We start from the raw sequence: 57,131 nt of genomic DNA on the forward strand, positions 1-57,131 counted from the left end.
CTCTCTTTTTGTCTTTTTTTGCTATATGGTTTTACTTACGTCTTCAAGAAAAAAATAGTCTACCAAGAAACTTAAATTGAGCAAGTTAAAACTTAAAAAATGAAACTTTTTCAGCAATCCCTATTTATGAGCGTTCCAATCAACTGGTCACGTTACCTTCTGCTCCGTTGAAACTAGATTTAGCTCGGCTTACGCCATTAGAGCCAGGCGATGTGTTATGAGATGCGGAGCATCATTGTGACAACAAATCTCCAGTTTAGCCAATGGAATCCTTAATGACTGAGCAAATCATTAGCGCTCAGATATTTTTCTCTATTCGCTATCTGTAAATCCTATATCTCCATTAAATGACAGGCTCATTCTACAAGTATCAAGTAAAGTGCTAAAATGTTAACATAAAAATCGAAGGAACAAGTAGGTAACCTATCCGTGTGCATATCCGATCAGCCTTTTTTCATTTCATGGAGCGGGGGAAAAGATTCGACCTTGGCGCTTTACCATGCCTTGCGGAACAGTGGGAAACCCCGCTTTCTTTTCACCATGTTTGAAGAAAACGGTGTCCGTTCTAGGGCCCACGGGCTCCCGAAACCTTTGTTGGAAAACCAGGCTCAAAGCTTGAAGATACCGCTGGTGACTCGATCAGCTTCATGGACCAGTTATGAGAGCGTCTTTGTTGATCAGTTGCGCCGTTTTAAAGAGCAGGGTGTAAAGGTGGGTGTGTGATGAAAATTATAGCTTTGTGGACTGGTCGATCTTCCATGCATGAAGTTTGCGAAATCGCTTTCTGGTTCGCTAGTATGGTTAATGTGGCTAAACGACTGGGGATGAGGGGGAGCATTCTATATGGCCAAAATGAGGAAGTTGACATCACTGAAAAAGGCGATACTTCTTGCATTCAGCATTCTGGTCTTGACGGGCAGTCTTCTCTATTATTCAAAAGCATATTATCCATCCTTGCCCTTTGACTCCGCAACAAAGCGGGACGTACTTCATGTTCTCAAGCTGGCTGAAGGTAAGTTGGCCAAAGTGACAGAAGAGGACGGATATGAGTGGTATGTAGCTAGACAGGGTGAAGCCTATGAACAACTGCAGGATATGATGACCGACAGAGGATGGCAATTGGTGGAGCAAATGGGTTCTGCTTTTCTATTTAAACGGGGAGAAGCCACTTTGATCATTGAAAGTGAGATGTGGACCCGTTATTATGTACTTTTTCAAATTCCCAGCAGTGTGAGATCATCGCAAACTTAGCGGTATGCTTTATCAATGAAGGTTCGTTGTGTGGTCATCATAAAGCCTTCAACTGTAGATGATCCTATATAAAACGCATTAGCTCTATTTAATTTATCCTTTGGAACTAAATAAGGTAAGACTGAATGTTCAGATAATGTTCTATTTATCATATCAACGATCCCTGCTTTTTGCAGGTGACCGCACATCCAATGACCATGGCGGAAAATCTCTATATTCCCTTCTGTCATTTCCTCTAGCAATGATGCTTCCTCATTTTCTTCATCAAAAAATATCCACTCGCCGTTTGCGAATTCAATCGTTCCATGTATATAAGCGCGTTTTTGCTCGTTTATGCATTGAAGCCGTTGTTCGATATTCAATTTACCTTCCCCTCCTTTATTTCCTGTTTTGTCAAATTGTCTTCCATTTATTCGCATTGCTCTTATAATCGGACAATTCATCGAAATGAGAGGTGCTGCATAAAATGGAATCATGCCAATAGGGAGAATGCATAATGTGATGAAAAGAAAGCGAAAGCGGACAGAGCTATCGATGATCCATGTGGATAGCCAGTGAGTGGATAAACAATCCTACAGCATGTTTCAACGGGAGATAGATTGTTTTGGCCAAGAAAAAGAAAAGGAAGGCGTTCGGAGCATGTCATGTTAAAATGAAACAACTTTTTTGTTATTTATAAAGAAAGGATTGGTTCGTATGTGTGGTATCACCGGTTGGGTTGATTTTCAGCGCGATTTGCGAATAGAAAAAGAGATTATCTTTAAAATGACAGAAACATTAGCGAAACGTGGACCTGACGATACGAATGCCTGGTTTAGCGAACATGCCGCGTTTGGACATAAGCGTCTGATCGTGGTCGACCCAGCAGGCGGCAAACAGCCGATGACAAGAATGAAAAATGGGTATCGTTATACCGTTTGTTATAACGGAGAATTATACAATACTGAAGATATTCGTCAAGAACTATTAAAAAGAGGATATACATTCCAAGGGCATTCGGATACGGAAGTACTATTAAACGCTTATATAGAGTGGAGAGAGGGCTGTGTCGACTATTTTAACGGAATTTTTGCCTTTGCGATTTGGGATGAACAGCGCGAAGAGCTATTTTTAGCGCGGGACCGACTTGGCGTGAAGCCGCTTTTTTATCGGCATGTCCATGATAGTCTTTTGTTTGGTTCGGAAATGAAAGCAATTTTGGCACATCCGGAAGTAAAAGCAGAAGTGGACTATGAAGGACTAGCAGAAGTGTTTGGATTAGGTCCGTCACGGACACCAGGGCATGGCGTGTTTCGCGGAATGAAAGAATTGCGCCCAGCGCATGCTCTAACGTTTTCCCGTAAAGGAATAAAAGTATGGCGCTACTGGAATGTTCAAAGCGATGTGCATAGAGATTCGTTCGGTGAAACGGTAGAAAAACTCCGTTTTCTTCTTATCGATGCTGTTACGCGCCAACTTGTTTCTGATGTGCCTGTTTGTACGTTTTTATCAGGCGGGGTTGATTCCAGTTCCATTACTGCCATTGCGGCAATGGCGTTTGAAAAGGAAGGAAAAGGGCGACTTCATACGTATTCGATTGATTATGAAGGGAACGACCAATATTTCAAAGCAAATGATTTTCAGCCAAATGCCGATGCGCCTTGGATTGAACTAATGTCAAAAACATTCCAAACCGTCCATCATCATTGTGTCATTAGTCAGGAAGAGTTGTTTCATCATTTACAAGAAGCGGTGATCGTCCGTGATGTCCCAGGCATGGCGGATGTGGACTCTTCGTTGCTATGGTTTTGCAAAGAAATAAGAAAAGATTTTGTCGTTAGTTTATCCGGGGAATGTGCGGACGAAATTTTTGGCGGCTACCCATGGTTTCACCGTCCTGACGAATTAGCGCGGAACGGATTCCCTTGGATGCGTTCGACAGAGGCACGGATCGATTTGTTAAAAGAAGATTGGAAAAAGAAATTGCAGCTGGATGGTTATGTACAAAAGCGCTTTGGTGAAACGATCGCGGAGGTTCCAAGACTGGAAGGGGAAAGTGCGGAAGATGCGAAGCGGCGCGAATTGTTTTATTTGAACATGATTTGGTTTATGACAACGCTTTTGGATCGAAAAGACCGCATGAGTATGGGAGCGAGTTTAGAAGTTCGCGTGCCGTTTGCCGATCATCGGTTAGTAGAATATGTTTGGAATATACCTTGGGAGATGAAAATGTACGGCAACCGCGAAAAAGGCATTTTGCGCAAGGCATTGGAAGGAATTTTACCAGAGGAAGTAGTATATCGCAAAAAAAGCCCGTATCCGAAAACCCACCATCCGTTTTATACGAAGCTAGTAAAAAATTGGGTAAAAGAATTATTGCACGACCGCTCATCGATTCTTTATGAATTTTTTGATGCGAAAAAATTAGAAGAGTTGGTGGAAACAGAAGGAAAATCATTCCAAGCGCCTTGGTTTGGACAGTTAATGACAGGACCACAACTATTGGCGTATCTTGGCCAAGTGCATGTTTGGTTCCAAAAATACGGCATTACCATAAAAGAATAAGAGCTGCCTTTGTCGCAGCTCTTTTTGTCTATGCAGTTTCTAAATATGAACAGAAATGATCTTTTTTTAAAAAAAGCTAGATTTTACTTTTTAGATTGTGGATCACGAGCATGGCCTCATCATGCAGAACTCTACGGTAGGCAAGCACACCTTCCTGACGGATCGTTGAACGTTCAATCTCCCCAAGCACCAGAATATCGGATGAGCGTCGGACATGAATCAAGGTCTTATAGTGATGAAGAAGCGATTGCGGATCATTCCATTGACTTAGCATCGTACTTATGATAACTGGGAGATGGAGAAATGGGCATCAGCCACACTCCTTCGACCCCCAATTCTTGTAAATAATCCAGTTTTGCTGTCATACCCTGAATGTCGCCAATTCCATCTCCATCTGAATCGTAAAAGGACATGACGAAAATTTCATAAAAAACGCCATGGGGCCAATGGTCAACAAGTTCCGTGGTTTCCGGAAGTTTCTCGGGAGAATAGACAGCAGAGGATGGAGAACAGCCACTGGCCAATATACCTGAAGTAGCCGGCGTGATTAATATGATTCGTGTAACTTTGGCATGTGTTTTAGCAGATTGGCTATTTCGCCAGATTAGATAATCATCCATATCGAGATATTTCCGACCACTTAAGGTGTCTTTTTTTACTGCCTAATCAGCTATTTTAAGGGACCAGTGGGAAGCGACCGCTTCCCCATATTAATTTGCTCAGGAAAAACCGGAACTGGGCGAACAAGTGGAGTTGGCTATAGGCCCTTTTACCGTTGCCTTAAATATGATTTCCTTTTGTTTACTTTCACACTGAGGACAGGTGACTGCTTCTTTCTGTGAATAGGATACCCATTTTTCATATTCATGCCCGCAGTTCAGACAGCGAAAATCATAGCGTGGCATCTTTCATCACCTCCTGGATGCTGCATCTGAACTTGTCAGTATGTCAAGGTTAAAAAGGGACCAGGTTATAATATTACTCTTTTTTTAAAACAGTAAGTTCCGGAGATACAACCCGCCCCTACGTACAGGATAAAAACGCAACGTCTGTATGTCAACCTTCCCAATAACGTCTGTTTCACCCTCGCTGGATAACAGTGAACACTACTTGCAATTTACATAATACGACACCCCTGCCCAATCCTAACTGAGGAATTCAATAAAAGAACGAAAACCCTTGGCACTGCCTGTTGGCTTGCACAAGGGCTTAAGGGTTCAATCACTTACCCGCTCATAGAACCACTGGCCATCTTTCATAAATTTACGCACTTGTTGCTTGTAGACCAGATACTCCAAGTGAGCGATGGTTTCACCGATAGCAAAGCGCAATTCGTGTTCAGTCAGACCCTGACTAAACAGTTGCTCATTGACTTCGTATACTGTGGCCGGCTGACGGGTGGCTGCCAAGGCCAGATCCAGGCGCTTTTGATGGTGGCTGATGATTTCATCAATGCGTTGCTGGACGTTGGTAAACGGGCTGCCGTGGGAAGGCAGCACTAACTGGATCGGATAGGCTTGTATCTTGTTCAGTGATTGCAAATAACGGGCCAGCGGGTTGGGCTCACCCATGAACCAGTAGGAGATATTGGGTGTGATTTTGGGCAACACATGGTCAGCGGCAATCAAAAGCCCATGCTCACGATTGTAAAAATTAAGCATCCCTTCCGCATGGCCAGGTACGGCAATCACTTCATAGCGGTGGCCGCCCAATTCAAGCTCATCGCCGTCTGCTAAAAAGCGTGTCACTTCTGGGTGGGGGAGCACATAGCGGCTAAAGCCGGTGATATTCTCACTCAGCCGGCGGGCCAGCTCCTTGGACAGACCGCAAGCGAGATAGTGTTGTTCAAACAAAGTTAAACGCTTATGGCTCCAGATCTCCCGGGCCATTTCCTGATCCCGTTTGCTCATCCACACTTCTGCACCGGTTAACGCTTGCAGGCGGCCAGCATAGCCATAATGATCCGGATGGTAATGGGTGATAATAATGCTCCGGATGGGATGCTCTGCCAATACTTTTGCCCAGGCTGCTTCCGCATCAGGGTGATTTAATCCCGTATCAATCACCGTGTAGCCGTGCTCCTCTTTTACCAGCCAGGTATTAACATGATTGAGGCGAAAAGGCAAAGGAATACGATGTAAGCGGATATTTAGCTTCTCCATCTTATTTGTGTCCAAAACTCTTCAGCTCCCTCTCCTGCCATTTACCGTCTATGATAGCATAAACAGAAAAGTTCTACTATTGGGTCTACTATTGGAAACCATCCCGGCTGACACCAAAATCAGAGATATTGGTTGAAGAAGTCTAATGCCTCACGAAACACTTTGATTTCATTCTCCTTCTTATTTTTAAAATTAAAATGGGTTATCGAACCAATTCGTGAGTGTATAAACAGCATAGCTTAACGCTGCACAATTAGGGGCTGCCTCTCAGCTGGGCAGCCCCTTCATAATTTTGGCATCTCTTTACATATTGCTAATCTTCAATATTGTCCCCTTGATTCTTTCCTTGTTCATTTCCCGGAAACTTTCATAAAACTTCTCAATTTCTTTCTGTTTCTGGTAAGCTTCGAAATCATGAATGCTGTATTCCCGGGATTGGGGTTCAACCTCAAATGTTTGCGAGATAAAGGTTTGAATCAAGTGGCGAATCACCTCGCTGGGGGTCAGGTGGTATTCTTCGCAAATCAATTGAAACAGTTCGGCATCATCCTCCGGCAAACGGGCACTCACCGTTATCATTGGGCTTTTGACATATCTATGCTTCATACAGTTTCCCCTCCCATATCATTTTTGGCTAACCACGGTGCAGAGAGCCCCACTGGCTGGTCATAGACCTGTGGTTTGTTTTGTATAGGTATATTCGCACCTGTCTTTGTCGTATCCTTCGATGAAAAAACACTTCTTTTGTCAAATCAAGGCTAACTTTGTTTTATACGCATATAATTAGTAACGTCACATGGCAACGCTGATGTTGGCAGGTCATGGTTAAATACTGCTGGAAAAGGAGGAACGGGATTGGCTGGGTGGAAAGAAACCTTTCAAAGCTTTTGGGACAAACGCAATCGTCACTATCTAAACTTGCAAGCAGGGGGGTTCCCAGAGGAAACAGACATTTCTACCGTGCGCGAACTGGCACGTTGGGAACGGGTCAGAGAGGATTTGCGGGACAGAAAAGTGGAACTTAAGCGCTCAACCAGTAAGATCGAGGTATTGAATGTGGCCGAGGAGAATCCTAATGTCAATATATGGTACCGCGTGGGAGTTAGTTGGGACTTGGAGCAAGAGGGATGCCAGTTTCGTCAATCGTGGATGGAGTCTCGTATCTGCGTGTTGAAAAACAAAAACGGTTGGTGGGTCACGGAGGATAAACAGGTGGAAGAAGAAGGACAGGGGGGGATGAATCTGTCTCCTCCACTGGATGAAGAACCGTTGCTGGCCGGAGCACAGTCTGGCAGCATGCATCAAAGAGCTGAGCAAGGTGAAAGATATACAGATGAGATGTATGAGATGTCTAGAGGGTATAACCGCCACCGGGCAGTTGAATATGCTCACCGTTGGTGGAACAGTTACAACCCGCAATTTAAACACTTTGAAGTAGACTGTACCAATTACGTTTCCCAGTGCTTATGGGCCGGTGGTGCACCTTTGGCCTATTCCCGGGATCGGACCAAAGGCTGGTGGTACCGCTTTGAAACACCGCCAAATTGGAGTTTCAGTTGGGCGGTCGCCCATTCCTTGCGCTGGTATTTGGCTGGCAGCACTTCGGGACTCAGAGCCAGGGAAGTTCAATCGGCCCGCGAATTGGAACCCGGTGATGTGATCTGCTATGACTTTGACGGGGATGGGCGCTGGCAGCACACCACCATCGTGGTGGCCAAAGATGCCCACAACGAGCCGCTGGTCAATGCCCACACCACCAACAGCCAAAACCGCTACTGGACTTACAGAGACTCTTCTGCTTGGACCCCCAACATTCAGTACAAATTTTTTCATATCATCGTTTGACGTGATATCCTATTTAAAAAAGGTGAAACACAGGAGCAGGGCACTTGGATTTTTTACAGGACAAGGATGGTGTATAATGGGGGTGACAGGAGAGGTGAACGACTTTGAGTTTTCATATCGTTTTGTACCAGCCAGAGATACCCTACAATACCGGCAATATCGCCCGAACCTGTGCCGCTACCCAAACACCGTTACACATTATCCGCCCCATGGGGTTTTCCACTGATGACCGGATGTTGAAACGGGCCGGTTGTGATTACTGGCATGCCGTGGAAATTCATTATTACGATTCCCTCGAGGAGTTGCTGTCCAAATACAAAGGACACCGCTTCTTTTTTGTGGAAACTAAAGCCCCGCGCCTGTATACGGATGTTAAGTACCGGGATGGTGACTTTTTTGTTTTTGGCAAGGAAACGAGCGGTATACCGCAGGACATACTGGAGCAACACCGGGACACTTGGGTGCGGATTCCGATGAGCACCGAACATGTCCGATCCCTTAATCTGTCCAACACGGCTGCCATTATGGTTTATGAAGCCTTAAGGCAGGTTTCTTTTTTTGAACTGAAATAGACAGGCTTTTCTCGCGTTGACAAAACAACCCGAAGGAGTTCTGTTCATGGCCAAAGTGATACTGTTTGATCTTGACGGAACATTGCTGCCAATGGATACGGAACAGTTTGTGCACAACTATTTACAGGTTTTAGCGAAGAAAGTGTCTTCCTGCATCGACTCCGCCATATTTATTAAAGCGCTGTGGGCGGCAACGGAAGCCATGATCACCAACTTGGATCCCGACAAAACAAACGAACAGGTGTTTACCGAGACATTTTTGCAACTGACCCAGTTAAACAAAGAGGAGATTTGGCCTGTGTTTGACGAATTTTACAGCCAGGTTTTCCCTGCCTTGTCCCATCTGTGCCAGCCTACACCGCTGGCCGCACAAGTGGTGGAGGAAGCCCTTCAGCAGGGGTATCGGGTGGCTGTGGCCACCAATCCCGTTTTTCCCCGCCAAGCCATTCTTCACCGTTTAACCTGGGCTGGTGTGGATCATATTCCGTTTGAGTTGGTGACGGTTTATGAAGAGTGTTGCTTTACCAAGCCCCACCGCCATTATTATGAATGGATCTGTGAAACACTCCAGGTGCAACCGGAGCAATGTATCATGGTCGGCAATGATATGCAGGAAGATATGTCAGCCAGCCAGGCAGGCATGAAAACGTTTTTAGTGGAGGGATATGTGATTGACCGGGGGCAGCCGCAATATCGTGTCGATGACCGGGGCACCTTGGCCGATTTATATGAAAAACTGAAGGAGCGGAAAGGTCTGTTTGCACCCGCCACTTTTGGCAACTAAAAAAGCAGGGGCTTCGGTGGACGAGGTCCCTGCTTTTAGTGATTAGCGGCCCGTATCCGGTTTATCATTGTACCCGCCAGTGAAGATGGCTGCCAGAAATCCAGCTGTAACTAAAAGGATGATAATCAATCCCATGTTATAGGCCCTCCTAGGTTAAATTCTTCCCTTATTATACTTTGTCAGGCCTCCGAATGCAAAACATGAGCGGCTGGTTCAGCTTGTCTTTAAAAAATTTTCACAAATAACGTTCTGTTGCTGTCAGGGCGTGAGGATTGGCAAAATCACTGCAAAAACGGTATGCTAAAGATGAATCTAAGTCAAGGAGGTAAGGAGCTTGGCTAAGTTGTTTGTTGCGCTGGGAGCTGCTATGGCTTGCTTAGGGGTTGCCTTGGGGGCCTTCGGTGCCCATGGACTGAAGGGAAAACTCTCCCCGGAGATGCTGGAGATTTATCAAACGGGTGTGCAATACCATTTGGTTCATGCGCTGGGGCTCATCTTAGTCGGTGTACTGGTTCATGTTATGCCCTCCAACTTGCTCAACTGGGCGGGTTGGATACTCGCTTTGGGGATTCTCCTTTTTTCCGGCAGTTTGTATGTCTTGAGCATGACAGGAATCACTAAGCTGGGTGCGATTACCCCCATCGGTGGTGTGGCCTTTTTAACCGGCTGGATTTTAGTTGTACTTGCTGCATTGAGATAAGATTTGACCTTTGAATGGAGAGGAGAGGTGGGTATGTTGCAGCAACTGTTTGACCGCTTGCGGGAGATCTATCCCCGGCTGGTTGAATTCCGGCGGGATTTGCACATGTATCCGGAAATCTCCTTTGAAGAAGTGGAAACTCCCAAAAAAATCGCCCGCTTTCTAACAGAACTGGGCCTTGAGGTGAGGACGGGCGTAGGCGGGCGCGGAGTTGTAGGTATTTTGCGGGGCGAAAAGCCAGGCAAAACAGTGGCTTTGAGAGCCGACTTTGATGCTTTGCCCATTCAGGATGAAAAAGAGGTGCCCTACCGCTCCAGAATACCGGGGAAAATGCATGCCTGCGGTCATGATCTGCACACCGCAGCCTTGCTGGGTGTGGCTGCTGTGTTGAGTGAAGTGAAAGAACAACTGGCAGGTACCGTGGTGTTTATACACCAATTTGCTGAAGAATTGGCGCCTGGGGGAGCCAAACCCATGATTGAAGACGGTTGCCTTGATGGGGTAGATGTGATTTACGGCGCCCATGTGTGGGCCGGATTGCCTTATGGCACGGTCGGTTTTTGTGAAGGGTATGCCATGGCTGCAGCTGACGCTTTTGAGATAGAAGTGACCGGCAGGGGCGGGCACGGGGCTCAGCCTCATCTTACTGTAGATCCCTTGGTGACCGCCAGCCAGCTGGTGGTCAATTTGCAGAACATTGTCAGCCGCCGGGTTGATCCGCTGAAGTCAGCGGTGGTTACGGTTGGATCTTTCCATTCTGGAGAGGCCTTTAACGTTATCCCTCATTCTGCCCATCTAAAGGGAACCGTGCGCACCTTTGATGAAGACGTGAGAAGTATGGTGGAGGAATGGATTGGCCAGGTGGTTAAAGGCACTTGTGAGCAAATGGGGGCCACAGCCAAATATGAATATCGCCGCGGTTATCCTGCTTTGTACAATCATGTGGAGGAAACCCGGCGGGTCAAACGGTTGGCCGAGCAATTGTTTGGAACTGGTAAAGTGACGAATATGGAGCCGGTCATGGGCGGGGAAGATTTTGCCTACTATCTGCAAAAGGTACCGGGCACCTTCTTCTTTGTCGGAGGGGGAAACCCGGAGCTGGATGCAGTTTATCCTCATCATCATCCCAAGTTTGATGTGGATGAGCGGGCCATGCTGGTCATTGGACAATTGTTTATCTCCGCTGTATTGGATTATTGGGCTGATGGGAAGCTGAAGGTGGAAGAGAGTTTGAACCGCTTCAAAGCTCAGTAACTTCAACAGATTATTAACTTAACAGCAGGTGGCATTTGTCCACCTGCTTAGTTGATGGATTACAACCTTACTCATGGGAAAAACACCCTTGTATGCTGGATTTGCTGGTATTATTACGACCATCATTGCCAGTTGGTTGGCCAAAGGACATGGCATCAATTTTCGTAAAGCCATTGAGGCCTTAATTGAAGGGGCAAAAGGAACACTTCAAGTGGGGGTTGCTTGTGCGGCGATCGGTATTATTATCGGTGTCGTTAGCATGACCGGACTAGGATCGGTTATGGCGTATAACATTATCAATATTTCAGGTGGAATTCTATGGGTTATCCTGCTCTTGGTGATGATAACTTGTATTGTTTTAAGTATGGGTTTGCCCTCCACTGCACTGTACATTGTTGTGGCTGTAACTGCAGCCCCTGCTCTGGTGGAAGCAGGCGTTCACCCAGTTGCCGCTCACTTCTTTGTATTCTGGTTTGGGGTGCTATCCAACATCACTCCTCCTGTTGCTCTGGCTTCCTATACTGCTGCTGGAATAGCCGGGGCGGATGCCATGAGAACAGGATGGACAGCTTTTTCGTTTAGCATTACCCGGATTTATCATCCCCTTCATGATTGCCTATAATCCGGTTATGGTCATGCAAGGTGCCAACGGTGATTCATTGTCAGTGTTCAAAATTATTCTCACTTTGCTGACAGGCATGGTAGGGGTGTTTGGCTTAAGCTTGCCGATGGCTACATCAAGTTACCCAGAACCGTGGGGCACACGGGGATCGCTCGGTCAACTTCCCATCATGAGATGGGATTACCCGAGAAGCCCCCACCTCTAAGCGTTAGCGCAGGTGGTGGGAGTATGTCAGTGGGTCTGGCCATTGTGGAAAACGCTTACGAAGAAACTGCTGATATTGTTGGAGTGGCGAGGGAAGAGTGGCACGACAAAGAAGAGATATTGCTCAAAAAGGCTAAAGCCATGATGCCCAGCTTGCCGGTCGCACAGATTGATATACTCATCGTTGAAGAAATGGGTAAGATTTACAGCGGGACAGGAATGGACCCCAACATTATCGGCCGCTGGAGAATGGATGATATACCCGAACCTGAAGTGCCTGATGTGAAACGCATTGTCGTCCTTGACTTGGCCCATCAATCATTCGGTAATGCTCAAGGGATTGGGTTAGCCGACTTTACGACTCGCAAGTTATTTGACAAGATCGATCTGCATGCCACCTACACAAATGCCTTGACCAGTACCAACTTACGCCGGGCAATGATCCCGTTCATTTACCCGACAGAGAAGGAAGCTATTGAAGCGGCAGTTAAGAGTTTAGGGCCAGATGTGAATCTTGAATCTTTGAAAGTGGTGCAGATCCCCAACACCTTGCATCTTAAACGAGTTTTAGTCTCCAAACCTGTTCTCGAGGAGATGGATAGAGCGGGTAAGGACTATAAGGTGGTTCGGACATGTACCCTTGATTTTGACCAGCGAAAGGAGTTAGTTAACCGACTTTTGGTTCACAACGGGAGGTGCTGAGATGGCTAAACCCAGCAAGAATAAGGGGGAATTTTCATGCGTTTGGCAACCATTACAGTGAAAAAGACTGGTCATACATGTGCTGCTGTTGTCACCAGTAAAGGATTGTATACGGTGGAAAAAGTAAATGAGAAATGGAATAAAAATTGGGCCACCCAGATTTTTGAAATTATTCAAGAACAGCAGCTTGAAGAGATGAATCAATGGTATCGTCAGGATGGAAGAGAGCTGTTAGAAAACGACCGGGAACATCTCCTTTCACTCGATGAAGTGAAATATGAGCCTTTATATCGTCACCCGCGCAAAATTTGGGGGATTGGGCTTAATTATGTGGAGCATGCTGCTGACTTAAGTGAGAAAGCGCCCAATACAGAACCGGCCAGTTTTATGAAGCCTGATACAACAATAATCGGTCCCCATGATACGATCAAAATTCCCCTTCAATCGGAGCGGACAACGGCCGAAGCGGAATTGGGTATTATCATTGGCAAGCCTTGCAAGGATGTCTCGGAGGAGGATGCTCCCCATGTTATAGCTGGTTTTACCAACATCATTGATATGACAGCAGAAGATATTTTGCAGAAAAATCCTAGATATTTGACACGCTCCAAAAGTTTTGATACTTTCTTCAGTTTCGGACCTCATCTGGTTACTCCAGATGAAGTGGAAGATGTACATAAGCTCTCTGTTGCCACTGTCATTAATGGTCAAATTCATCGACAAAATGTGGTGTCCAATATGACCTTTGGTCCGTGGTACCTTGTTTCCTTCCACTCTAAAGTGATGAGTTTGCTTCCGGGAGATATTATCTCTACAGGTACCCCGGGGGCGGTGCCCATTCGTGACGGCGATGTGGTTGAATGCCATATCGATGGTTTTGAAAAATTGGTTAATCCAGTACAAGATTTGAAAAAGAGGTGATGTAACAATGGATTTAGGTTTCAGCCAACACATATGTGACCGGACAAGCATTACTTGTGGATGGAGGGCTTGTTAAAGCGTTGTAAAATACAGGTCACTTAAATTTCGTTACAATTAAAAATATAGCTAAATAGCAACAGGGGACACTTGGGATCAACCATAGGAAATGGACTTTATCCTATCCTTATCAGAGACGGTTGAAAATTTTTTGTGGGGTATCCCCAGATGGTATGCTATAACCTTTTGAATCGTTAAGCACGGCATTGGCCAGTACTGTTGGCACGGGTAATATGGCCGGAGTGGCGACCGCCATTGCCTTAGGCGGTCCGGGTGCTGTGTTCTGGATGTGGGTGGTCGCCTTCTTGGGTATGATGACCAAGATGGCAGAAGTGACATTGGCCGTCCGGTACCGTCAGAAAACGGAGCAGGGTAGCTATTACGGCGGTCCAATGTACTATATTGAACGAGGGCTCGGGACAAGGAAGTGCCCCTATGGCACATGCAGTGGCTCAAACTGATCATCCTGCACGCCAAGGCTTGTGGGCGCATTTGAAACATTCTTTGATACCATTGTGATTTGTTCCATTTTGTTTGGCGAAAAGGGGGTTAAGATCTCCCGCTGGGTATATGTGATTCCCATTATCTTTGCCGTTGGGCCGGAGCTGAACGTGGTTTGGACTTTAGGCTCAATTGCCTTGGCCGTCATGGCGATCCCTAACCTGCTGGCCTTATTCATGCTAAGAAAAGAGTTTTTCCGGCTAGTGAAAGAGTTCTTTGATCCAAAGAATCAGTGAAAGTCTGTAAATAACCTGGTTTGGCATATCTGGATAGTGAGAGACAAGATGGCACGGACCAAAAACCGTGCTGTCTTTTTTTGGACAAAAATAAACTTTATTCAAGTAGCTACATGTCTATGCATTGCATAGATTAATAATAACCTTTCTCTAAAAAATCACGCTATCATTTTTCGCTGATTCCTGAATATAGTGATAATAAACTGATTAGGGGCAGGGACGCTTATCACCACAGGGAGGGGAGGTCCTGTATGGATATTTTAAAACGTATTGCAGCTCAGAAAGAGAAAGAGGAAAAGCTGCGTTGGGAAGGGACATTTGCCGAGTATTTGAAGATTGTCAAGCAGCAGCCCCATGTGGCCTGTACTGCTCATGCGAGAGTATATAACATGATCAAACATGCTGGGCTGGAAGAGAAAGAAGATGGGACCAAGGAGTATTTGTTCTTCAGCCGTGAATTATATGGGCTAGACAAAGCGATCCAACGTCTGGTGGAAGAGTATTTCCACTCAGCAGCCAAACGTTTGGATGTCAGAAAACGTATTTTGCTCTTGATGGGACCGGTCAGCGGGGGAAAATCGACCATTGTCACCCTGTTGAAAAAAGGATTGGAACAGTTTTCACGCACTGATGAAGGCGCCCTATACGGCATCAAGGGCTGCCCTATGCATGAAGAACCCTTGCACCTGATTCCCCATGAGCTAAGGCCTGAATTTGAACAGGATTATGGGGTCAAAATCGAGGGGGAGTTGTGTCCCGTTTGTCAGCTGAGACTGGAAGAAGAGTATAACGGCCGGGTGGAAGATGTCATTGTAGAGCGGGTTTTTCTGTCCGAATCCAAACGGGTGGGAATAGGGACATTCAGCCCATCCGACCCCAAATCCCAAGATATTGCCGATCTGACGGGGAGCATCGATTTCTCCACCATCACTGAATTTGGTTCAGAATCCGATCCCAGAGCCTACCGTTTTGATGGAGAGTTGAATAAGGCCAACCGGGGACTGATGGAGTTTCAGGAGATGTTGAAGTGTGATGAGAAATTTTTGTGGAATCTGCTCTCCTTAACCCAGGAAGGTAACTTCAAGGCGGGCCGCTTTGCCCTGATCAGTGCTGATGAACTGATTGTGGCCCATACCAACGAAGCAGAGTACCGATCCTTTATCAGCAACAAGAAAAACGAAGCGTTACAATCCCGCATGATTGTGATACCCATTCCCTATAACCTGTCAGTTACCCAAGAAGAGCGAATTTACGAAAAATTGATCAAAGAGAGCGATGTCGCCGATAAACATATTGCCCCTCACACCTTACGTGCAGCTGCCATTTTCTCTATTTTGACCCGCCTTAAAGAATCGAAAAAGAGCGGTGTGGATTTGTTGAAAAAATTGAAGCTGTATGACGGAAAAGAGGTTGACGGATTTAAAGAGACAGATTTGGAAGAATTGCGCAATGAGCACCCGGATGAAGGTATGAGCGGCATTGACCCCCGTTATGTGATTAACCGTATCTCCAGCGCCTTGATCAGCACTGACAAAGATTATATCAACGCCCTGGATGTGTTACGCTCCTTAAAAGAAGGATTAGATACCCACCCGTCGATCACGAAGGAACAGCGGGAAAGATTTCTGAACTTCATCTCTGTGGCCCGCAAGGAGTATGATGAACTGGCCAAAAAAGAGGTGCAAAAAGCGTTTGTTTACTCCTATGAAGAATCAGCCAAAACCTTGCTGGAGAATTACCTGGATAATGTAGAGGCTTACTGCAACTGGCAAAAAATCCGCGATCCCATTACCGGCGAAGAACTGGATCCCGATGAAAAGCTGATGCGCTCCATTGAAGAGCAAATCGGCATCTCTGAAAATGCCAAGAAAGCGTTCCGTGAAGAGATTTTGATCCGCATTTCCGCTTATGCCCGAAAAGGGAAAAAATTTGATTACAATTCCCACGAACGCCTACGCGAGGCCATTCAGAAAAAGTTGTTTGCCGATTTGAAGGATGTTGTTAAAATTACCACCTCATCCAAAACCCCCGATGAAAATCAGTTGAAAAAGATCAATGAAGTCATCAATCGCTTGGTGGAAGAACACGGTTATACCCCTGCTTCAGCCAACGATTTGTTGCGCTATGTGGGCAGCTTGCTCAACCGTTAAACTCCTTGCTTTCGGTGTAGTATCAATGTGAAGCGGCACTTTACTCATACTGGAAAGGAGGGATGATGATGAGCCGCTCCCGTCAGTTTATCGTTTCGCAGGATGACTGGTCGTTGCACCGCAAGGGGTATGAAGACCAGCATCGTCACCAGGAGAAAGTGAAGGAAGCGATTAAAAAAAATTTGGCCGATTTGATTACCGAAGAGAGTATCATTATGTCCAACGGCCGGGAAGTGGTCAAAATCCCGATCCGTTCACTGGATGAGTACCGGTTTCGGTATAACCACCATAAGCAAAAACATGTGGGCCAGGGGGATGGGAAAAGCAAGGTTGGCGATGTGATTGCCAAGGACGGAACCTCGGATCAGGCAGGGCAGGGGCAGGGCGGCGGAGCTGGTGATCAGCCCGGTGTTGATTATTATGAAGCTGAAGTTGATGTGGATCAATTGGAGCAAATTCTTTTTGAAGAGATGGAACTTCCTCATCTGAAGCCGAAAGATCCGGATCAAATTACCGTCGAAGATATCCGTTTCAATGATATTCGCAAAAAAGGCCTGATGGGCAACATCGACAAAAAGCGCACCATCTTGGCCGCTATCCGGCGCAACGCTTTGGCAGGAGAGAAAAACCTTTATAAAATTTCTGTTGATGATTTGCGTTTCAAAACATGGGAAGAGATCATCCAACCGCATTCCAATGCGGTGATCATTGCCATGATGGATACGAGCGGATCGATGGGCCTGTTTGAAAAGTTTTGTGCACGCAGCTTCTTTTTCTGGATGGTTCGTTTCTTGCGTTCCAAATATGAAAAAGTGGAGATGGTCTATATCGCCCACCATACCGAGGCCAAAGAGGTGACGGAAGAAGAGTTTTTCACCAAAGGAGAAAGCGGTGGAACCATCTGTTCCTCCGCTTACAGTAAAGCCCTGGACGTGATCGACAAACGCTTTGATCCCCAAAGGTTTAATATTTATCCGATTCACTTTTCAGATGGGGATAATTTAACCTCAGATAATGAGCGCTGCCTGAAACTGATGCACGAACTCATGGAGCGTTCCAATATGTTCGGCTATGGAGAGGTTAACCAGTACCAGAGACGCTCCACACTCATGTCGGTTTATCAGCATATCCGCGATCCGCGCTTTCGCTATTGTTTAATTCGGGATAAAAGCGATGTGTACGGTGCCCTGAAAACCATGTTTGCCAAAAGTGAAGAAGAGGTGGTCTGAATGACCCCGGAAGAAAAGAAAGAGCTGGAAAGAGCCATAGCAGAGATTACCGAGATTGCTGAAGGGTTTGGCTTGGACTTTTACCCTATGCGCTATGAAATCTGTCCTGCTGATATTATCTATACCTTTGGTGCTTATGGCATGCCCACCCGCTACTCTCATTGGAGTTTTGGAAAATCCTTCCATAAAATGAAATTGCAATATGATCTGGGTTTGAGCAAAATTTATGAACTGGTCATCAACTCTAATCCCTGCTACGCCTTTTTGCTAGAAGGCAACAGTCTGATCCAAAATAAATTAATTGTGGCCCATGTGCTGGCGCACTGCGACTTTTTTAAAAACAATATCCGCTTCTCCAATACGTCCCGGGATATGGTGGAAAGCATGGCGGCCAGTGCGGAACGGATCAGAGCCTATGAGATTGAGTATGGCAAATATGAAGTGGAAAAATTTTTGGATGCCGTACTGGCCATTCAGGAGCATATTGACCCGTCGCTTTTGCGTCCGCGTCTGACTTTGGACCAGCACAAGAAAGGAAAGGAAAAACAGCAGCAGTCAAAACCAAAAAAGAAAGGGATTTATGATGATTTGTGGGCGTTGGAAGAACTGAACAAGAAACCGGAATCTAAACCCCGTTTTTCCAGCCGCAAACGCTTTCCGGAGCAACCTGAAAAAGATTTGATGTTATTTCTGGAGGAACACAGCCCTGAGCTGGAGGACTGGCAGCGCGACATCATGACCATGCTCAGGGAGGAAATGCTCTATTTTTGGCCCCAGCTGGAAACCAAAATCATGAACGAAGGCTGGGCTTCCTACTGGCATGTGCGCATCTTGCGGGAACTTGATTTGTCCGAAGAAGAAGCGATCGAATTCGCAAAACTGAATGCAGCCGTGCTGTCCCCTTCCCGCACGAGCATCAATCCCTATTACCTGGGGTATAAAATGTTTGAAGATATTGAAAAACGCTGGGACAATCCGGCCAAGGAAGAGCAGGAGCGTTACGGACGGAAACCGGGACAAGGACGCAACAAAATATTTGAAGTGCGGGAGATGGACTCGGATATCTCCTTTTTGCGCAACTATTTGACCAAAGAACTGGTGGAAGAACTGGACCTGTATGTGTTTCAGAAGAAGGGGAATGAGTACACCATCACAGATAAAGATTGGGAACAGGTGCGGGACCAGCTGGTGAGCATGCGGGTCAACGGGGGCTTTCCCTATATTATGGTGGAAGATGCCGATTACGGACGCAAAGGGGAGTTGATGCTCAAACATTATTATGAAGGCATCGAGCTGGATCTGAAGTATCTGGAAAAAACATTGCCATATGTGTATCAACTGTGGGGCAGGCCGGTCCATTTACAAACCGTGATCGACAACAAACATGCTTTGTTCAGTTATGACGGCGAGCGAACACACCGGCGTTTTCTCTAACAGGGATTTCTTTAACAAGGTGAGGAAAATCCAGAAAAACAAAACCGCTTATTCCTGCATAGGACGCCTGGTTTGAAAAAATTTCCTATGATAGGAAGGACCTCCGCTTCACAATCACGAATACTATCATGAGCATGATGGCAAATATAGACAGCCATCCTCATGATAGTTCTTTTTTTATTCTCTGTGTTACGGGTGCGAAACTTTTTTTGACTTATTACGTCTAATGGGGTACGAGAAAGCGAGGTGCATCGTCATTGAGGGATGAAATGTTGGTCGGACTGGCTTTGCAAGGGGATGATGATGCCTTGCGCCAACTGCATGACCCCTCCATTTCGGTCAAAGCGTCCACGACAACGGCTGGGGCCTGTTCACCTCTTTCCTTCAATACAAGTTAGCAGAACAGGGGAAGAAACTAATCAAAATCGACAAATGGTTCCCCTCATCCAAAACGTGTTCATGTTGTGGTCGAGTGAACGTGTCTCTATCGCTTTCCGAACGTCTATTTCGTTGTGCATGCGGTTTTGTGGCAGACAGAGATATCAACGCCGCCATCAATATCAAAAAGGAAGGTCTGAAAAAGTTAGGGACTGCCTGACTGGATCTCGAACCGTGGGGCACACGGGGATGGCTCGGTCAACTTCCCATCATGAGATGGGATTACCCGAGAAGCCCCCACCTCTAAGCGTTAGCATAGGTGGTGGGAGTATGTCACGGAAAGAAGTTTTCAGTCTGTGTTATAGCCGGCATTGAACAGGCCCGGAAAAAGGCCAGCAGAAAACGTATGGTCCGCAAGATACGTGGCGCCTTTGCTTATGCCGCTGTGACCGCTGCTGTTGTTTTCCTGGTGTTTCAATTCCTTATCCAATCTGATGATCAGGGTCAATTTCTCCATCAAGCTGATCAGGGGTTGGAGCGGACAGAACAACCTGTTCAACATGAGGAAACAGAGGAGCCTGGCGCTATGAATCACCATGATTCTCATAAGGAGGGATAGGTGTGAAGGAAATTTGTTTGGTCAAGGTATTTCACAATGAATCCATCCCTGGAAATCTAACGGGGGTGGTGAATTGTGACTTGCCTCCCAATCCCCGGGATTGTCAGTCAATCGCCAGCCGGTTGGGATTGCCCGACACGTGTTTTGTTTGGAAAGGGTTTTCGGGAAATTTACTACACCGAACATTTTCACCCTATGAGGAGCTCACTTTCTGCACCCAGACACTTCTGGCCAGTGCTGCGGCACTGGAGGTAACAAATGATTCGGATGTTTTTCGTTTTGAGACGGCAGTTGGTTCCGTGACGGTGCTCCGGGATGGAAAATATTACTGGGTCAAATCTGTTGTGGAAAAGGTCCGTCCGTTGGAGGATCTTTCTGTGCTTCCCCTGTTGGGACTGGATGAACAAATGTTGAATGGGGAACTGGGTATCACCGGTGTCGGTAGACAAAGACTTTATATTCCTCTTCGTTCCCAGGAAGTCTTGTACAGTATTACTCTTTCTTCAGGAACAATCATGCATGTGTGCCAAATGTACGGATTGCATGGTATTTGTTTTTTCACCGTGGTTGATTCTGGGCATGTGGCTCTCCGCGTCTTCACTACTTCGTTAAAAGGGGGCGAAGATGCCGCAACTGGAGGAGCAGCCATCGGATTGATCGGTTATAATCGGTTTCAGCATCTTGGCTTGGCGGAAGTGGTTCGAGTGGATCAAGGACATATTGAATCGGAAAAGAGAGGCTGTATGTTTATAAGGCATGATTCCTCAACAAATCAAGTATTGTTGGGTAGTTTCGTCGACGTTTTGTTGCGAGGAAACCTTGTCGGAACGGAGAGGGGGGTGGGTTATGGAAGTTAAAGTCAACCTCGAAGAGATCCGCGATTTTTCTATTCAAATAGGCTCCGATCTTATAGGGCGGGCTGTTCTTTCCATCTATTTGGTTCAGTTTGGCGGGCTCCCTTTTACCACGTATATCCCGGAAAACTGGCAGGCTGAGTATGTGCAGCAAAACGGCCGCTTTGGCATGCATGTGGCTGCGGCAGGGAATGGAGACTTCCGGTACGGTGAAATGGAGATCATCTTTTTTCCCCAGCAAACATCCCGGCAAGAGGCGGAGAAACATATTTTGGAGGACGTGATTCAAGACCGTCCTTATGAAACCTTACCCCGTGATGGAGAACAAGGGGATGTACCCGCGTGGGCCCTGCAGTCATATGTGTATATCGATCCCCAACAATCCAGGACAGGTCAGATTCATCTCGGCGAGCATAATGATCGTTTGTTTTATTTCCATAGTGAGTTTATGGATGAAGCAGGGGATGGTTGGGGGCCACGGCAAGAAATAATCTTGGAGCATTGGATCTGGCAAGATACGGGCGAGCCCTTGCAAAGCAAATAATAGCTGCCAAAAGGAGGCAACAGCCATGTGTGGATTTGTAGGACTGATGCGCAATCAGCATGGGGCAGATAGCAGTGAGGCGGATTTGCGCAGCATGGTGGATGTGATCAGGCACCGCGGGCCCGATGATGAAGGGTATTATAGCGATGAGACCGTCATGCTGGGTTTCAGACGGCTCAGCATTATCGATGTTGAACAGGGACACCAGCCCTTGAGCGATGCCGACGGGTGGTATTGGATTGTGTTTAACGGAGAAATTTACAACTATATTGAATTGAGGGAGCGTTTACAGGCCAGGGGCCACCACTTTCAGACCTCATCCGATACAGAAGTGATTCTGGCTTTGTTTAAGGAAAAGAAAGAGAAGGCGGTTCATGACCTGAGGGGCATGTTTGCCTTTGTCATCTATGACAGACAGACTCAAACCCTGTTTGGAGCCAGAGACCCCTTTGGCATCAAACCGTTTTATTACTTGGAAACCGGGGAGTTCTTTTATGTTGCTTCGGATGCGAAAAGCTTGTTGGCATCCGTACAAGAAGCGGCATTAAATCAAGAGGCCTTGCAAGACTATCTGACCTATCAGTATGTGCCGGAACCGATGAGCATGGTATCCAATATAAGGAAGTTACAGCCAGGGCACTTCTTTTGGAAAAAAACAGGGCAGCCGCTTGTTGTTCATGAATACTGGAAGCCGATTTTTTCTCCTGTTAAAAAATCTCAAGATCAGCTGGCCCATGATATAAGAAAGGTGTTGCAGGACTCTGTCGCGGTGCATATGCGCAGTGATGTGCCGGTTGGCGCCTTTTTATCCGGGGGTATTGATTCAACCTGTATTGCCGCTTTGGCCAAGGAGATTAATCCCCACTTAAAAACCTTTACCGTCGGCTTTGACCAGCCTGGATTCAGTGAAGTGGATGTTGCCGCCCAAACGGCAGAAGCATTGGAGATTGAACATCACACTTATGTGATCAGCCCGGAGGAAGTTGTGCAGGAATTGCCCAGGATTATCTGGCACATGGATGATCCTGTTGCTGACCCGGCTGCCATTCCCCTTTATTTTGTTGCCCGGGAAGCCAGCAAACAGGTTAAAGTGGTTTTGTCCGGGGAGGGGGCTGATGAACTGTTCGGGGGTTATGGGATCTACCGTGAACCTCTCTCCTTAAGGTATATATCCACTCTCCCGGCTGCTATAAGGCGGATCCTTAAACACATTGCTTTGTCCTTGCCTGATCAAATCAAAGGAAAAAATTATATTCTCAGAGGCTGTACACCCCTGGAAGAGCGTTATATCGGCAATGCCAAACTTTTTGAGGAAGCGGAAAAAAGGGAGTTGCTGAAACGTTACCGTCCAGAGTATGCATATTCCCGCTTGACCAACCCCCTGTATCAGCAGGTCGCTGGTTACGATCCTGTGACTCAAATGCAGTATATTGATTTACACACCTGGTTAAGGGGGGACATTCTGGCCAAGGCGGACAGGATGTCCATGGCCCATTCCTTAGAATTAAGGGTTCCCTTTTTAGACAAGCGGGTGTTTGAGGTTGCTGCCAAGTTGCACACTGAGTTGAAAGTGACCAGACAAACGACAAAACATCTGCTGCGGGAAGCGATGAAGGGGATTGTACCTGAGCATATTTTGCACCGTCCCAAATTGGGCTTTCCGGTTCCTCTTAGACACTGGCTTAAGGAAGAGTTGTTTGAATGGGCATGGTCGCTTATCCTAACATTCGCCACTTGGTAGGACATGTTGGGTGAGCTTGCCGTGTGGCCTGCCTTTAGTATAAGCCGACAGAGCAAGTATGATTCCATATTCCAAAAATCGGTGCACTAAGTGTGCCAATTAGGGTCATACTATGGACAAAACCTAACTGGCACGAAAGAGGTGCGTCTGATGTTAACCGAAGAGCAGAAACGCGAACTGCATGCCGCCTTAATGACCCGATACCGGGAGCTTGAGGACCAGCTGGCTCACAATGATCATTTTGGTCAGGAACGGGCATTAGTCAAAGACTCTGTGGGAGAGCTCTCCAATTATGACAATCATCCCGGTGATCTGGGTACTGAAGAATATGAGCGGGCTAAAGATATAGCTTTAAATGAACATGCAGAGCAGGAGTTATCTGATGTCAAACGGGCCTTGGCAGCATTTGCTGAAGGCACTTATGGCATTTGTGAAATATGTGGAGAGGAGATTCCCTTTGAACGCTTACAAGCCGTGCCAACCACCACCCGGTGCCGGAACCATGCAGCGGATCGTTTCGTCTCCAGAAAACGGCCGGCTGAGGAAGATATTTTAGAACCGCCGTTTGGCCGTTTTGAATATGATGACCAGGATGTGGTCGTTTTCGATGCGGAGGATGCCTGGCAAAGCGCAGCGGCCCATGGATCATCTGATACTCCCTCGGACTTTTATGATCCAGCCAAAGAGTATGAAGAGATGTTTGCTGAAGCTGATGAACGGGTAGGTGCCGTAGAGGATGTGGAGGAGTTTCTGATAACCGACATGGAAGGAAACTATATTGGCGTTAACGAGGAACATGAGGTGTATGAAACATACCTGGATGAACACGGCGTTACCTCTGTAGTAGAAGATAGTGGTCTTATTGATGTAGTGAATGAGGATGAGCCGGAACAGGATCAGGATCCAGATTATCGACGGAAAAAAAGCTGAAATTGCAAAAACACTGCAAGATCGATCAAAAGGGATATGTGACAACACACAGCAAGCATGGGGTAACAACAAAGATTCGGGGGAGCACGATGCTCCCCCTTGTTACATTAAACGCTATTGTTGGTCAAGCGCTTTCTCCAGTTCAAACAAATAGTAGCATAAAGCAACCAACCCTTGATCAAAATTTTCCAGATGGAAGTGTTCGTTAGGCGCATGGAAGTTCTCGTTAGGCAGGCCAAAGCCCATTAACACAGCAGGTAAGTTTAACAAACTGTGAAAAGTTTCTACAATCGGGATCGACCCGCCCATCCGGGTAAAGGCAGGGGACACACCATAGGCTTGTTCCAATGCCCGGCCGGCTGCTTGAATGGCGGGATGGTCAAAGGGAGTCAAAAAGGGCTTTCCTTTGTCGAACAGTTGAGTTGTCACCGTAACACCTGGCGGGGTATGGCGTTCAATGTGTTGCTGAATCAAACGGGCAATCTCATCGGGGTCCTGGTCAGGGACCAAACGGCAGGTGATCTTGGCGTGGGCCTCGCTGGGCAGCACCGTTTTGATGCCCTCTCCTTGAAACCCTCCGTAAATGCCGTTTATTTCTAACGTGGGCCTGGCCCAGGTTCGCTCCAGGAATGAGTATCCTGCTTCACCAAACAACTGGGGAACATCCAGCTCTTTGCGCACTTGTTCTTCGTCAAACTGTAAGGCGCGGTAGGCTTCTTTTTCCTCTTCTGTCAAGGGACGCACCTTGTCGTAAAAACCTTGCACGGTAATTTGCCCTTGTGCATTGCGCATGGAATCCAAAATGGAAACCAGGGCATGAATCGGGTTTTGCACCCCGCCGCCAAACAGTCCCGAATGCAAATCCCCTTTGGGACCCCGCACATCAATCTGCAGGCCACACAACCCCCTCAAGCCATAGCAAACGGTGGGTTTTCCCCTCTCCAGCATGGGCGTATCGGAGACGACCAGCACGTCGGCTGCCAGCAGATCCTGATGTTCAGCCACAAAGACATCCAGGTTGGGACTGCCGATCTCCTCTTCACCTTCCAGACAAAACTTAATATTAACCGGCAAGCGGCCCTCGGTATGTAAAAGCGTCTCTACCGCTTTAATATGCATGAAAACTTGCCCTTTGTCATCGCTGGCCCCGCGGGCATAAATTTTGTTATCTCTGATGTCCGGTTCAAAGGGAGGTGTCTCCCATAAATCAAGAGGATCAACCGGCTGCACATCATAATGGCCATAGATCAAGACTGTTGGTTTCCCTTCGGCGTGGAGCCAGTCGGCGTAAACTACGGGATGGCCCTGTGTGGGCAGCACTTGTACATTTTCCAAACCTGCTTGTTTCAAGGCTTGAGCCAGCCATTCAGCTGCTTGCTGCACGTCTTGTTTATGTTCGGACAAAGCGCTGATACTGGGAATCCGTAAAAAGGCTTTCAATTCTTCCAAATGCTGGTCCCTTTTGCCTTGCAAGACCTTTTTCAGTTGCTTGTTCACGTTAGTTCCCTCCTATGTACTGGGTTCTCTTTCCATTGTAACCAAAACAAACGGCTCAAAGCCAGGTCCAGTCAGTACTCCTCTCTATCTCATTGGCATATATCACCTTGGCAACAATTACTAAGCCTTTTGTACCGGTGAATCTAGTAAGATAGTAGTTGCAAGTCTTAATTCTGAGACTATACCAGAGACGGAGGGGTACAATGATCAACGTCAGGAGACCAACATTCTTCTGGAGTTTTGTTGTATTGCTGGCAGTCTCCCTTATTGTTAATGTACCAACAGGTGAGGCACAGTCTGTCGGTGATGCGATGGCCCGCGAGGCCAAAACATTAATAGGAACACCCTATCAGTTTGGGGGGACAAATCCCAGTCAAGGGTTTGATGCTTCAGGCTTGATTTATTACCTGCACCAGCAGCAAGGGATAACCATCCCCCGCACCGTTAGGGATCAGGCTCGTGGCGGCCAGACCATTAGTGTCTCCAACTTGCAGCCCGGGGATGTGCTTATATTCAAAGATTCCCGCGGCAATCCTTCAATCAGTGCGCTATACATGGGAAATAGGCAAGCCATCGCCTCTCTGCCTTCAACAAATGGCGTACGTCTCCATTCTGTTAATACCAACTGGGCCCGGGAGCATTTCCTGGTTGCTAAACGCTATATCAACAATCCGGCTGTTCAAGACCAATCCCCATCCAGGGAAGTGCCTGCTGCACACGATAAAGCGTCCAATCTAGCCGATAACATCATTAGAACCGCCGAAAAATATTTGGGAACGCCCTATCGGTATGGGGCCAAACCAGGATCAGGCTACTTTGACTGCTCCCTGTTTACTCAAACCGTTTTTGCTGAAAACGGTATCCAACTTCCCCGTTCTTCACGACAACAGTCCCAGGTAGGCACTTATGTACGCTGGGGAGAATGGGAGAAAGGGGACCTGTTATTCTTCTGGACCCGGTCAACTGGTGAAGGGAATGTTGGCCATGTGGCCATTTATGCCGGTGATGGCAAGATCATTCATACCTGGGGCAGTCCTGGTGTCACTTATGACCGCATTACAGACCGCACCTGGCGGGAAACCTATATGGGTGCCAAGCGTGTCATTCGTTAAGCTCAGGATTTGCATTGATTTCATCAGATTTTGGTCATTTCATTAGGCGCTGGCAAATTTTGATGACACTGTCAAAGGTATCACAGCGCTGAACCTCATCCAGCGTCATCCATCTTGCTTCTTTTACCTCCCTGGGGTGGATATCCAGCTGTGCTTCCTCCTCAACCTCCATCAGATAGATGAAATCCACGTGCATGTGGGCTTCTTCGGTGGGGGTTGAGGGAATATACTCGTGTAAGATCAAGTAGGGAGCGGGCAGCTGTGATTCCACCTCTTCCTCTATCTCAAACTGCTCTCCAGACAGAATCAAGCTTGCCTTCACTCCCGTTTCCTCCCACACTTCTCGTAACGCGCCTTCATGGGGGAGTTCATTAGGTTCCAAATGACCTCCGGGAGGCAGCCATTTTTTAAGCTTATTGTGATAGACGAGTAAAACTTTGTCCTTTTGCCGGTTAAAGACAACGCCTGTAGCTACAAAATCATTTCGCATCTGATCACTCCGTCCCCTAAGCAAAAATTGCGTTAATTTCTGTTTCTCTTATTCTATCAAAAAATGTGATCAACTGTAAGAAAGTGCTTCAGCTGTACGGAAGGACATCTTCTTTTGTCCAATCTCCTCCCCCAACCCACAGTGTGAGTTTGCCGGTTGGACCGTTAAACAGGTGAAAGGCCACCATGTCATTGGCCAGGCAAACCTTTAAACTGGGGATATTATCCAGGGCTACCCGTCCGTATAATTTACCCAGGGAATGGATCGCGTATTGAACCATTTGTTTGGCAATGTCCTTATCGCGGTAGTGCTGATGAACGGCTATATACGATTCATCAATCCCATAATTGGATACAATTAATAAACCAATCAATTTTTTTTCTTTGAGTGCACATAAAACAAGCGTTCCTGCAGAGGAAAGCTGGGTAGCGTCCGCTTGTTCCAGCCAGTTGATCCCAGTACGCGTAATCCGCCGGTCTCCATGCCGTTTAAGAAAGGTGATTAAGGCACGGCGGTATTTCTCCACTTGCGCACTAGTTAGCTTGTGCAGTTTCATTAGTACTAACCCCATTACGGTATGTTTTAAAGGTAAGGTATTGGGCATATTCGATCAAATTCTCCAGAGATTTACGCCGGATATGCGGTTCATCAAATTTCATGGGTTTGGCATTGGCTTCAAACAGCCACAACTGGCCTTGGCTGTCAACACCAATATCCAGAGACATCTCACCAAGATGATGATAATGTTGTTCCAACTCTGTGGCCACCAGTAAAGCCAAATGTTTAACTTCAGTTTTGATCTTTTCCGTCTGTTCCCGGGTAAACACCTGGGGCAGGACTTGGGCGGGATCTTCAATGCGCCCCCCTTGAGGCACATGAGTGGTAATGCGCTTCCGTCCAGCCACCCGGATGCCGATGCCGGTAATTTCCCATGTTCCGTATTTATTTTTTTGAATGAGTGTGCGCAGATCAAACGGGCAGCCATCTATTTGGGCCAGATCAACGGCTTGCTGGATAATGTACGGGGAGGGAAATTTTAGTTTTTGAAATCCTTTCCACAGCCGTTCAATCGAAGGAGTGGACACCCTTTTGGTTTTCAGCCCCTGGTGGAAGAGCAGTGTGTAGCGTCCCTTGTCTTGATCATAGCCCGCTTTAAAAATGCCTTTTCCTGCTTTGGCACTTGTAGGCTTCAAATAGACCTCCTGGTGTTGTGCAATCATCTCAGACAAGAGGTTGCTGTCCTCTAAAAGCTCTGTCCGGGGGAGATAACGGGCGGTTTCAGCTCCTTTCTTGAGCAGCCTGAACAGCTCATTTTTATCAAAGAAGCAAGGATTAAACAGGCTGACCCGGGGATGTTTGCTCAGTAATTCCAGGCAGATCTGAACCTCGCTTTTAGATTCAAACGAGCGCAGGGGAATGCGGTTGTAAACGACATTAGGCAAAGGAAATTGACACGAAAACCATTTTTTAAGCTGTGGATGATACAGCTGGCCCCGAACTTCTTCTGTGAGCCAATTCACACTCTCCGGAGTAAAAACAAAGACAATCCCTCCTTTGTACTGCCCTGTTCTCATCAGTTCAATAAAATTGGGTTTTGAACCGGTAAACGAACCGTCATTTCCCTGAACCGTCAAGATGCCCACCACAGGACCGAGGAGGGGTTTTCCCTTTTTGAGCCGAATGTAAGCATTCATGGTGAGGGGCTTACAGGGAAGAAGGGGGGACTTGCGGGCAATGCTTAGCTTTAAAGGCAGCCGGTTTGCCCCCCAATAAATGTGACGGTTTACAGTTTGCCCCCGCTTAGGTTTCGCCAGTAAATACCATTCTTGATCGGCAGGGGAATAGGCGATGGTGACTTTTTTCATCATGGCCCTGTTTTCACATCCTCTGCAGTAAACTGCGCCAAATAAAGGGCGTATTCCAAAATTTTGCGGCGGGTCAGGACTTCACTTTCCTTCAGGCTGGCATGGGTGAACACATGCCGCCCTGGCTTGGAGTTGGCCTCGAACATCCAGGGATGTCCGTTTTGGTCAATCCCGATATCGAAACCAAGTTCACCAATATTTCCATCCACCTCTTGGTCGATGGCCCTGGACAGGGTCAGGGCAGCTTCCTTGAGCTCTGTCAGCACCTGGTGTTGCTGAGAGAGGGGAAAGCACTTCTGTATGGCCTCACGGGGTGAGAGTACCTTTCCCCCCGTGCGCATATGGGTGGTTACACTTCCTCTGCCAGCCAGTTTGGCTGCAATGGCCGTCACTTCCCACTCCCCTTGTCTGTTCTTGTTGGTATGCACCCGGAAATCGATTTGACGGCCGGCTAAAGTCATTAACGGGATGCCTTGCTGCACGATGTAAGTTTTGGATGACTTGTGGCGCATAAAGTGGTTGATCGCTTTGGTAAGCGTGTGGAAACGGAAAAGTTTATTTTCATTCCCCCGCCTGTAGCGCAGGAAATAGCCTTTGCCTGGGGAGTGGTAAAGCTGGGCAATGCCCAGTCCCAAACTGCCTGAAGCAGGTTTTAGATAGACCATATGATAGATGTCCAGCATCCTGGCGATTTGGCTGATATCTGGGTTGAAAATCGTTTCGGGGATGTAGTGCTGCACTTCTTCGAGATGATGAATTTTTTCGTGGATCGTCCACTTGTTAAAAAAAGCGGGATTAAAAATATGCACCCCTTCTTTTTCGAGGGCCGTTTTGGCCCAAGAGACAGCAGCCGATCTTTCCTGCACACGGTTGGGCACACGGTTATAGACCACATGGGGAAAGGGGACTCTGTAGCGCCGGAAGCCGAGTTTGCCCTTTTTGGTTTTGATCAGAAAATAACCGTTGATTTCTTTATGCAAATAAGAGATGTCTTGGGGAGAGAAGACAAAATAGGAGGCTGGTACATCTTGGCTGGCCGTTAAAAAGCGGCGCATAAAGTTGGTGCGCCCGCCGATGGGGGAATCGTCATAATGGGTAACACCGGTGGTCAAGATGCCGACCAATGGTCCAATGGACAACTGGTTGGCTTGAAGATGGAAATGCAGCTTTCCTGGAAAAGGAATTTTAAGTCTGTTCCACAGATTGGCGGAGACAAAAACGAAAGAGCGGTGCGGCGATCTTTTAATGCGGGCTTTTACTTTTTGTTGCCCGTAAGAGAGTGATATTTCCCTTGTGTCTTGTATAAGGGAAAACAGTTCCGGACATAAGAAGACAGTATTCCGAGAAGAGGTGTGTTTTTGGATGTGGCCGATGATCAGTTTTGCCATTATGTTAGACTCCCTTCAAAGCATGAAAAACATAGTTTGCATATTTTGCCGGTGCGTAAATGGCGTTTGATAACGCTTGATAGTCTCGGCTAAGCTGGAAAGAACGCCGGCCAGGTTTGGAGTTCACTTCCAGTAACCACACCTCACCCGTACGGTCAATTCCCACATCTAGGCCGAGCTCAAATAAAGGACCATGTTTCTTTTCCAAATGGTGAGGCAGACGTCCGACTAACAGGTTTAACTGGTCAAAAATACTTTCTATTTGCTCGGGCCGGTAATACTTGTTGAGAAACCTGTTGGCCTCTACTGCCGTTCCCCCACCGTGTAAATTTGATGTCAGCTTTCCTTTTGGTCCCGTGCGAATCACGTTTCCTGTCACTGTCCACTGTCCTGTGCCATTTTTTTGGAGTAAAATGCGCATATCAAACGGGATGGCATCAGGAGTGGTCAGCTCCAGATAAGGCTGGATGATATATTGGCGCTGTCTCACATATTTTTTTAGCCATGTTTCACAGGCTGAAAAGGAGGAAAAGTCGATTTGCAGCAAGTGGTTATGCCATGTCCGCCCCTGAACATCGATGCGCTTGCCTGCTAATGTGACTTTGAGCACGCCTTTGCCGTGCGTGCCGGATGAGGGTTTAAAAAACAGGGCTTTGTGTTCGATCAGTTTTTTTCGCCACTGGGTGCCTGGGCGAAAAAGCAAAGTTTCCGGCAAAAAGGAGGACAGGATCCCATCGTCTTTCAGCATGTGGTACACTTTCCATTTGCCAGGCAGTCCCTTGCCCAGTAACAGGACGCCATATTCTTGTTGCAAACGTTTAATCACTGGGGCAACTTTGCGTATGTGTTGGCGGCTGTGGTAAAAAATGCGGTCATAAATCAGTGAAGGAAGGGGGTAAGTTCCTTGAACCCACTTGGCTTTGCTTTCATTGTAACGGTAGCCTGAGATGCTGCCCTTGGTCCAATTAATTGAATGGGGGGAGAAGACCGTCACTTGTAAGCCTAATGTGTTGGCATGCTGAGTCAGGTGTTGGAAAAACTTCTTTTCAGGAAAAGGGGGATCCGAAGCTAAGCAAAATTCAACCAATATGCCAAGATGGGGGTGATCAACCATATGCCCACCTCATTTGTTATACATGATCAGATAAAGGCAATAGTCCAGCAAACGGTGTACGGAAGGACGCCCTTTTGTCTCTTGGTTATTGCTTAGCAAAGTGTGATCAGTTTTGGACGGTTTGGAATTCACCTCCAGAATGTAGATGCGGCCGCTGTGGGTCAGAGCCAAGTCAACTCCCAGTTCCCCAAAGTGATCATCCAGACTTTGATCAATCACCTGGCAAACGCGTTTGGCAATGGTGATCATGCTGCGGCGTATCTGTTTAATTTCGGGAATCTGGCATTTCTGCAAGGTCTCCACGAGTTTAGCGACTTCTCCGCCTCTGGAGATATTGGAGACGAAGCGGTTTTCAGCTCCGATTCGTGCGACCATGGACGTGACAGACCATTTCCCTTGCCTGTTTTTTTGCATCAAGGCTCTGAAATCGACAGGGCGCCCCTTGAGCTGAAGAATAGGAATACCTTCCTGGATAATATAATTGTTTTTGTTAATCCGTTTGCTCAGGTAAACAACAAGCGCTTTGAAACGGGGGAAAGATTTGACGATTTCTCCGTTCAGGGTGCTGTAGACTGAAGTGAATCCTTCCCCTAGCCGGTTGAGTTTATAGATACCACGGCCCAGGGAACCATGAATAGGCTTGAGAAAAACCGTCGGATATTTTGATAACATCATGGCTAATGATGCTTTGCCATCGAAACGATGGGTTTCCGGCAAAAATGGCTTAAGTTCGTCTGCCATGGATAAGTGGTGATGGACTAACCATTTATTTAAAAATGTTTGATTAAAAAGATAAATATTCCGCTCTTGCAGTGTTTGTTTTAAGCGCTGGTATACACTGCTGTGTTCGATTTTTCGTGATGGAATGCGATTGTAGACCACATTTGGGACAGGAAAGTGTGCCTGGTGCCATTTGCCATTGTGGTACGTCCAACCTGCAATGGGAGGAGAAAGTGAAACTAATGCTGGCAGCGTAACCACATAAGCAGTCATGTGGCGTTCGGCTGCACAATAGATCACTTCTTGAAGGAAAAGATTCAGCTCGCCAAACGGCGGATTCGTATCGACTGTTGAACTGACCAATACCGCCAGCACAGGAGGAGGGTGAAGGCCTTGAGAGGAAGACTGTCCGGCGACGGGGAGGACATGTTGGGTCCTGTGAATTGACAGACGGCTTAAATGTCTGAAGCTGCTGTTTTGGCCCAGTGGTCCACTTGCAGCTTGAAGGCCTTTAAGACCAGATTTCAAATTCCGCATAGGGGTCATAGCCATTCTTCCTCTCATCGCCTGCTGGATAGTATAGATTATGTTTAGGAATGAGACGAGGTGAAAGGTTGGGAAAGGTTGGGCTGTCGCATGAAAAGAGAACCCCTGGCTGCTATGAGGTGTGCGTCATAGAGCCAGGGGTTCTAGTGATTATTCTCCGTATAACACATATTGGGCTATATTCTTAGAGTGGTCACCAATGCGTTCAAGGTTGCTGAGGACATCCAAAAAGACCGCTCCGGCATTTCCACTGCACAAGTTGTGATTTAAGCGGGCGATATGATTTTTGCGGAAGCGTCTTTCCATCTGGTCCAGTTCCCGTTCGTTTTCCAGCACTGTTTTGGCAGCCTGGTGATCATCCCGTTCTAGTGCTTGCAAGGCATGGGAGATGGTCTCATCGGTCAGCTTGATCATCTGCTCCATTTCTTGCAGCGCTTCTGTGGAAAACGCTATTTTGTTGGTAATGGTGTATTCGGCCAGTTCCACAATGTTTTCGGCGTGGTCCCCAATGCGCTCCAGGTCGTTGATCGTTTGCATCATGACCGATGCTTTGGCCGATTCTTTAGGATTAAGGGCACTTTGTTGAATTTTAACCATGTACTCTGTGATTTTACGGTCCAGTTCATTGATCAGCTCTTCTTTTTGGATGGCCATGTTACGGGCCCTTTCATCTTTATTAAAGAAATAGTTGACGGCATCCACAAGGGTTTCCCGGGCAAAGTTGCCCATGCGCAAAATTTCATGTTGAGCTTGTCCCAAGGCGACGGAAGGTGTGGCTAATAAGCGTGCGTCCAGATATTTGGGACGGAACTCCAGCTCCTCCATCTTACCCGGAATCATTTTGCTAACCAATAAGGCCAGGTAGGACACAAAAGGTAAGAAAATAAGGGTATTGGTCACATTAAACAAGGCGTGGGCATAGGCTATTTGCATCCGAATGTTGACATCTGATCCGAGCCACAAGACCACGTTGTAGACAAGTGGCAGGGCAGTGACAAAGATAATGGTTCCAATAACATTAAAGGTGACGTGGACCAGTGCCGCACGTTTAGCTGCGACACTTGCGCCAATGGCAGCCAGGACGGCTGTAATGGTCGTGCCGATGTTGTCACCAAATAGAACGGGAAGAGCTGCCCGCAGCTCAATCATGCCCTCATCGGCAATGGTTTGCAAAACCCCAATCGTCGCGCTGGAGCTTTGCACAATCATGGTGAACACTGTACCAACCAGCACGCCAAGCACTGGATTATGGGAAAGTTCAACGGTTAAATCGACAAAAAGAGGAAGTTCCCTGAGCGGTTTTAACCCCTCACCCATGGTGGACAGGCCCAAAAAAAGCATGCCAAATCCAAAAATAACTTGTCCCATGTACTGATAAGTTTTTTTACGCAGAAAAAAGAGGAAGAAAGCACCGACGGCTATGATGGGCAAGGCATACTTCTCAATTTTAATCCCAATAATAAAGGCGGTCATCGTGGTGCCAATATTGGCTCCCATGATAACACCGATCGCCTGTTTTAAAGTCATCAAACCGGCATTGACCAGGCCAATGGCCATTACTGTTGTCCCCGTGGAGGTTTGCAGTAGGATGGTGACCACAATGCCGGTTAAGACGCCCATTAAGGGGTTGGAAGTATATTTGGCCAGTAAGCCCCGCAGTTTGTCGCCTGCTGTTTTTTGCAGACCGTCAGACATAAACTTGATGCCAAACAGGAAGATCCCTAATCCGCCGATAAAATAAAAAATGATTTCTTGCCAGTTCATACATTAATGGCCCCCTCAAAGATGACTTAAATGATTAATATCCCTTTACTGCCTGAAAAATAGAACCACTTACAGTGTAATTAATTTTATAACCGAGGGTAGCATACAGATTTAGTATTAAGAAACTGTTAAGGAATTGTTAAGAGAATGTTAAGATTTTGCAAACGGTTTCAAATCTGCTTTCCATATTGTACTCAATTTTTTGTTAAGACATGTTAAAATATAAAAAGTGTGAGTCAGGAAAAGCAGTACAAAGCAAAGAGAAAGGATCAACCATGAAAACGATTTACCGTTTGTTGACTCAACTTTCATCCCGCAGATCCATATCTTATTTGGCTGGCCGGCTGGCTAAATCACGATGGAGCAAGCGCTGGATCCCCCACTTTATTAAGGTATACCGTATCAATGTGGAAGAAGCGGAAAAACGGCCGGAGGAATATCCCCACTTAAATGCTTTTTTCACGCGGCGCTTGAAAGAGGGCGTGCGCCCCATTCATCCTGATCCGGACACGGTGGTCAGCCCCGTGGATGCCTTGGTAACTGGGATTGGGGAGATAAGGGAAGGCACTATCCTTAACGTAAAGGGCCAGCGCTATACCTTGGCTGAGATGCTGCAGGATGCTGAGCGGGAAAAATCGTACCGTAACGGCCATTATCTAGTCCTTTACCTGAGTCCGACCGATTATCACCGCATCCATGCTCCCATTAGCGGTGAAATTATTCATACTTGTTCCATTAAAGGGAAAGTATACCCAGTTAACCGTTTTGGCATGCGACATATGAAACGGGTGTTAAGCCGAAACCAGCGGTTGATTACCTACTTGCAAAATGAGTACACAGAAGTAGCCATTGTCAAAGTGGGAGCTATGAATGTGGCTAGTATCCAATGGAGCGACCGCTTGCAGTCCAAACGGGTAGAAAAAGGTGATGAACTGGCCTATTTTGAATTTGGTTCGACGGTGGTGTTGCTCATAAAGGAGGAATCGTTCCAGTTTATACATGGACTGGCAGAAGGTGACCGGGTCAAAATGGGTGAGCCGGTTGGCCGCATGGTTAAGTATCGAGCCAGGCAGTAATAGAATCTGGTTAATAAAGCAAAGATGCCCCTGAAATATGGGGCACTTTCTTTTTCTGTTATATATCTGCCATGTTGTTTCATTCATTTTCTAAGGTAATCTCAATTTCTACCTGAATCCGTGACATATGGGCGGGATTGGTTTATATGTTTGCCACATGATGACTTATAGACATTAAAATGATCACAAAATATTTGATTATCATTTAGGCAAAAGCCTGATAGAGCCGTTTAAACGGCGTTAACCAAGCCCGTGATCCAATATACAGATATTGCCGACATCTGGAGTGACAGCATTACTATTCCAGCCATTCTGGTTCTTGTGCTGCCTATTGCCCAAGGGGGACAGGCGCAATGCTTTATTTCTGGGGCCCGTATTAATGGCGGCCGCCCTGTCAATTGTGGGAGCCGTGAGACGGGAGGCTGAGTGGTTTTATGCCAATTTGGAAGCCAATGGCATTTTGCTGATCCTGTCGCTGATTTTCTTTGTGGTCGGCTATGGAGCTCTGTTTATTCCCCATGGGAAAGACCCGTCACGGCTGGGCCGCCCCCGGCTGGCAGTAATCAGTACGGCCGTGCAATATTTATTGGCCAGCGCCGCATACGGAATGGCCCACTTACCTTATCTTGTTTATCCACTTGTCACTCTGGAGTCGGGCTTTACCCATCCCAATACCTTCCGCGCCCTGTTTCTGTCTTTTATCATCGGCTTTCTGATCTTAACGCCTGGTTTTGTGTACTTTTGGAAAATGTTTTTAAAAGACACAGGTTATTTAAAGCAGGAATAAAAGATGCCGATAAAAACAGTAGAAATAAAAACCGCTATAAGGGGGCGTTGGTATGGATTTCCGAGTAGAGGAAATACATAAACGAAACGTATTGCTGGTAAAAATTCTATGGATAGCGTTGATTTTCAGCTTAGTCGTGGTGTTGATGACAGAATCGGCTGCCTTTACGACTTTGCTTGTTGGCGGGGTAATGAGCGGGGTTTTGCTTCATATGCTGACGTGGAAGCGAATAGGCACCGTCTATATACCTTATCTGTTTGTGATTGTCTTGACCTTGTTAAATGTAGCGTTGTTTATGTCTGTTCTAAATTTGCGGATGTTTCTGATTATTTATTTTATCCTTGCTTTGGTGTCTCTGTATCATGACTACCGCCCGCTTCTGTTTATGGGGGTGGCAGGAGATTGAACGTGTATTGGATAAGGTGAGGCAGTCTGTTTCTATTTTGTCCCAGGAAACGGCCCGGTTGAATACCAGTGCTCATCAGACGGGTCAAATTTCACAGGAAGTGACCACAGCTTTCCAAGAAATTGCCCAGGGAGTGGAATCACAGGCAGCGAGTGTGGCGGATATCAGCGACTCGATGCAGAATGTTCATCAGAATGTAGAGTCTGTGTGTCAGTCAACTGAAGAGATGCGGAATCTGTCTGCTCATACAACGGACACTACCCGGCAAGGAAAAGAGCGGATGCATCATTTGTCTAAAGATGTCAGCCATTTATTGCACGTGATGAATCAAACGGTGGAATCTATGGAACATCTTCGCGATAAAAATAGCAAGATCAGTGAGATATTAACTAAGATTACCGAAATCGCTGAACAAACCAATCTTCTAGCCCTTAATGCAGCCATTGAAGCGGCCCGTGCCGGTGAACATGGCCGCGGGTTTGCGGTGGTAGCAGATGAGGTGCGCAAGTTAGCCGAACTCTCTCAGCAATCTACAACTGAAATAGAGATCATTCTGCAGGATGTCAAGCAGCAAACTGAACAAGTCGCAGAGCATGTTCATCAAAGGCAATCAGCGGTTAAAAACAGTCAGCATGTAGCCCAATCGGTGGAAGAACTGTTCTCTTCCATTGGTACCAATGCAGCCGACGTAATGGCACAAGCAAGAGAAGTAGAAGCAAGAGTGGAACAATTACGGAAAGCTTCAGAGCAAGTGATGAACGAAATGGCCAATGTGTCCAGCATCACTCAGGAGACGAGCGCTTCGATTGAAGAAGTTCTGGTCAGCATTGAAACACAGAACGACCGTATTAAAGAGATTGCTGACAGTATCAAGGAGTTGGAGGGTTTAACCCAGCGTTTGAACGAACTCGCTCATCAAACTGGTTAAATGATTGGCTCCTGCTTAGCAAGTAAAAGACATATACATGATAAACAGTTAAAATAACAATAGGGACTCACGAGGATATGACACAAAGGAGCTATGAACCATGGCCAAAATCATTATGTTAGCGGGACACGCCAAGCTGCCGCAAGGGATGGCAGCCAAAAGTGTGTATGAAACACTGACCATTACAGCGGAGGTGGAGGAAAAATACGGTGTGATTATTGATGCCTCCTGTACTTTGGCCACTGCACATGCCCAAGAGTTTTTAGGGCGGCTGTTGCGTGGCTGCAGTTTGCAAGATGGTGTGGAGGAGCTGGTGGAAAGAATACAAACCTATTACCACGGCAAAGCACAGCAAGCCTTAATTGCAGCAATCAAGGATTTGCACCGTCAGTTTCATCACTATCGGGAGCGGACAGTATAAAGCATGCCGTTCCTCTCTTTCAGTTCCCTATAAGTTCAAAAAGTCGAAATTATCAGTTGACAACCGGAACAAAAGGATATAAATTAAAAATAGATCATGGATGAGAGGCTAGCCGTCTTATCTGACTCAAATTAAGGACAATCACACACGAGGCGAAAGTCTGGCGTCAATCCACTGCCCGGATTGTTCTCCCAGACTAAGGAGCCAGTTATCACCCCGAGAACATGCAATGAACCAAGGGGTATAACTGGCTTTTTGTGTTCTGTAAGAAATTGATTTGCTCATAGACTGAACATAGCGGAGGTGAGTAAATGAGCGGTGCACTAAACGGTGTCCGTGTGCTGGATTTAAGCCGGGTATTGGCCGGTCCGTTCAGCACCATGATATTAGGTGATCTGGGAGCGGAAGTCATTAAAGTGGAAGCCCCCGGTGGAAGCGATGATACCCGCGCCTGGGGACCTCCTTTCAAAGGTGGGGAGAGTGCTTATTACTTGTGCACCAACCGTAACAAAAAGGCAATCACGCTCAATTTAAAGACCGAAGAGGGCAAGGCGGTCTTAAAAAGGCTGGTTGTGGAGAGTGACGTCCTGATTCATAACTTTAAATACGGCACCATGGAAAAATGGCAATTGGGATATGAGGATCTGAAAAAATTGAACCCCCGCTTAATCTATTGTTCGATCACAGGATTTGGCAGCACAGGGCCATACAAGGAATTGGCCGGCTATGATTACATTATCCAAGCTATGAGCGGGTTGATGAGCATCACGGGCAGTGAAGAATCGGGCCCGCTGAAAGTGGGCGTGGCGATTACCGATGTGATTACCGGATTGTACGCCGTGATCGGGATTACGTCCGCCCTATACGAGAGAGAGCGTTCCGGGGAGGGGCAAAGCATCGATTTGGCCCTGTTTGATTCTGCCGTCAGCGCCCTGGTCAACGTGGCCAGCAACTATCTCATCTCTGGCCAGTTGCCCAAGTTACTGGGCAATCATCACCCTAATATTGTTCCGTACCAAACCTTTTCTACAAAAGATGGGGAGATGGTGGTGGCGGTGGGAAATGACCGGCAATTTAAAAAACTCTGCACATTAATCGGCAAAGAAGAGTGGGCTCAGGATGAGCGCTTTGCCACCAATGACCAAAGGGTTAGGCACCGTTATGAACTTGAAGCGCTTTTGTCTGAAGTGTTTAAACAAAAAACAGCAGCCGAATGGCGGGATCTGTTGAACCAAGAGGGCATTCCCTGCGGCCCAATCAACAATATGAAAGAGTTGTTCCATGACCCTCAGGTGGCAGCCCGGGAGATGGTCGTCTCGATGCAGCATCCGACCGCCGGTGATATCCGTTTGGTAGGAAGCCCGTTGAAGCTGTCCCGCACACCGGTCCAATTCCGTTGCCCGCCCCCCAGGGCAGGTGAACACACGCGGGAAGTGTTGAGAGATTTGGGCATAGCGGATCGGGAGATTGAAGCCTTGAAAGAAAAAGGCATTTTATAACATATTAAAACTTTCAGGAGGGATGGATCATGATGAATTTTGCTTTTACTGAAGAGCAAGAAATGTTGCGCAAGATGGTCCGCCAGTTTGTGGACAAGGAAATTATGCCATACATCAAAGAATGGGATGAGCAAGGCCAGTTTGATCCCAAGATTTTAAAACGTTTGGGCGAACTCAATCTGATGGGGGTTTGTATTCCGGAAAAATACGGCGGAAGCGGTATGGACTACAATTCGCTGGCGATCGTTTGTGAAGAGCTCGAGCGGGGGGATACTGCTTTCCGCACGGCTGTTTCAGTGCATACCGCCTTGAATAGCATGACCTTGTTGCAATGGGGCACTGAAGAGCAAAAGCAGAAATACCTTGTTCCGCAAGCCACAGGAGAAAAAATCGGGGCCTTTGGTTTAACAGAACCTAATGCCGGTTCGGATGTTAAGGCCATGAACTCCACCGCCGTAAGGGATGGGGATTATTACATCTTAAATGGCCAAAAAACGTGGATCTCCTTATGTGATCTTGCTGACCATTTCATCGTCTTTGCCTACACAGACAAAAGTAAAGGACACAGAGGGATTTCGGCTTTTATCGTGGAACGCACGATGCCCGGTTTCTCCTCCAAAGCGATCAAAGGTAAACTGGGGATTCGAGCCGGAAATACAGGGGAGATTTTCTTTGACAACGTCAAAGTACCCAAAGAAAATCTCTTGGGTGAAGAAGGGGAAGGATTTAAAATCGCCATGTCTGCCTTGGACAACGGCCGATTCTCTGTGGCAGCAGGTGCTTGTGGCTTGATCATGGCTTGCCTGGAAGCCAGTGTGCAATACTGCCATGAAAGAAAAACCTTTGGGAAAGAGATTGGCCAGCATCAACTTGTTAAGCAGATGATTGCCAATATGGAAGCCAAACTCCAAATGGCCAGGTTGTTGGTGTATAAAGCCGGCTGGCTTAAAAATCAAGGTATCCGCAACACCCGTGAAACATCCCTGGCCAAGTGGAAAGCGTGTGATTTTGCTTTTGAAGCAGCCAGCGATGCGGTACAGATTCACGGGGCCTACGGTTATTCCAACGAATATCCGGTGGAGCGTTACCTGCGCAATGCCAAAGCACCGGTCATCTATGAAGGAACACGGGAAATTCATACTTTGATGCAAGCTGACTATGTGCTTGGCTATCGTAAGGACAAACCGCTCAGAAAGACATTACCTGCCTGGCCGTTTGAAGAAGAAACGGTTAAAAGCCATTGATCAGCTAGATTTAATATACATGAATTGTTAATAGACATGATTTGAAGGGCAGCCTGGTTTTCCAAGCTGCCCTCGCCTGTTTAAGATGAAATGACTCTACCTGGCCAAAGAAAAGAAAGAAAACCGTTTGGTTGGTTTATGTTCATTCTCTGCTTGTAGAGAAGCTTTAAGATTGGCAACTTCACTCTCTAATTCCTCCAGTTTGTGTTCCAACTGGGAAACGGTATCGGTTAAACGCTCCAGTTCCCGGCGGTGCACTATCAGCTGCTCGTAGACCACTTCGTCAGCCTTGGTAGATACGGTTTGTTCCAGACGGTTGACTTGTTCTTGCACTTGGGCCAGCTTCTCTTTAAAGAAAGGTTCCAATGTGACAGCGGAATCAGTGTGACGCTGGTCAGTAAGCCGGGAGTTGGCAGTGGCAGTTGTGACGCAGGCAGGGCGAAGAGATTGCTTTGTTTCCATGTTTCGATCGGGCTTTTCTGATAATTCGATCTTCTCCATTGGCACCCCGGCCTTTAGTTGGTCCTTAATCTTCTCCAGCAGTTTAATATGCTGCTCTTCAAAGGTGTAATGTCCCTGAGCATTGGTTTGATAAGGCACATTGAAATTGCGCACCCAGCGCTGGATGGTGCGGGAGCTGACACCTAACCTTTTAGCCACTTCTTTCGTTTTGAAAGCTTTTCCCATCCCCATTCCCCCTCGTTAAAATTTGTGTATATATATTCGAGGGAAAAAGGCTAGTCCCTGCCTGCTTGACAAAGGTAGTGCCTATTCAGCAAAAGAAGTGTTTTTTCAACGATTTTTAACATAACTCTGACTCGGTCTCATAGGCCATGGCAGGCGTGTCGCTGGCCGGCTTCCACACCACCGTATTGCCGGCAACGAGGGCGGGGAACATTTTCCATGCGGCAATGGCGAGGGGAAAATTCCAGTGCGGGTCAGGTGCTCTTTTCGTTCCTTCAGCAACTGCCCAATCGCATATAATAACTCCCCTTGCTCCGGGGCAGGGACCAAACGCCAACTTTTCTGGGCTTCTTTTGCGGCTTTGACAGTGGCATGCACATCTTTGGTTGTTGATTGCACCACCCGCCCCAATACGTCTCCGGTGGCCGGATTGACGTTATCCACTATTGAGCATTGTCCGGCATGAAGATAATAATCAGAAATAAACAAGCAAGCCGGCCGGCAATAAAAGCCGACCGGCAGAAGAGGAAATTTTCAGCATGAAGAATCGGTTTGTTTGGGAACTGGGAGTCCAAACAAAGGCCGCAGATAAAGGGCCACATATGTGCCTGCCAAAGCCATCACTGCCCATACCCAGCCGTGCACACTGAACGAGGCGATGCCGCTGAAATAAGCACCAACGTTACAGCCAAAGGCTAAGCGGGCACCGTAACCCATAAGCAGGCCACCAATAATGGAGGCAGCGGCTGTTTTGAGGGAGAACTTTTTCAAAACGAACAAGCCGCCTGCGGCAGAAGCAAGGAAAGCACCGGTGATCACACCGAAGTTAAGCACGCTGGTGCTATCCAGGAAAACGGATTGATATAAGCTCTCGGCTCTCGGTCCTTGCCAGTAAACCCACTGGGTCACATCAATTCCCAGGGCCATGGCGGCCTTTGAGCCCCACAAAGCGAAGGCCGAGGTCACACCCCAGGGCTGTCCTCTCACCAACAGAGTCAAGGCGTTCAGGGCCGCTAACATCAAGGCCCCTACCCATAAGGGCCAAGCTCCACGGATAATGCGTGCCCAGCCTTGGGTAGTGGGCAAGGGAGCCATTTTGGGCGGATTTTTCTTCCTCTCGATATACAAAGTCAGCGCAATAATGCTGCCAAAAATGGCCATTTGAATCAGCCATCCGCCTAAATAGCCAAGAGGCGTGATTTCCGCTAGTGAAATGGGTGGCAAAGAGGGCATCTGGTTCACCCAGAAATCAAAATGGGCAGCACCAATCACAGAACCAACAATGAAAGCCAGTAAGGTTAAGAACATGGATGAACGGCCGCCACCGACGGCATACAAAGTTCCTGACGCTCATCCGCTGCCCAGCTGCATACCGATGCCAAACAGGAAAGCCCCTACCAAAACACTGACGCCAATCGGGGACACAAACCCTGTTGGTTCTGTCCCGAACAGGCCTGCACCCATGGAGAAAATAAGGGCAAACAGCGTGCTTGCCGCGGCCAACATCAGCATATGGGCTCTTAACGCTTCCCCGTTGCCAACAGCCATGAACCGGCGGAAAGCGGAAGTAAAGCCAAACCGGGCATGAAAAAGGGTAAACCCGAGCAGAAGTCCGATCCATAACAGGACTGCCATTTGCAGATCAGCAATCTGATAAGTCATATAGGTTAATACTAACGCTCCGGCCAACCCAAGGGCAACCAGTGTTGTCTGACTGGAAGGCAAAGCAGGGGCTTCCAATCTGACTCGTGTTTGTCCTTGCTGCGGAGAAGTTGCAGGTTGCATTTCTAGTATTCACCCCTAATTCTTATTACTTTAGTGTGTTTTATATGAATTTATTGTAGTTTATTCAGCTTATACTGTAAAGCCCCTTTGGGTTGAAAAAATAGGTAAACCAACCCCAGTGTGAAAGAAGATATTCTAATATTCCGCTCAGTTCCTTTATAATAAAAGATAGATTGTTTGTATTTTTTAAATTAAAAATATATTGCGGAGGGAGCGTCAGGATTAATGAGCACATTCCGGGCACTTGTGGTCAACAAAACAGATGAATCTTTTACAGTGGGAATTGAAACATTGTCCCTGGATGACCTTCCTGAAGGGGAGGTTACCATACGTGTCGCCTATTCCAGTGTGAACTATAAGGATGGGCTGGCTGTCATTCCCAATGGTAAAATTTTGACCCGTTATCCCATGATTCCGGGCATTGACTTGGCGGGGACGGTGGTCCGGTCCACAGACCCCCGTTTTAAAGAGGGGGATGAGGTCATTGCCACCAGTTATGACATCGGTGTCTCCCATGAAGGGGGCTTCAGCGAATATGCACGGGTTAAAGCGGACTGGGTGGTCCCTCTGCCAGAAGGCCTAACGTTGAAGGAAGCGATGGTTTTGGGAACGGCTGGGCTTACGGCAGCTCTTTCTGTACATGAGCTCGAAGCGCATGGCATCACCCCCGATAAAGGTCCTGTGTTGGTGACTGGCGCCACCGGTGGAGTGGGCAGCCTGGCTGTGGCCATGCTGGCTAAGCGGGGTTATCATGTGGTGGCCAGTACTGGTAAAGAGACGGAACATGGTTATTTGCATCAACTTGGAGCAAGGGAAATTATTCACCGCCAGGAGTTAACACCTGAAAAGATTCGCCCCCTTGATAAGCGCCGTTGGGCCGGGGCAGTTGATCCTGTCGGCGGAAAAACACTGGCTTATGTGCTTAGCACAATGGATCATGGAGGAGCAGTTGCTGTCAGTGGGTTGACAGGCGGAACGGAGGTCAACACAACGGTTTTTCCCTTTATTCTGAGAGGCGTCAAACTGTTAGGAATTGATTCAGCTTATTGCCCCATGGCGTTGCGCCGGACCATTTGGAAGCGTCTGGCCAGTGATCTGAAACCGGATCACTTGGCTGACATCACAGAAGAGATCACTTTAGACCAGCTTCCGGAAACCTTGGACCTCATTTTGCAAGGAAAGTTGCGCGGACGTAAGGTGGTTAATCTGCAATAGAAGCAGTAACCGTCCATTGTACAAGATGGGGATCACATGGATTGACTGGGGCATGCCAGCTTAACCCCGCAGGCGGCAGGTTCACTCTGGCCACGATGTTGATCCCTGCAGCTATTATTTACACCGCCCATACTTGTGCCTTCAGCCGCGTTATATATCGTTTCTTTGTTCCTGTTAATATGGCACAGCTGTGGTGATTGAATAAGGGTGTTGATCAGATGTATCGCGTGTTAATCATTGAAGATGACGACAAAATCCGGGACCTGCTTGCTTCATATCTTCATAAGTATGACTTTAACGTAAGTGTTGTGGAAGATTTCCGGCACATTAAAGAGACTGTTCAGCAACTGTCCCCCGATCTGATTTTGTTGGATATTAACCTTCCCTATTACGATGGCTTTTACTGGTGCCGCATTATCCGCACTTTCTCTTTGGTCCCGGTTATTTTTATTACGGCCAGAGCAGGGGAGATGGACCAAGTCTTGGCGCTTGAAAATGGAGGCGACGATTATATTACCAAACCTTTTCACCTGGATGTGGTGATGGCCAAAATTAAAAGTGTGTTGAGGAGAACGTACGGAGAATATAACGCACATCTGCAAACTCGTCGTGTTCTCCGGGTTCAGGATCTTACCCTTCATCTGGACAAACATCAACTGGAGTGGAAAGGGAAAAAGGTTGATTTAACACATAATGAGGCTATACTCTTACAAATGCTCTTGGAACAATATGATTCAATTGTTTCCAGGGAGAGGTTACTCACCGCATTGTGGGATGACGAAACATTTGTGGACGACAATACCTTAACGGTCAATGTGACACGGGTACGCAAGAAGCTGAGGGAGCTTGGTGTTCCAGAAGCCATTCAGACTCACCGTGGCAAAGGGTACCGCTTCACTCTCCAGCAGGAGCACCGGGGGGAAGAACATGTATAACAGCAAACACTTGAAAGATCTAGGATTATTTATAAAAGACCGCTGGTTGCTGATTTTGGCCTTTTTTCTCCAACTTGTGCTGGTGGTTGTTACCGTTCAACTTGAATTGGTGTTACAATCTGCTGCCCTTCCCCTCTCTGCCATCGTTTACCTTGTCCTGCTCTCCTTGGTTATTCTGACAATCGCTTTGACCTGTGAGTATCTCAGGCAAGCGCCGTTCCGTCGCCGTTTGCAACAAGCCTTAGACCACCCTGTATCAGTTGAGGAAGCATTGGTGCTTTCCGGGAGCGTCTCTTCTGAACAGCAAGCCATGGAACGGCTGTCCAAACAGTGTTACCGCCGCTATGTTCAGCAGCTTGAAAGCATCAAGGAACGGCATGAACAGCATCTGACCTTTATTAAACAATGGGTACATCACATGAAAACACCGTTGAGTGTCCTGCATTTAACATTTGAAGCAATTGAAAAGGGACATCAGCACTTCTCTGACGAACTGCTGCGAAACGTACAAGAAGAATTGGAACGGCTGTCGGAAGGGCTACATATGATGCTCCATACGGCCCGGTTGGGTCAATTTGAAGTCGATGTGCATATTCGGCAGGTGGATCTGGAACAAATGGTCAAGGAGGAAATCAACAGCTTAAAAAATACCTTTATTCGCTCTCAGGTCTATCCAAAACTGGAAACAACTGCTGAACAGCTGTATGTGGAGAGCGACCAAAAATGGCTGTCATTTGTGATCAGGCAAATTTTAACCAATGCCATAAAATACTCATACCAAGATCACCCCACAACCGTCACGTGCCGTCTGGAAAAGAAAAGAGACCTGATTCAACTCACGATAGCTGATGAAGGGATCGGCATACCGCCCCAGGATTTAAAACGGGTCTTTCAGCCTTTTTTTACCGGTGAAAACGGGCGAAAAAGGAAATCATCCACCGGGATGGGTTTGTATCTGGTCAAACAAGTGTGTGACCGCTTGGGACATGGGGTAACGATTCATTCCGTGGAAGGACAGGGGACTAAGGTGACAATTTCATTCAAGGTCTTATCCATTTATAAGGATGTCAGGTGACAAAAATGTAAGGTTGAGGGTCAAATTTGAAAGGAAAATCGAACGCTCTGCCAATCTCCGGCGATTATAATGGAGACGTAAACAGGGAAAGGAATTTGGACAGATGAAGGAGTGGCAGTCATGCTTGTTCTTAAAGCAGAGCGTTTAACCAAAGTATATGGCGGAGGAAAGTCGTCTGTCTTACACAAAGCGCTGAACAATTTCAGCCTGGAGGTGGAAAAAGGGGAATTTATCGGCGTCATGGGGCCATCAGGAAGTGGAAAAACGACGTTGCTTAATATCTTAGCCACCCTCGATGAGCCAACCTCCGGAGAGATTGAAATCAACGGAACCAATATCAAGGCGATCAAACGACATCAACTGGCAATCTTCCGGCGGCGTGAATTGGGCTTTATTTTTCAGGACTATAATTTGCTGGACACCTTAACGGTTAAAGAAAACATTATTTTGCCCTTGGTGCTGGATGGGATCAAACAAAATGAAATGGAGCGGCGGGTTGAAGACATTGCCAGGTTTCTGGGAATCGAAGGGATTTTGGACAAACGGCCATACGAGGTGTCCGGAGGGCAACAGCAGCGGGCTGCCGTGGCCAGGGCCATTATTCACCAGCCTTCCGTTATCTTGGCCGATGAACCAACCGGAAACTTGGACTCTAAATCCTCCAAACAGGTGATGGAAGCTCTGCAAGCGCTCAATGCAGAGAGACGAGCGACGATCATGATGGTGACACATGATCCGTTTGCGGCCAGCTACTGTCAGCGGATCGTTTTTATCAAGGACGGGGAGATGTTTGCAGAATTGCATCGGGGCAGCAACCGCCAGGTCTTTTTCCAGCAGATTATGGATACCTCCAGCGCCTTGGGGGGTGAGTCATCATGACCTTCAGGCACATCGCCCTGAAAAATGTGTGGGGGAATTGGCGGTCGTACACCGCATATGTGCTGAGTGGTATCGTCATGGTGTGCATCTTTTATATGTTTGCTGCCTTTGTGTTTCATCCGGACGTGCTGAACGGGAATATCAGGGGCGCACAGTATGTTCAACAAGGATTGGAGGCCGCTCAATATATTATTGTTGCTTTTGCTTTAACGTTTTTGCTTTATTCCCAGGCTCATTTTCTGCGCGCCAGAACTCAGGAGTTCGGGATTTATGCCCTGTTTGGCATGACACCTGGTCAGTTGGCCCGCTTGATGGTGTATGAGCAAGTCCTTCTGTCGCTCGTTATCATCAGCTTTGGGACACTGTCCGGTGTTTTGTTCTCCAAATTGTTTTTTCTGGTCTTAAGTGTTTTTCTTGAAGTGGAACCGCCCATCGCCTTCAGGCTGGTTCCCCGGGCCTTACTGATAACGGTAGGCGGCTTCTTCTTGCTGTATCAAGTGGTCAATCTCTATACCGCCTATCGTGTGTTGAGGCTGAACATTATTGAGCAGTTGAAAGAAAGCCGCAAACCGCGTCTCTATCCTGCTTTGTCCCGATGGAAGACAGCAATTGGCCTGTTGTGTCTTGGTGGGGGTTATGGCTTAGCTTACAGAGCCGATGCATTGACAATGATCCCTTGGTTTGTTCCTATTGTTGGCTTAGTGGTCATAGGGACGTTTCTCTTGTTTAGCCAGGGTAGCGTCTTTATTCTGGATAAATTGAAACGAAGTCCTGTTGTGTATGCGAAAGGAACCTGGTTGCTTACTTTATCCCAGCTTATTTACAGGATGAAAGACAATGCCCGCATGCTCGCTATAACCTCTGTTTTGATGACCGTAGTTTTGTCCGCCTCAGGAACATTGATCGTTTTTTATTTTAATCTCAAAGAAGAGATTGTCGATCATAATCCGCAAACGATTACCGTATATGAACGGGGACTTCATTCCAGCGAAGTGGTAGACCGTGAAGCTTTGAAACGGGTTTTGCTTGAACATGGAGCAATCATAGACAGAGAAGAAGTGATGGTTGGTATTCCTGTTCCTTTTGATTTTCCTGGTTTGCCTGAGCGGACAGGAATGATTGTGTCCAACAGTGCTTACAATGAGCATACCCATAAAATGAAAGATATTGATGAAATCACCATTGAACAGGGTCATGTTGCTTTTGTCTATCCTTATCAAGAAGTGCAAATGAAAATGGTGAACGAGGGAGAAACTTATACATTTGATATTGGCAACCAAACGGTTGAACTGGTGATGGCTGATCAGTTGTTTGGAGCTGTCACGACGCCCAAGTATGCGGCCACTTTTCTATTTGTTGTCCATGATGAGGATTTTGAACAGCTTCGCCGCTTGGTCAACGACGACGAACTGTTTGTTGTTTACGGATATGAGTTGGCCAATTGGGAAGAGAGTTTGGAAGCGGTTAAAGCAGCGGAAGCGTTGGTGGAAGAAGACAAAGACAACTATTTTAGCCAGCGCGTGGAATCCTATGTTAACATGAAAGCATCCAGTATGTTGACCTTGTTTATTGGCTCGTTTATCAGTGTTTTGTTCTTTATTGCCACACTCAGCATTTTATACTTTAAGCTGTTTACAGAGTATCAGCATGATCAGCAACATTATGAGCAGTTGCGGAGGATTGGTTTAAGCGACCAGGATTTTAACCGGATAACCGCTCTACAAATGATCGTCATCTTTTTCCTTCCCTTTGCCGTGGGTGTGCTGCATGCTCTTTTTGCTTTCAAAACATTAAGCAATGTGCTGGCATCTAATGTTTATATAGGCTTAATGTGGGTGGTAGCCGGTTTTCTAGTGTTTCAGATCATTTACTTTTTCTTGGCTAGACGTCTCTACCGGTATCAACTGGCCAGACATTGAGATCATAGACTGAGGTACTGTTATTGTAAAGAAGATTAGAAACGCTAAGGAATCAGGAGAAAAAGAGGGATACCGATGATCAAAGGCATTAATCATCTTACTTTTTCCGTTTCCGATTTGGAGAAGTCTGTTCAATTTTATCAGGAGGTGTTTGGGGCAAAGCTGCTCGTAAAAGGCAGACGAAGATGGCCATAAATTTGAATTTCACACCGGCACATTACAGGACAGATTGAACTATTATCGTGCAGAAAAGCCTCATATGATTTTCTATGATTAGAGGCAGGAACCGATGACCAGACTGAAGGGTAGACAGCTCCGAATTGAAAGAGAAGGATGTGAATGTATGGGAACAGACAAGCACCGCATCCGTCAAATGGTGTGGGACAAAATGGAGCAGGAGAAAGTGGGCCGTTTTCCTTTTCCACTCCAACATCGCATTCCCAACTTTAAAGGGGCGGAACAGGCTGCCCATCATCTGACCCAACTGCCTGTCTACAAGCAGGCCAAGGCGGTGAAGGTGAATCCGGATGCACCCCAATTGCCGCTCAGGACTCAAGTTTTGATCGACGGCAAAACGTTGCTCGTTCCCACCCCGCGGCTCAAAGCAGGATTTATCCAAATAAAACCTGAATGGGTACCAAAAGGAGAAGAACGAAAAGCAGCCAGTTTAAGCCATATGCAATCCTATGGCCGGGAGCTGCCTTTGTCTGAACTGCCCAGCATTGACTTGGTTGTGGTAGGCTCTGTGGCGGTGAACCGTGACGGGCGCCGTGTAGGCAAGGGGGAAGGCTATGCAGACCGGGAATATGCCATTTTGCGGGAACTGGGGCACCCTCCTGTTCCGGTGATGACAACGGTTCATTCTATCCAAGTGGTTGAAGACAGCATTCCAATTGATTCTTACGATCTTACGGTGGATTTCATTGTTACTGAGCAAGGCGTTTTAGAGACTAACTCTCCTTATCCCAAGCCTGAAGGCATCGACTGGGAACGGGTGACCGAAGAGGAGAAGCAAGAGATGCCCGTGCTAGAAGAGGTGTGGAAGTTACAGCAGGACAAGAAACATCGGATCTAACATCAAAGCAGTAACCAAGAAAAGTTTTTTCAACATTTGTATACCTCCTTTTGATTTCAAACCGGCACAACCTTACCGGCGTGTAGTTTGTATTATAGGGGGCGTTTATGATCAATTTTTAAGCGGTCTGTGAACGGATTGTGATTAATGTGAGAAAAAAATTTGATCCTTACCGGTGCAGTAATCAAAATTTCATTGTAAAATAGGAAAAAAGGGTTACGAGACTCCCTTTGGTCATTATCCGTCTAAGTTAATGACTTCAAGATTAAGGGAGAGGAAAGCATGTTTGACATAGGCAGAGTATTTTTTATTATCCTCGCAGGAAGCGGCCTGCTGATTATTTCTTACCTTTCCGGTCTGGGGTTGCACACGGTTGCTGAATTCATAGGAATAAGCTTGAATGGCAGCACTGTTTCCATTGTGGTCCATGGATTGCTGATCAATCTTGTGCTCTTGCCAACTATATTCCATCTTAACCGGAGGGTCATCAATAAGAAGATTGAAACGATATTTCCCCTTGAGTCGTTTCATAAACTAAGTAAAAACGATAAGTTGTTCATCGCCGGTCTCTTACACAAACAATATAAAAAGCTCAATCAACACATTTACAAGCTGCTGAAAGAGGAGAAGGGGCGAGGTAGCCCTGTCGGCCGTAAAGAACTCTCTTTTCTTTTTAACCGGCGGGATTTGTCCAGATATTTCTGTAACAAAATTGCCAATGAAAAGGAATTAAGCCGGCCTGATCTTGAGATTTTAAACCTGTTATTCGATCCTGATCACCAAGTGAAGTTTGAAGTGATCCATCTCAGCAGGCTGCATGTGGAGTATCGGAACAAACCTGAAGAAAAATTAGAGAAGATCAATGAACTAAAGGCATTGGGGTATAAGTTTTTAGATGGATTTGGGTTCATAAAAGTGCACTATAAAAATTAATCATTTGTCAAACAAAACAAAAGGGCGGATATATGTGTTATTAACGTAAAGCTTGGCTTGGCCAGGCTTTACTTGTTAGTGTGTCTTTATGTAAAACCTTTATACCAAAAAAGAAAGGAAAGAAAACATGGAGCATTTAATTAATGCCAGAGTGAGAAATATTCAAATCTCAGGCATCCGTCAGTTTTTTAACAAAGTGGCTCAATACCCGGATGCCATTCAGCTGACCATTGGGCAGCCAGACTTTTCCACCCCCGAACATATTAAACGGGCTGGCCAGCAAGCAATTGAAGCTAATCAAACCAGTTATACAGCCAATGCCGGCTTACCCCAGCTGCGGGAAGCGGCGGCACGGTTTGTGGAAGAAAAATATGGTCTAAGCTATGATCCGGCCACAGAAGTGGTGACGACCATTGGTGCCAGTCAGGCCATCGACATCACACTCAGGACCATTTTGGAGCCGGGGACGGAGGTTATTTTGCCCGGACCGGTTTATCCGGCCTATGAACCTCTCATTCGCTTGTGTGGAGCAGAACCTGTTTATGTAGATACGAGAGACACACAGTTTAAAATCCGGGCAGAGCGTTTGGAGGACAAACTGACCGAACGGACGCGCTGTGTAATTTTGCCCTATCCCTCTAATCCGACAGGTTGTGTCCTGGATGCCTCTGAAGTAAAAGCGATTGCTGAAGTGTTGCAAGAGCGGGATGTGTTTGTGCTCTCGGACGAAATCTACAGCGAATTAACTTATGATCAGCCCCATGTTTCCATTGCTTCTATTCCAGGGATGCGGGAAAAAACCATTGTGATCAACGGCCTGTCCAAATCCCATGCCATGACCGGCTGGCGGATTGGCTTTGCCTTTGCTCCCGCCTATCTGACTCAGCATATGTTGAAAGTTCACCAATACAATGTGAGTTGTGCCAGTTCCATCTCTCAACACGCGGCCGTTGAAGCTTTGACCAATGGTAAAAATGACGCCCATGTGATGCGTGAAGCATATCGCCGCCGCCGGGATTATGTCTATAACCGGCTGGTTCAGATGGGGATGGATGTAATTAAACCTGAAGGAGCCTTTTATTTGTTCCCGTCCATTAAAAAATACGGGTTGTCTTCGTCTGAATTTGCTCTGAAACTGCTAGAGCAACAGCAGCTGGCCGTGGTTCCGGGGGATGCGTTTTCTGCCTACGGGGAAGGGTTTATCCGTCTTTCCTATGCCTACGGGATGGATGTTTTGGAAGAAGGTTGCAGGCGTCTGGAGCAATTTGTGTCCAGCCTGTCATAAGAAAGACGGGAATTCCACGAAATGGGAGAGGGAACTGAAGAGATGCCTTATGATGATCAAATGTTTGACTATATCGTCAACAACGTGGCCGATTTTCTGTCCTACGTGGATCTCAATTCTGACCCTGATCAGTGACGAAGAGTACAACAGAGGCCTGGAGCAGATGAAAGCAGAGATTGAACGGGATCCTGAGGCCACTTATGTCCAAGAGTTCGCTGAACTGGAATGTTTGGCGGTCAAAGCATGAGGGAATAGTTTAATCACCTGTTGAAGATACTTTAGGGAGAAAAGAAGGAGGAAGCACAAGCATGACAGATAAGCAATACAAGTTAGCCACTTTTGCTGGAGGCTGTTTCTGGTGCATGGTTCCCCCGTTTGAGGAGCAAGAAGGAGTGATCCGCATTGTCTCCGGCTATACTGGCGGTCATAAACCGCACCCCACCTATGAGGAAGTGTGTGCGGGCACAACGGGTCATTATGAAGCGGTCCAAATCACCTATGATCCAGAACGCATCACCTACGATCAACTGTTAGATATCTTTTGGCGACAAATCGATCCGACTGACCCTGGAGGCCAATTTTATGACCGGGGCGACTCATACCGTACGGCTATCTTTTACCATGACGAAGAGCAACGGCAGAAAGCAGAGGTCTCCAAGCAGGCACTAGAGGAGAGCGGCATTTTTGATAAACCGATCGTGACTCAAATTCTCCCTGCTTCTCCTTTTTATCCAGCGGAGGAGTACCATCAAGATTATCACAAGAAAAACCCCTTCCGCTACAAGCTGTACCGCCTTGGCTCAGGCCGGGACGAGTTTATAAAGAAACATTGGCAAAAGGACGGAAACTAGGCGCTAGTCCACCCTGCTCTAAAAGTGATAAGGAGATCCATGGTTTGTTCATACAGATCTTCTCCTATCAATCGTTTTTGACCGGTTAATAATATTAAGGCACGGAAGATGCTGAGAACGAGCTTTCGTTAGATTTTGTAAGACATGATTGTGTTTCAGCAATGCCTCGTGAATAGCGGCCTCTTCTTGCTCAACAATGGCAAAATACAGTTCTTCTTATACAGATGACTGTCTAAGAAACAGAGAAGCAGAAAGGGTGCACTTTATGGGCTATACCATTCAAGCGATGACAAGTGAACATTGGGAACAGGTCCGGGATATATACTTAGAGGGGATTAAGACAGGGATGGCCACGTTTGAGACGGAGGCTCCCTCATGGTACGCATGGGATCAATCCCATCTTCGGCATTGCCGGCTGGTGGCCAAAGACGGGGAGGCTGTCCTGGGGTGGGTAGCCTTGAGTCCAGTATCAGGGCGTTGTGTGTATGCCGGGGTCGCTGAGGTCAGCATCTATATTGGGCAAAGGTACCGTGGCAGGGGAGTAGGGGCAGCATTGTTACATGCATTGATTAAAGAATCTGAAGATAACGGCATTTGGACTTTGCAATCCGGCATTTTTCCGGAGAATCAGTCCAGCCTTGCCTTACATAGAAAGTGTGGGTTTAGAGAAGTGGGGAGACGGGAACGGATCGGACAACTGAATGGAGTGTGGAAAGACATTATTCTGATGGAGCGGCGCAGTTCAGTGGTAGGAGTTTAGTTGTGATTAGACACATATTTGGTCTTGGCCAGTTTGGGGATAGGGATCATGAAAAATAAGGTCATTACTTGTTTCTAAAAATACAAAAAAATTGTTGACCTGTTCCGCCTGGATTAATCGGGGAGAGAAACAAAGGATCAATCAGTTTGTCTATAATGTTCTTGGTTAAGATGTTTTTAAGGAACCGGAAGTTTTGGAGCGTTGTCCCTTTGTGCCCATTCACTCGCATGCCCCCTTCCCGTTGAAGGTAAAGCATTCCGTGAAATCTATCAGGAGCACGGGGTGGATCTGCCGCTTGAACAATATGTTCAGTGTGTCGGCACCACATTTGCGCATTTTGATCCCTATGACTATCTGGAAGAGTGCCTGCAAAAACCTGTAGACCGCACTGCATTGAGTGAAAAGTTAAAGCAAAAACACCGTGTTTTAACTTACCTCCGACAGAAGTCTCCCACTTCTAAGCGAAGCGAAAGTGGGAGATGAATGTCGGTTTGATGTAGCCTCAATATGATGAGTGTGGTAAAATAAAATCAAACAAACGTTCGTGTTGTGGCAGGTGATGCGGATATGGCCAACAAAGCCTACAAATTCCGTCTGTATCCAACAAAAGAACAGGAACAACTGCTCGCCAAAACGTTCGGTTGCGTCCGCTTCGTCTATAACAAAATGCTTGAGGAACGCATACAAATTTATGAAAAGTTCAAAGACGACAAAGAAGCTTTGAAACAGCACAAATTTCCCACTCCGGCCAAGTACAAACGGGATTTTCCGTGGCTCAAAGAAGTCGATAGNCGTACACGACAAATGTGGTCAACGGAAACATTAAGCTTGCCGATGGCTATATCAAGTTACCCAAACTGAAATGGGTCAAATTGAAGCAACATCGGCAGATTCCTGTTCACCACATTATCAAGGCTTGTACGATCACGAAAACAAAAACAGGAAAATACTTCATCTCCATCCTGACAGAATACGAGCACCAACCGGTGCCAAAAGAAATAGAAAACGTTGTTGGGCTCGATTTTTCCATGAATACGCTGTATGTCGATAGCGAGGGTGAGAGAGCCAATTATCCTCGATTCTATCGGCAAGCCTTGGAAAAACTGGCCCGAGCTCAACGGGTGCTGTCACGCCGTAGGAAAGGTTCCAACCGTTGGCACAAACAGCGGCGGAAAGTCGCCCAGTTGCACGAAAAGATTGCCAACCAACGTCAGGATTTTCTGCATCAGGCTGCACGACAATTGGCCAACCGGTATGATGCGGTGGTGATTGAAGACCTCAACATGAAAGGGATGGCTCAAGCCCTCCATTTCGGTCAAAGCGTCCACGACAACGGTTGGGGCCTGTTCACTACTTTCCTTCAGTACAAGTTAGAAGAACAGGGAAAGAAGCTGATCAAAATTGACAAATGGTTCCCCTCATCCAAAACGTGTTCATGTTGTGGTCGAGTGAAGGTGTCTCTATCGCTTTCCGAACGTCTGTTTTGTTGTGAATGCGGTTTTGTGGCAGACAGAGACACCAATGCCGCCATCAATATCAAAAAGGAAGGTCTGAAACAGTTAGGGACTGCCTGACTGGATCTCGAACCGTGGGGCACACGGGGATCGCTCGGTCAACTTCCCATCATGAGATGGGATTACCCGAGAAGCCCCCACCTCTAAGCGTCAGCGTAGGTGGTGGGAGTATGTCACTGGAACACGAAACGTTACGTCCGGGGGTGCTAGCTTATTTACAAGAAGCGAAACAGCTGGGATTGAAAGTGGGGTTGGCTTCCAGCTCCAGTCATCAATGGGTGATGGAGCACCTTGAACAGCCAAATCAGCGGGACTGTATTGCGTCATTGTGCCTAATCCGACGACAGCGGCTTTGCCCTTTGAAGGGTTTGACTTACGTCTTCAGTCCATGGAAGAACTCAGTTTGCAGGAAGTGATTAACCGTATATTGTCAAGTCAAAGGAAGTCGTCTGCTGGGGGTAGAACAAATGCAAGGTGATCAGACCGTCGGGGTTACACCATGGGTCAGAGCATATCTGGATGTGTTAGGACTTCCCCTTAAGTCTCCTTCACTGTCCTACTTAAACGAGATTTGCCGTGCCCACTTAACTACATTTCCTTTTGAGAACATTAGTAAGCTTTTCCTTTACCGTGACAGAGAGAAACACGTGAATCCCATTCTCATGCTAGAGTCCTTTATTCAAGGGCACCAACAGTTTCAGTTTGGAGGCACCTGTTTTACGCTCAATGCCAACCTGTTGCTCTTGTTAAGGGAATTGGGTTTTCGCTGTTACCATGTCATGTTGAGCCAGGAACATATGGCCATTGTGGTGGTCTTTGAAGATGAAAAGAAGGTGTACGTGGACTGCGGAGCCGCTGCTCCGTTTTTTGAACCTATTCCCCTTGATGGAAAGGCATATACGGTCCGTTTCGGCCCGGAAGAGATTCGTCTGCAACCCCTGAGCAATACTGAAGATGTTTATATTTATGAACGGTTTTATAAAAGAAAACAGAATGGTAAAGTATGGCGGTTTGATGCTAACCAAAAGTATGAACTGTCAGACTTTGTACCCTTAATCGCCCAATCAAACCAGCCGGGAGCCCCCTTTATGTCTATCTTGCGTTGTCAGTTATGGCAATTAGACAAAAAC

General features: G+C 46.9%; 56 protein-coding genes and 8 pseudogenes (1 of these 64 running past the window's edge). 47 read left to right on the plus strand and 17 right to left on the minus strand.

Going from position 1 to position 57,131, the window contains the following annotated elements; all coding sequences use genetic code 11:
* The first annotated feature begins 429 nt into the window (after positions 1-429).
* A complete protein-coding gene (locus IEW48_RS17600) occupies positions 430-723 on the plus strand; it encodes a Dph6-related ATP pyrophosphatase (RefSeq protein ID WP_188622687.1) in 294 nt (97 codons plus the stop codon).
* Between the two features lie 120 nt (positions 724-843).
* Entirely contained in the window at positions 844-1,251 is a 408-nt protein-coding gene (locus IEW48_RS04035; RefSeq protein WP_188622688.1) for a hypothetical protein, read from the plus strand.
* 149 nt (positions 1,252-1,400) lie between these two features.
* On the opposite strand, the pseudogene IEW48_RS17605 reads toward IEW48_RS04035, so the two are convergent.
* Positions 1,401-1,613 (minus strand): annotated as a pseudogene (locus IEW48_RS17605) (DUF2777 family protein); the annotation flags it as partial.
* Positions 1,614-1,947: 334 nt separating this feature from the next.
* Here IEW48_RS17605 and asnB (IEW48_RS04045) point away from each other — a divergent pair.
* Positions 1,948-3,795 (plus strand): asparagine synthase (glutamine-hydrolyzing), encoded by a 1,848-nt coding sequence (gene asnB, locus IEW48_RS04045; RefSeq protein ID WP_188622689.1) that lies wholly within the window; start codon positions 1,948-1,950, stop codon positions 3,793-3,795.
* A 272-nt stretch (positions 3,796-4,067) separates the two neighbouring features.
* Here asnB (IEW48_RS04045) and IEW48_RS04050 read toward each other — a convergent pair.
* From IEW48_RS04050 to IEW48_RS04065, 4 genes and pseudogenes are all read right to left on the minus strand, one after another.
* Positions 4,068-4,352: pseudogene (locus tag IEW48_RS04050) on the minus strand (alpha-amylase family glycosyl hydrolase); the annotation flags it as partial.
* A gap of 162 nt (positions 4,353-4,514) precedes the next feature.
* Positions 4,515-4,700, minus strand: a complete 186-nt coding sequence (locus tag IEW48_RS17610) for an FmdB family zinc ribbon protein (RefSeq protein WP_007504725.1) — start codon at positions 4,698-4,700, stop codon at positions 4,515-4,517.
* A gap of 312 nt (positions 4,701-5,012) precedes the next feature.
* Positions 5,013-5,972, minus strand: a complete 960-nt coding sequence (locus IEW48_RS04060) for an MBL fold metallo-hydrolase (protein WP_229703936.1) — start codon at positions 5,970-5,972, stop codon at positions 5,013-5,015.
* Between the two features lie 288 nt (positions 5,973-6,260).
* Positions 6,261-6,563, minus strand: a complete 303-nt coding sequence (locus IEW48_RS04065; protein WP_188622690.1) for a hypothetical protein — start codon at positions 6,561-6,563, stop codon at positions 6,261-6,263.
* A gap of 249 nt (positions 6,564-6,812) precedes the next feature.
* Here IEW48_RS04065 and IEW48_RS04070 point away from each other — a divergent pair, with 249 nt between their 5' ends.
* From IEW48_RS04070 to IEW48_RS04160, 21 genes and pseudogenes are all read left to right on the plus strand, one after another.
* A complete protein-coding gene (locus IEW48_RS04070) occupies positions 6,813-7,802 on the plus strand; it encodes an amidase domain-containing protein (protein ID WP_229703937.1) in 990 nt (329 codons plus the stop codon).
* A 104-nt stretch (positions 7,803-7,906) separates the two neighbouring features.
* Positions 7,907-8,374 carry a tRNA (uridine(34)/cytosine(34)/5-carboxymethylaminomethyluridine(34)-2'-O)-methyltransferase TrmL gene (trmL, locus tag IEW48_RS04075; protein WP_188622691.1) on the plus strand — a complete coding sequence of 156 codons (468 nt, stop codon included), beginning with the start codon at positions 7,907-7,909 and terminating at the stop codon, positions 8,372-8,374.
* Positions 8,375-8,420: 46 nt separating this feature from the next.
* Positions 8,421-9,158 carry an HAD family hydrolase gene (locus tag IEW48_RS04080; protein WP_188622692.1) on the plus strand — a complete coding sequence of 246 codons (738 nt, stop codon included), beginning with the start codon at positions 8,421-8,423 and terminating at the stop codon, positions 9,156-9,158.
* A gap of 334 nt (positions 9,159-9,492) precedes the next feature.
* Positions 9,493-9,858: a DUF423 domain-containing protein gene (locus IEW48_RS04085; RefSeq protein ID WP_007504737.1), complete on the plus strand. Its 366-nt coding sequence runs from the start codon at positions 9,493-9,495 to the stop codon at positions 9,856-9,858.
* Positions 9,859-9,891: 33 nt separating this feature from the next.
* Complete coding sequence (locus tag IEW48_RS04090; protein ID WP_188622693.1) at positions 9,892-11,112, plus strand: M20 metallopeptidase family protein; 1,221 nt, start codon at positions 9,892-9,894, stop codon at positions 11,110-11,112.
* A 73-nt stretch (positions 11,113-11,185) separates the two neighbouring features.
* Positions 11,186-11,734, plus strand: a complete 549-nt coding sequence (locus IEW48_RS04095; RefSeq protein WP_229703938.1) for a TRAP transporter large permease subunit — start codon at positions 11,186-11,188, stop codon at positions 11,732-11,734.
* A 228-nt stretch (positions 11,735-11,962) separates the two neighbouring features.
* Entirely contained in the window at positions 11,963-12,640 is a 678-nt protein-coding gene (locus IEW48_RS04100) for a hypothetical protein (protein WP_188622694.1), read from the plus strand.
* A 36-nt stretch (positions 12,641-12,676) separates the two neighbouring features.
* Positions 12,677-13,561: a fumarylacetoacetate hydrolase family protein gene (locus IEW48_RS04105; RefSeq protein ID WP_188622695.1), complete on the plus strand. Its 885-nt coding sequence runs from the start codon at positions 12,677-12,679 to the stop codon at positions 13,559-13,561.
* 242 nt (positions 13,562-13,803) lie between these two features.
* Positions 13,804-14,043 (plus strand): annotated as a pseudogene (locus IEW48_RS04110) (alanine:cation symporter family protein); the annotation flags it as partial.
* A 10-nt stretch (positions 14,044-14,053) separates the two neighbouring features.
* On the plus strand, positions 14,054-14,137 hold the full coding sequence (locus tag IEW48_RS17615) for a hypothetical protein (protein ID WP_371874817.1): 84 nt from the start codon (positions 14,054-14,056) through the stop codon (positions 14,135-14,137).
* Complete coding sequence (locus tag IEW48_RS04115) at positions 14,101-14,355, plus strand: alanine:cation symporter family protein (RefSeq protein ID WP_188622696.1); 255 nt, start codon at positions 14,101-14,103, stop codon at positions 14,353-14,355. Before IEW48_RS17615 ends, IEW48_RS04115 begins: the two co-directional genes overlap by 37 nt.
* Positions 14,356-14,606: 251 nt before the next feature.
* Positions 14,607-16,505: a PrkA family serine protein kinase gene (locus IEW48_RS04120; protein WP_188622697.1), complete on the plus strand. Its 1,899-nt coding sequence runs from the start codon at positions 14,607-14,609 to the stop codon at positions 16,503-16,505.
* 68 nt (positions 16,506-16,573) lie between these two features.
* Complete coding sequence (gene yhbH / locus IEW48_RS04125) at positions 16,574-17,734, plus strand: sporulation protein YhbH (protein WP_188622698.1); 1,161 nt, start codon at positions 16,574-16,576, stop codon at positions 17,732-17,734.
* Positions 17,735-19,168, plus strand: a complete 1,434-nt coding sequence (locus IEW48_RS04130) for a SpoVR family protein (RefSeq protein ID WP_188622699.1) — start codon at positions 17,735-17,737, stop codon at positions 19,166-19,168.
* 257 nt (positions 19,169-19,425) lie between these two features.
* Positions 19,426-19,566, plus strand: coding sequence for a hypothetical protein (locus IEW48_RS16970; RefSeq protein WP_229703939.1), 141 nt, complete (start codon positions 19,426-19,428; stop codon positions 19,564-19,566).
* A pseudogene (locus IEW48_RS04135) lies at positions 19,497-19,766 on the plus strand (RNA-guided endonuclease InsQ/TnpB family protein); the annotation flags it as partial. The gene IEW48_RS16970 and the pseudogene IEW48_RS04135, both read left to right, overlap by 70 nt.
* A gap of 186 nt (positions 19,767-19,952) precedes the next feature.
* Positions 19,953-20,165 carry a hypothetical protein gene (locus IEW48_RS04140; protein WP_188622700.1) on the plus strand — a complete coding sequence of 71 codons (213 nt, stop codon included), beginning with the start codon at positions 19,953-19,955 and terminating at the stop codon, positions 20,163-20,165.
* A gap of 2 nt (positions 20,166-20,167) precedes the next feature.
* Complete coding sequence (locus tag IEW48_RS04145) at positions 20,168-21,022, plus strand: PhzF family phenazine biosynthesis protein (RefSeq protein ID WP_188622701.1); 855 nt, start codon at positions 20,168-20,170, stop codon at positions 21,020-21,022.
* A complete protein-coding gene (locus tag IEW48_RS04150; protein WP_188622702.1) occupies positions 21,012-21,563 on the plus strand; it encodes a hypothetical protein in 552 nt (183 codons plus the stop codon). Before IEW48_RS04145 ends, IEW48_RS04150 begins: the two co-directional genes overlap by 11 nt.
* 25 nt (positions 21,564-21,588) lie before the next feature.
* Complete coding sequence (asnB, locus tag IEW48_RS04155) at positions 21,589-23,304, plus strand: asparagine synthase (glutamine-hydrolyzing) (RefSeq protein WP_229703940.1); 1,716 nt, start codon at positions 21,589-21,591, stop codon at positions 23,302-23,304.
* Between the two features lie 150 nt (positions 23,305-23,454).
* The gene (locus IEW48_RS04160; protein WP_188622703.1) at positions 23,455-24,234 is read left to right on the plus strand and encodes a TraR/DksA C4-type zinc finger protein; all 780 of its coding nucleotides are present in this window, start codon (positions 23,455-23,457) and stop codon (positions 24,232-24,234) included.
* 114 nt (positions 24,235-24,348) lie between these two features.
* Here IEW48_RS04160 and IEW48_RS04165 read toward each other — a convergent pair whose 3' ends face one another.
* Positions 24,349-25,731: a dipeptidase gene (locus tag IEW48_RS04165; protein WP_188622704.1), complete on the minus strand. Its 1,383-nt coding sequence runs from the start codon at positions 25,729-25,731 to the stop codon at positions 24,349-24,351.
* 203 nt (positions 25,732-25,934) lie between these two features.
* Here IEW48_RS04165 and IEW48_RS04170 point away from each other — a divergent pair, with 203 nt between their 5' ends.
* Positions 25,935-26,843: a C40 family peptidase gene (locus IEW48_RS04170; protein ID WP_188622705.1), complete on the plus strand. Its 909-nt coding sequence runs from the start codon at positions 25,935-25,937 to the stop codon at positions 26,841-26,843.
* Positions 26,844-26,877: 34 nt separating this feature from the next.
* Here the strand turns inward: IEW48_RS04170 and IEW48_RS04175 are convergent, their stop codons facing one another.
* The 7 genes from IEW48_RS04175 to IEW48_RS04205 form a co-directional block, all read right to left on the minus strand.
* Positions 26,878-27,333, minus strand: coding sequence for an NUDIX hydrolase (locus IEW48_RS04175; protein ID WP_007505110.1), 456 nt, complete (start codon positions 27,331-27,333; stop codon positions 26,878-26,880).
* A gap of 88 nt (positions 27,334-27,421) precedes the next feature.
* Positions 27,422-27,889, minus strand: a complete 468-nt coding sequence (locus IEW48_RS04180) for a GNAT family N-acetyltransferase (protein ID WP_188622706.1) — start codon at positions 27,887-27,889, stop codon at positions 27,422-27,424.
* A complete protein-coding gene (locus IEW48_RS04185; RefSeq protein ID WP_188622707.1) occupies positions 27,867-29,201 on the minus strand; it encodes a YheC/YheD family endospore coat-associated protein in 1,335 nt (444 codons plus the stop codon). Before IEW48_RS04185 ends, IEW48_RS04180 begins: the two co-directional genes overlap by 23 nt.
* Positions 29,198-30,586, minus strand: coding sequence for a YheC/YheD family endospore coat-associated protein (locus tag IEW48_RS04190; protein WP_188622708.1), 1,389 nt, complete (start codon positions 30,584-30,586; stop codon positions 29,198-29,200). The genes IEW48_RS04185 and IEW48_RS04190 overlap by 4 nt, the downstream gene beginning before the upstream one ends.
* A gap of 4 nt (positions 30,587-30,590) precedes the next feature.
* Positions 30,591-31,700: a YheC/YheD family endospore coat-associated protein gene (locus IEW48_RS04195; RefSeq protein ID WP_188622709.1), complete on the minus strand. Its 1,110-nt coding sequence runs from the start codon at positions 31,698-31,700 to the stop codon at positions 30,591-30,593.
* Between the two features lie 9 nt (positions 31,701-31,709).
* Positions 31,710-32,966, minus strand: coding sequence for a YheC/YheD family endospore coat-associated protein (locus tag IEW48_RS04200; protein ID WP_188622710.1), 1,257 nt, complete (start codon positions 32,964-32,966; stop codon positions 31,710-31,712).
* Between the two features lie 150 nt (positions 32,967-33,116).
* Positions 33,117-34,730: a Na/Pi cotransporter family protein gene (locus IEW48_RS04205; RefSeq protein ID WP_188622711.1), complete on the minus strand. Its 1,614-nt coding sequence runs from the start codon at positions 34,728-34,730 to the stop codon at positions 33,117-33,119.
* Between the two features lie 275 nt (positions 34,731-35,005).
* On the opposite strand from IEW48_RS04205, the gene asd reads away from it, so the two are divergent.
* The 7 genes from asd to IEW48_RS04240 all read left to right on the plus strand — a co-directional run bounded on the left by asd (position 35,006) and on the right by IEW48_RS04240 (position 41,091).
* The gene (asd, locus tag IEW48_RS04210) at positions 35,006-35,806 is read left to right on the plus strand and encodes an archaetidylserine decarboxylase (protein ID WP_007505101.1); all 801 of its coding nucleotides are present in this window, start codon (positions 35,006-35,008) and stop codon (positions 35,804-35,806) included.
* A gap of 286 nt (positions 35,807-36,092) precedes the next feature.
* On the plus strand, positions 36,093-36,593 hold the full coding sequence (locus IEW48_RS04215; protein WP_371874814.1) for a cytochrome d ubiquinol oxidase subunit II: 501 nt from the start codon (positions 36,093-36,095) through the stop codon (positions 36,591-36,593).
* Between the two features lie 52 nt (positions 36,594-36,645).
* Positions 36,646-36,999 carry a hypothetical protein gene (locus IEW48_RS04220; protein ID WP_188622713.1) on the plus strand — a complete coding sequence of 118 codons (354 nt, stop codon included), beginning with the start codon at positions 36,646-36,648 and terminating at the stop codon, positions 36,997-36,999.
* Entirely contained in the window at positions 36,956-37,927 is a 972-nt protein-coding gene (locus IEW48_RS04225; RefSeq protein ID WP_188622714.1) for a methyl-accepting chemotaxis protein, read from the plus strand. The genes IEW48_RS04220 and IEW48_RS04225 overlap by 44 nt, the downstream gene beginning before the upstream one ends.
* Positions 37,928-38,027: 100 nt before the next feature.
* Entirely contained in the window at positions 38,028-38,348 is a 321-nt protein-coding gene (locus IEW48_RS04230; protein ID WP_007505094.1) for a DUF3870 domain-containing protein, read from the plus strand.
* Between the two features lie 311 nt (positions 38,349-38,659).
* A complete protein-coding gene (locus IEW48_RS04235) occupies positions 38,660-39,847 on the plus strand; it encodes a CaiB/BaiF CoA transferase family protein (protein WP_188622715.1) in 1,188 nt (395 codons plus the stop codon).
* Between the two features lie 29 nt (positions 39,848-39,876).
* Entirely contained in the window at positions 39,877-41,091 is a 1,215-nt protein-coding gene (locus IEW48_RS04240; protein WP_007505092.1) for an acyl-CoA dehydrogenase family protein, read from the plus strand.
* 96 nt (positions 41,092-41,187) lie between these two features.
* On the opposite strand, the gene IEW48_RS04245 is transcribed toward IEW48_RS04240, so the two are convergent.
* The 4 genes and pseudogenes from IEW48_RS04245 to IEW48_RS04255 form a co-directional block, all read right to left on the minus strand.
* Positions 41,188-41,778, minus strand: a complete 591-nt coding sequence (locus IEW48_RS04245; protein WP_188622716.1) for a MerR family transcriptional regulator — start codon at positions 41,776-41,778, stop codon at positions 41,188-41,190.
* Positions 41,779-41,893: 115 nt separating this feature from the next.
* Positions 41,894-41,989, minus strand: a complete 96-nt coding sequence (locus IEW48_RS17620; protein ID WP_371874818.1) for an aldehyde dehydrogenase family protein — start codon at positions 41,987-41,989, stop codon at positions 41,894-41,896.
* A 95-nt stretch (positions 41,990-42,084) separates the two neighbouring features.
* Positions 42,085-42,219, minus strand: a pseudogene (locus IEW48_RS17625) (aldehyde dehydrogenase family protein); the annotation flags it as partial.
* Positions 42,220-42,309: 90 nt separating this feature from the next.
* Positions 42,310-43,560: pseudogene (locus tag IEW48_RS04255) on the minus strand (YeeE/YedE family protein).
* 225 nt (positions 43,561-43,785) lie between these two features.
* Here IEW48_RS04255 and IEW48_RS04260 point away from each other — a divergent pair.
* The 15 genes and pseudogenes from IEW48_RS04260 to IEW48_RS04335 all read left to right on the plus strand — a co-directional run.
* Positions 43,786-44,775: an NADPH:quinone oxidoreductase family protein gene (locus IEW48_RS04260; RefSeq protein WP_188622717.1), complete on the plus strand. Its 990-nt coding sequence runs from the start codon at positions 43,786-43,788 to the stop codon at positions 44,773-44,775.
* A 218-nt stretch (positions 44,776-44,993) separates the two neighbouring features.
* Positions 44,994-45,710, plus strand: a complete 717-nt coding sequence (locus IEW48_RS04265; RefSeq protein ID WP_188622718.1) for a response regulator transcription factor — start codon at positions 44,994-44,996, stop codon at positions 45,708-45,710.
* Complete coding sequence (locus IEW48_RS04270; protein WP_188622719.1) at positions 45,703-46,785, plus strand: HAMP domain-containing histidine kinase; 1,083 nt, start codon at positions 45,703-45,705, stop codon at positions 46,783-46,785. Before IEW48_RS04265 ends, IEW48_RS04270 begins: the two co-directional genes overlap by 8 nt.
* Positions 46,786-46,905: 120 nt before the next feature.
* The gene (locus tag IEW48_RS04275; protein ID WP_188622720.1) at positions 46,906-47,664 is read left to right on the plus strand and encodes an ABC transporter ATP-binding protein; all 759 of its coding nucleotides are present in this window, start codon (positions 46,906-46,908) and stop codon (positions 47,662-47,664) included.
* Positions 47,661-49,583 carry an FtsX-like permease family protein gene (locus IEW48_RS04280; protein ID WP_188622721.1) on the plus strand — a complete coding sequence of 641 codons (1,923 nt, stop codon included), beginning with the start codon at positions 47,661-47,663 and terminating at the stop codon, positions 49,581-49,583. The genes IEW48_RS04275 and IEW48_RS04280 overlap by 4 nt, the downstream gene beginning before the upstream one ends.
* 75 nt (positions 49,584-49,658) lie before the next feature.
* Positions 49,659-49,860 (plus strand): annotated as a pseudogene (locus IEW48_RS04285) (VOC family protein).
* Between the two features lie 66 nt (positions 49,861-49,926).
* Positions 49,927-50,658 (plus strand): 5-formyltetrahydrofolate cyclo-ligase, encoded by a 732-nt coding sequence (locus tag IEW48_RS04290; RefSeq protein WP_188622722.1) that lies wholly within the window; start codon positions 49,927-49,929, stop codon positions 50,656-50,658.
* Positions 50,659-50,940: 282 nt separating this feature from the next.
* Positions 50,941-51,591: a hypothetical protein gene (locus IEW48_RS04295; protein ID WP_188622723.1), complete on the plus strand. Its 651-nt coding sequence runs from the start codon at positions 50,941-50,943 to the stop codon at positions 51,589-51,591.
* 127 nt (positions 51,592-51,718) lie between these two features.
* The gene (locus tag IEW48_RS04300; protein ID WP_188622724.1) at positions 51,719-52,876 is read left to right on the plus strand and encodes an aminotransferase A; all 1,158 of its coding nucleotides are present in this window, start codon (positions 51,719-51,721) and stop codon (positions 52,874-52,876) included.
* Between the two features lie 49 nt (positions 52,877-52,925).
* Positions 52,926-53,123 carry a hypothetical protein gene (locus IEW48_RS04305; RefSeq protein WP_188622725.1) on the plus strand — a complete coding sequence of 66 codons (198 nt, stop codon included), beginning with the start codon at positions 52,926-52,928 and terminating at the stop codon, positions 53,121-53,123.
* 61 nt (positions 53,124-53,184) lie between these two features.
* Positions 53,185-53,727 carry a peptide-methionine (S)-S-oxide reductase MsrA gene (gene msrA, locus IEW48_RS04310; protein WP_007505073.1) on the plus strand — a complete coding sequence of 181 codons (543 nt, stop codon included), beginning with the start codon at positions 53,185-53,187 and terminating at the stop codon, positions 53,725-53,727.
* Positions 53,728-53,992: 265 nt separating this feature from the next.
* Positions 53,993-54,487, plus strand: a complete 495-nt coding sequence (locus IEW48_RS04315) for a GNAT family N-acetyltransferase (RefSeq protein ID WP_188622726.1) — start codon at positions 53,993-53,995, stop codon at positions 54,485-54,487.
* Positions 54,488-54,769: 282 nt separating this feature from the next.
* Complete coding sequence (locus IEW48_RS04325) at positions 54,770-54,970, plus strand: hypothetical protein (RefSeq protein ID WP_188622728.1); 201 nt, start codon at positions 54,770-54,772, stop codon at positions 54,968-54,970.
* Between the two features lie 84 nt (positions 54,971-55,054).
* Positions 55,055-56,061 (plus strand): annotated as a pseudogene (locus IEW48_RS04330) (RNA-guided endonuclease InsQ/TnpB family protein).
* A gap of 407 nt (positions 56,062-56,468) precedes the next feature.
* Positions 56,469-57,131: the 5' portion of an arylamine N-acetyltransferase gene (locus IEW48_RS04335; RefSeq protein WP_188622729.1), read on the plus strand. It continues 189 nt past the right edge of the window; only the first 663 of its 852 coding nucleotides appear in the window; the start codon lies at positions 56,469-56,471; the stop codon falls past the right edge of the window.

The sequence above is a fragment of the Caldalkalibacillus thermarum genome, assembly GCF_014644735.1.
Taxonomy (GTDB): domain Bacteria; phylum Bacillota; class Bacilli; order Caldalkalibacillales; family Caldalkalibacillaceae; genus Caldalkalibacillus; species Caldalkalibacillus thermarum.

Coding starts and splice junctions, on each gene's coding strand:
- IEW48_RS04035 (WP_188622688.1), top strand. CDS start 844: ATGGCCAAAATGAGGAAGTTGACATCACTGAAAAAGGCGATACTTCTT.
- asnB (WP_188622689.1), top strand. CDS start 1,948: ATGTGTGGTATCACCGGTTGGGTTGATTTTCAGCGCGATTTGCGAATA.
- IEW48_RS17610 (WP_007504725.1), bottom strand. CDS start 4,700: ATGCCACGCTATGATTTTCGCTGTCTGAACTGCGGGCATGAATATGAA.
- IEW48_RS04065 (WP_188622690.1), bottom strand. CDS start 6,563: ATGAAGCATAGATATGTCAAAAGCCCAATGATAACGGTGAGTGCCCGT.
- IEW48_RS04080 (WP_188622692.1), top strand. CDS start 8,421: ATGGCCAAAGTGATACTGTTTGATCTTGACGGAACATTGCTGCCAATG.
- IEW48_RS04090 (WP_188622693.1), top strand. CDS start 9,892: ATGTTGCAGCAACTGTTTGACCGCTTGCGGGAGATCTATCCCCGGCTG.
- IEW48_RS04095 (WP_229703938.1), top strand. CDS start 11,186: ATGGGAAAAACACCCTTGTATGCTGGATTTGCTGGTATTATTACGACC.
- IEW48_RS04100 (WP_188622694.1), top strand. CDS start 11,963: ATGTCAGTGGGTCTGGCCATTGTGGAAAACGCTTACGAAGAAACTGCT.
- IEW48_RS04105 (WP_188622695.1), top strand. CDS start 12,677: ATGCGTTTGGCAACCATTACAGTGAAAAAGACTGGTCATACATGTGCT.
- IEW48_RS17615 (WP_371874817.1), top strand. CDS start 14,054: ATGGCACATGCAGTGGCTCAAACTGATCATCCTGCACGCCAAGGCTTG.
- IEW48_RS04120 (WP_188622697.1), top strand. CDS start 14,607: ATGGATATTTTAAAACGTATTGCAGCTCAGAAAGAGAAAGAGGAAAAG.
- yhbH (WP_188622698.1), top strand. CDS start 16,574: ATGAGCCGCTCCCGTCAGTTTATCGTTTCGCAGGATGACTGGTCGTTG.
- IEW48_RS04130 (WP_188622699.1), top strand. CDS start 17,735: ATGACCCCGGAAGAAAAGAAAGAGCTGGAAAGAGCCATAGCAGAGATT.
- IEW48_RS04140 (WP_188622700.1), top strand. CDS start 19,953: ATGGTCCGCAAGATACGTGGCGCCTTTGCTTATGCCGCTGTGACCGCT.
- IEW48_RS04150 (WP_188622702.1), top strand. CDS start 21,012: ATGGAAGTTAAAGTCAACCTCGAAGAGATCCGCGATTTTTCTATTCAA.
- asnB (WP_229703940.1), top strand. CDS start 21,589: ATGTGTGGATTTGTAGGACTGATGCGCAATCAGCATGGGGCAGATAGC.
- IEW48_RS04160 (WP_188622703.1), top strand. CDS start 23,455: ATGTTAACCGAAGAGCAGAAACGCGAACTGCATGCCGCCTTAATGACC.
- IEW48_RS04170 (WP_188622705.1), top strand. CDS start 25,935: ATGATCAACGTCAGGAGACCAACATTCTTCTGGAGTTTTGTTGTATTG.
- IEW48_RS04175 (WP_007505110.1), bottom strand. CDS start 27,333: ATGCGAAATGATTTTGTAGCTACAGGCGTTGTCTTTAACCGGCAAAAG.
- IEW48_RS04180 (WP_188622706.1), bottom strand. CDS start 27,889: ATGAAACTGCACAAGCTAACTAGTGCGCAAGTGGAGAAATACCGCCGT.
- IEW48_RS04185 (WP_188622707.1), bottom strand. CDS start 29,201: ATGATGAAAAAAGTCACCATCGCCTATTCCCCTGCCGATCAAGAATGG.
- IEW48_RS04190 (WP_188622708.1), bottom strand. CDS start 30,586: ATGGCAAAACTGATCATCGGCCACATCCAAAAACACACCTCTTCTCGG.
- IEW48_RS04195 (WP_188622709.1), bottom strand. CDS start 31,700: ATGGTTGATCACCCCCATCTTGGCATATTGGTTGAATTTTGCTTAGCT.
- IEW48_RS04200 (WP_188622710.1), bottom strand. CDS start 32,966: ATGACCCCTATGCGGAATTTGAAATCTGGTCTTAAAGGCCTTCAAGCT.
- IEW48_RS04205 (WP_188622711.1), bottom strand. CDS start 34,730: ATGAACTGGCAAGAAATCATTTTTTATTTTATCGGCGGATTAGGGATC.
- asd (WP_007505101.1), top strand. CDS start 35,006: ATGAAAACGATTTACCGTTTGTTGACTCAACTTTCATCCCGCAGATCC.
- IEW48_RS04220 (WP_188622713.1), top strand. CDS start 36,646: ATGGATTTCCGAGTAGAGGAAATACATAAACGAAACGTATTGCTGGTA.
- IEW48_RS04225 (WP_188622714.1), top strand. CDS start 36,956: ATGACTACCGCCCGCTTCTGTTTATGGGGGTGGCAGGAGATTGAACGT.
- IEW48_RS04230 (WP_007505094.1), top strand. CDS start 38,028: ATGGCCAAAATCATTATGTTAGCGGGACACGCCAAGCTGCCGCAAGGG.
- IEW48_RS04235 (WP_188622715.1), top strand. CDS start 38,660: ATGAGCGGTGCACTAAACGGTGTCCGTGTGCTGGATTTAAGCCGGGTA.
- IEW48_RS04240 (WP_007505092.1), top strand. CDS start 39,877: ATGATGAATTTTGCTTTTACTGAAGAGCAAGAAATGTTGCGCAAGATG.
- IEW48_RS04245 (WP_188622716.1), bottom strand. CDS start 41,778: ATGGGAAAAGCTTTCAAAACGAAAGAAGTGGCTAAAAGGTTAGGTGTC.
- IEW48_RS17620 (WP_371874818.1), bottom strand. CDS start 41,989: ATGTTCCCCGCCCTCGTTGCCGGCAATACGGTGGTGTGGAAGCCGGCC.
- IEW48_RS04260 (WP_188622717.1), top strand. CDS start 43,786: ATGAGCACATTCCGGGCACTTGTGGTCAACAAAACAGATGAATCTTTT.
- IEW48_RS04265 (WP_188622718.1), top strand. CDS start 44,994: ATGTATCGCGTGTTAATCATTGAAGATGACGACAAAATCCGGGACCTG.
- IEW48_RS04270 (WP_188622719.1), top strand. CDS start 45,703: ATGTATAACAGCAAACACTTGAAAGATCTAGGATTATTTATAAAAGAC.
- IEW48_RS04275 (WP_188622720.1), top strand. CDS start 46,906: ATGCTTGTTCTTAAAGCAGAGCGTTTAACCAAAGTATATGGCGGAGGA.
- IEW48_RS04280 (WP_188622721.1), top strand. CDS start 47,661: ATGACCTTCAGGCACATCGCCCTGAAAAATGTGTGGGGGAATTGGCGG.
- IEW48_RS04290 (WP_188622722.1), top strand. CDS start 49,927: ATGGGAACAGACAAGCACCGCATCCGTCAAATGGTGTGGGACAAAATG.
- IEW48_RS04295 (WP_188622723.1), top strand. CDS start 50,941: ATGTTTGACATAGGCAGAGTATTTTTTATTATCCTCGCAGGAAGCGGC.
- IEW48_RS04300 (WP_188622724.1), top strand. CDS start 51,719: ATGGAGCATTTAATTAATGCCAGAGTGAGAAATATTCAAATCTCAGGC.
- IEW48_RS04305 (WP_188622725.1), top strand. CDS start 52,926: ATGATGATCAAATGTTTGACTATATCGTCAACAACGTGGCCGATTTTC.
- msrA (WP_007505073.1), top strand. CDS start 53,185: ATGACAGATAAGCAATACAAGTTAGCCACTTTTGCTGGAGGCTGTTTC.
- IEW48_RS04315 (WP_188622726.1), top strand. CDS start 53,993: ATGGGCTATACCATTCAAGCGATGACAAGTGAACATTGGGAACAGGTC.